Annotated in this window: 49 protein-coding genes (2 of these 49 only partly in view); 26 read left to right on the top strand and 23 right to left on the bottom strand. The window is 34.9% G+C overall.

Going from position 1 to position 57,671, the window contains the following annotated elements; translation table 11 throughout:
• From R2Q59_RS06455 to R2Q59_RS06425, 7 genes are all read right to left on the bottom strand, one after another.
• Positions 1 to 2,748, bottom strand: the 5' portion of a protein-coding gene (locus R2Q59_RS06455) for a GH92 family glycosyl hydrolase (protein ID WP_316784529.1). The gene continues 180 nt to the left of window position 1, outside the view; 2,748 of the gene's 2,928 nt are visible here — the first part of the coding sequence; it begins with the start codon at positions 2,746 to 2,748; the stop codon falls past the left edge of the window.
• Between the two features lie 3 nt (positions 2,749 to 2,751).
• Positions 2,752 to 3,198, bottom strand: a complete 447-nt coding sequence (locus R2Q59_RS06450) for a hypothetical protein (protein ID WP_316784527.1) — start codon at positions 3,196 to 3,198, stop codon at positions 2,752 to 2,754.
• A gap of 172 nt (positions 3,199 to 3,370) precedes the next feature.
• Complete coding sequence (locus R2Q59_RS06445; protein ID WP_316784525.1) at positions 3,371 to 4,111, bottom strand: copper homeostasis protein CutC; 741 nt, start codon at positions 4,109 to 4,111, stop codon at positions 3,371 to 3,373.
• Between the two features lie 12 nt (positions 4,112 to 4,123).
• A complete protein-coding gene (locus R2Q59_RS06440) occupies positions 4,124 to 5,155 on the bottom strand; it encodes a N(4)-(beta-N-acetylglucosaminyl)-L-asparaginase (RefSeq protein ID WP_316784522.1) in 1,032 nt (343 codons plus the stop codon).
• 6 nt (positions 5,156 to 5,161) lie between these two features.
• Positions 5,162 to 5,965: a nitrilase family protein gene (locus tag R2Q59_RS06435; RefSeq protein ID WP_316784520.1), complete on the bottom strand. Its 804-nt coding sequence runs from the start codon at positions 5,963 to 5,965 to the stop codon at positions 5,162 to 5,164.
• A 26-nt stretch (positions 5,966 to 5,991) separates the two neighbouring features.
• Positions 5,992 to 7,137: a methionine aminotransferase gene (locus R2Q59_RS06430; protein WP_316784518.1), complete on the bottom strand. Its 1,146-nt coding sequence runs from the start codon at positions 7,135 to 7,137 to the stop codon at positions 5,992 to 5,994.
• Positions 7,138 to 7,173: 36 nt separating this feature from the next.
• Entirely contained in the window at positions 7,174 to 8,376 is a 1,203-nt protein-coding gene (locus R2Q59_RS06425) for a multidrug effflux MFS transporter (RefSeq protein WP_316767058.1), read from the bottom strand.
• A gap of 132 nt (positions 8,377 to 8,508) precedes the next feature.
• On the opposite strand from R2Q59_RS06425, the gene R2Q59_RS06420 reads away from it, so the two are divergent.
• From R2Q59_RS06420 to R2Q59_RS06390, 7 genes are all read left to right on the top strand, one after another.
• Positions 8,509 to 9,279, top strand: a complete 771-nt coding sequence (locus R2Q59_RS06420) for a queuosine precursor transporter (protein WP_316767056.1) — start codon at positions 8,509 to 8,511, stop codon at positions 9,277 to 9,279.
• Positions 9,279 to 9,626 (top strand): MmcQ/YjbR family DNA-binding protein, encoded by a 348-nt coding sequence (locus tag R2Q59_RS06415; protein ID WP_316767054.1) that lies wholly within the window; start codon positions 9,279 to 9,281, stop codon positions 9,624 to 9,626. The genes R2Q59_RS06420 and R2Q59_RS06415 overlap by 1 nt, the downstream gene beginning before the upstream one ends.
• Positions 9,627 to 10,025 carry a BLUF domain-containing protein gene (locus R2Q59_RS06410; protein WP_316767052.1) on the top strand — a complete coding sequence of 133 codons (399 nt, stop codon included), beginning with the start codon at positions 9,627 to 9,629 and terminating at the stop codon, positions 10,023 to 10,025.
• A 58-nt stretch (positions 10,026 to 10,083) separates the two neighbouring features.
• Complete coding sequence (locus R2Q59_RS06405) at positions 10,084 to 10,794, top strand: DUF421 domain-containing protein (protein WP_316784515.1); 711 nt, start codon at positions 10,084 to 10,086, stop codon at positions 10,792 to 10,794.
• Between the two features lie 113 nt (positions 10,795 to 10,907).
• A complete protein-coding gene (locus R2Q59_RS06400; RefSeq protein ID WP_316767048.1) occupies positions 10,908 to 11,216 on the top strand; it encodes an RNA-binding protein in 309 nt (102 codons plus the stop codon).
• A gap of 196 nt (positions 11,217 to 11,412) precedes the next feature.
• A complete protein-coding gene (locus R2Q59_RS06395; RefSeq protein WP_316784513.1) occupies positions 11,413 to 12,648 on the top strand; it encodes a sterol desaturase family protein in 1,236 nt (411 codons plus the stop codon).
• Positions 12,623 to 13,351, top strand: coding sequence for a lysoplasmalogenase (locus tag R2Q59_RS06390; RefSeq protein WP_316767044.1), 729 nt, complete (start codon positions 12,623 to 12,625; stop codon positions 13,349 to 13,351). Before R2Q59_RS06395 ends, R2Q59_RS06390 begins: the two co-directional genes overlap by 26 nt.
• Here R2Q59_RS06390 and pbpC read toward each other — a convergent pair.
• The 4 genes from pbpC to topA all read right to left on the bottom strand — a co-directional run bounded on the left by pbpC (position 13,348) and on the right by topA (position 25,254).
• The gene (gene pbpC / locus R2Q59_RS06385; RefSeq protein WP_316784511.1) at positions 13,348 to 15,738 is read right to left on the bottom strand and encodes a penicillin-binding protein 1C; all 2,391 of its coding nucleotides are present in this window, start codon (positions 15,736 to 15,738) and stop codon (positions 13,348 to 13,350) included. The genes R2Q59_RS06390 and pbpC overlap by 4 nt on opposite strands.
• A gap of 259 nt (positions 15,739 to 15,997) precedes the next feature.
• Positions 15,998 to 21,592, bottom strand: a complete 5,595-nt coding sequence (locus R2Q59_RS06380) for an alpha-2-macroglobulin family protein (RefSeq protein ID WP_316784509.1) — start codon at positions 21,590 to 21,592, stop codon at positions 15,998 to 16,000.
• Between the two features lie 630 nt (positions 21,593 to 22,222).
• Positions 22,223 to 22,627: a hypothetical protein gene (locus tag R2Q59_RS06375; protein WP_316767039.1), complete on the bottom strand. Its 405-nt coding sequence runs from the start codon at positions 22,625 to 22,627 to the stop codon at positions 22,223 to 22,225.
• Between the two features lie 77 nt (positions 22,628 to 22,704).
• Complete coding sequence (topA, locus tag R2Q59_RS06370; RefSeq protein ID WP_316767038.1) at positions 22,705 to 25,254, bottom strand: type I DNA topoisomerase; 2,550 nt, start codon at positions 25,252 to 25,254, stop codon at positions 22,705 to 22,707.
• Positions 25,255 to 25,564: 310 nt separating this feature from the next.
• On the opposite strand from topA, the gene R2Q59_RS06365 reads away from it, so the two are divergent.
• From R2Q59_RS06365 to R2Q59_RS06350, 4 genes are all read left to right on the top strand, one after another.
• A complete protein-coding gene (locus tag R2Q59_RS06365) occupies positions 25,565 to 26,083 on the top strand; it encodes a glutathione peroxidase (RefSeq protein ID WP_316767037.1) in 519 nt (172 codons plus the stop codon).
• A gap of 67 nt (positions 26,084 to 26,150) precedes the next feature.
• Positions 26,151 to 26,921 carry a zinc-dependent peptidase gene (locus R2Q59_RS06360; protein ID WP_316784507.1) on the top strand — a complete coding sequence of 257 codons (771 nt, stop codon included), beginning with the start codon at positions 26,151 to 26,153 and terminating at the stop codon, positions 26,919 to 26,921.
• A gap of 141 nt (positions 26,922 to 27,062) precedes the next feature.
• A complete protein-coding gene (locus R2Q59_RS06355; protein WP_316784505.1) occupies positions 27,063 to 27,815 on the top strand; it encodes a 5'-nucleotidase in 753 nt (250 codons plus the stop codon).
• Entirely contained in the window at positions 27,793 to 28,740 is a 948-nt protein-coding gene (locus tag R2Q59_RS06350; RefSeq protein WP_316784503.1) for a metallophosphoesterase, read from the top strand. The genes R2Q59_RS06355 and R2Q59_RS06350 overlap by 23 nt, the downstream gene beginning before the upstream one ends.
• A gap of 171 nt (positions 28,741 to 28,911) precedes the next feature.
• Here R2Q59_RS06350 and mnmA read toward each other — a convergent pair whose 3' ends face one another.
• Both mnmA and R2Q59_RS06340 read right to left on the bottom strand, forming a co-directional pair.
• Entirely contained in the window at positions 28,912 to 30,003 is a 1,092-nt protein-coding gene (gene mnmA, locus R2Q59_RS06345) for a tRNA 2-thiouridine(34) synthase MnmA (protein ID WP_316767029.1), read from the bottom strand.
• A gap of 78 nt (positions 30,004 to 30,081) precedes the next feature.
• Positions 30,082 to 31,116 (bottom strand): LacI family DNA-binding transcriptional regulator, encoded by a 1,035-nt coding sequence (locus tag R2Q59_RS06340; protein WP_316784501.1) that lies wholly within the window; start codon positions 31,114 to 31,116, stop codon positions 30,082 to 30,084.
• 166 nt (positions 31,117 to 31,282) lie between these two features.
• On the opposite strand from R2Q59_RS06340, the gene R2Q59_RS06335 reads away from it, so the two are divergent.
• From R2Q59_RS06335 to R2Q59_RS06320, 4 genes are all read left to right on the top strand, one after another.
• Positions 31,283 to 33,568 carry a GH92 family glycosyl hydrolase gene (locus R2Q59_RS06335; RefSeq protein ID WP_316784499.1) on the top strand — a complete coding sequence of 762 codons (2,286 nt, stop codon included), beginning with the start codon at positions 31,283 to 31,285 and terminating at the stop codon, positions 33,566 to 33,568.
• A gap of 159 nt (positions 33,569 to 33,727) precedes the next feature.
• Positions 33,728 to 35,173 (top strand): circularly permuted type 2 ATP-grasp protein, encoded by a 1,446-nt coding sequence (locus tag R2Q59_RS06330; protein ID WP_316784498.1) that lies wholly within the window; start codon positions 33,728 to 33,730, stop codon positions 35,171 to 35,173.
• A gap of 90 nt (positions 35,174 to 35,263) precedes the next feature.
• Positions 35,264 to 36,190: an alpha-E domain-containing protein gene (locus R2Q59_RS06325; RefSeq protein ID WP_316767022.1), complete on the top strand. Its 927-nt coding sequence runs from the start codon at positions 35,264 to 35,266 to the stop codon at positions 36,188 to 36,190.
• Between the two features lie 40 nt (positions 36,191 to 36,230).
• Positions 36,231 to 37,208 carry a transglutaminase family protein gene (locus R2Q59_RS06320; protein WP_316784496.1) on the top strand — a complete coding sequence of 326 codons (978 nt, stop codon included), beginning with the start codon at positions 36,231 to 36,233 and terminating at the stop codon, positions 37,206 to 37,208.
• A 44-nt stretch (positions 37,209 to 37,252) separates the two neighbouring features.
• Here the strand turns inward: R2Q59_RS06320 and R2Q59_RS06315 are convergent, their stop codons facing one another.
• On the bottom strand, positions 37,253 to 38,140 hold the full coding sequence (locus tag R2Q59_RS06315) for a polysaccharide lyase (RefSeq protein WP_316767018.1): 888 nt from the start codon (positions 38,138 to 38,140) through the stop codon (positions 37,253 to 37,255).
• 498 nt (positions 38,141 to 38,638) lie between these two features.
• On the opposite strand from R2Q59_RS06315, the gene R2Q59_RS06310 reads away from it, so the two are divergent.
• The 6 genes from R2Q59_RS06310 (at position 38,639) to R2Q59_RS06285 (ending at position 46,191) form a co-directional block, all read left to right on the top strand.
• Complete coding sequence (locus R2Q59_RS06310; protein ID WP_316784494.1) at positions 38,639 to 40,486, top strand: DNA topoisomerase; 1,848 nt, start codon at positions 38,639 to 38,641, stop codon at positions 40,484 to 40,486.
• An 89-nt stretch (positions 40,487 to 40,575) separates the two neighbouring features.
• Positions 40,576 to 40,944: a hypothetical protein gene (locus tag R2Q59_RS06305; protein ID WP_316767014.1), complete on the top strand. Its 369-nt coding sequence runs from the start codon at positions 40,576 to 40,578 to the stop codon at positions 40,942 to 40,944.
• Positions 40,945 to 41,009: 65 nt separating this feature from the next.
• Positions 41,010 to 42,032 (top strand): LD-carboxypeptidase, encoded by a 1,023-nt coding sequence (locus tag R2Q59_RS06300; protein WP_316784492.1) that lies wholly within the window; start codon positions 41,010 to 41,012, stop codon positions 42,030 to 42,032.
• 429 nt (positions 42,033 to 42,461) lie between these two features.
• Complete coding sequence (locus R2Q59_RS06295) at positions 42,462 to 43,082, top strand: (2Fe-2S)-binding protein (RefSeq protein ID WP_316784490.1); 621 nt, start codon at positions 42,462 to 42,464, stop codon at positions 43,080 to 43,082.
• Positions 43,079 to 44,062, top strand: coding sequence for a xanthine dehydrogenase family protein subunit M (locus R2Q59_RS06290; protein ID WP_316784487.1), 984 nt, complete (start codon positions 43,079 to 43,081; stop codon positions 44,060 to 44,062). Before R2Q59_RS06295 ends, R2Q59_RS06290 begins: the two co-directional genes overlap by 4 nt.
• On the top strand, positions 44,062 to 46,191 hold the full coding sequence (locus tag R2Q59_RS06285) for a xanthine dehydrogenase family protein molybdopterin-binding subunit (protein WP_316784485.1): 2,130 nt from the start codon (positions 44,062 to 44,064) through the stop codon (positions 46,189 to 46,191). Before R2Q59_RS06290 ends, R2Q59_RS06285 begins: the two co-directional genes overlap by 1 nt.
• A gap of 65 nt (positions 46,192 to 46,256) precedes the next feature.
• Here R2Q59_RS06285 and R2Q59_RS06280 read toward each other — a convergent pair whose 3' ends face one another.
• From R2Q59_RS06280 to R2Q59_RS06270, 3 genes are all read right to left on the bottom strand, one after another.
• Entirely contained in the window at positions 46,257 to 46,919 is a 663-nt protein-coding gene (locus tag R2Q59_RS06280; protein WP_316784483.1) for a YdeI/OmpD-associated family protein, read from the bottom strand.
• Positions 46,920 to 46,973: 54 nt separating this feature from the next.
• Positions 46,974 to 47,504, bottom strand: a complete 531-nt coding sequence (locus R2Q59_RS06275; RefSeq protein WP_316784481.1) for an RNA methyltransferase — start codon at positions 47,502 to 47,504, stop codon at positions 46,974 to 46,976.
• A gap of 122 nt (positions 47,505 to 47,626) precedes the next feature.
• Positions 47,627 to 48,778: a galactokinase gene (locus R2Q59_RS06270; protein ID WP_316784479.1), complete on the bottom strand. Its 1,152-nt coding sequence runs from the start codon at positions 48,776 to 48,778 to the stop codon at positions 47,627 to 47,629.
• Between the two features lie 68 nt (positions 48,779 to 48,846).
• Between R2Q59_RS06270 and R2Q59_RS06265 the strand changes: the two genes are divergently transcribed.
• Both R2Q59_RS06265 and R2Q59_RS06260 read left to right on the top strand, forming a co-directional pair.
• The gene (locus R2Q59_RS06265; RefSeq protein ID WP_316784477.1) at positions 48,847 to 49,893 is read left to right on the top strand and encodes an aldose epimerase family protein; all 1,047 of its coding nucleotides are present in this window, start codon (positions 48,847 to 48,849) and stop codon (positions 49,891 to 49,893) included.
• 11 nt (positions 49,894 to 49,904) lie between these two features.
• Entirely contained in the window at positions 49,905 to 50,297 is a 393-nt protein-coding gene (locus R2Q59_RS06260; protein WP_316766995.1) for a DUF1398 domain-containing protein, read from the top strand.
• 1 nt (position 50,298) lies between these two features.
• Here R2Q59_RS06260 and R2Q59_RS06255 read toward each other — a convergent pair whose 3' ends face one another.
• The 4 genes from R2Q59_RS06255 to ribD form a co-directional block, all read right to left on the bottom strand.
• The gene (locus R2Q59_RS06255) at positions 50,299 to 51,159 is read right to left on the bottom strand and encodes a nucleoside phosphorylase (RefSeq protein ID WP_316784475.1); all 861 of its coding nucleotides are present in this window, start codon (positions 51,157 to 51,159) and stop codon (positions 50,299 to 50,301) included.
• A 219-nt stretch (positions 51,160 to 51,378) separates the two neighbouring features.
• The gene (locus R2Q59_RS06250; protein WP_316784473.1) at positions 51,379 to 51,993 is read right to left on the bottom strand and encodes a YigZ family protein; all 615 of its coding nucleotides are present in this window, start codon (positions 51,991 to 51,993) and stop codon (positions 51,379 to 51,381) included.
• Positions 51,980 to 52,849 (bottom strand): EamA family transporter, encoded by an 870-nt coding sequence (locus R2Q59_RS06245; RefSeq protein WP_316784471.1) that lies wholly within the window; start codon positions 52,847 to 52,849, stop codon positions 51,980 to 51,982. The genes R2Q59_RS06250 and R2Q59_RS06245 overlap by 14 nt, the downstream gene beginning before the upstream one ends.
• A gap of 3 nt (positions 52,850 to 52,852) precedes the next feature.
• Positions 52,853 to 53,899 (bottom strand): bifunctional diaminohydroxyphosphoribosylaminopyrimidine deaminase/5-amino-6-(5-phosphoribosylamino)uracil reductase RibD, encoded by a 1,047-nt coding sequence (ribD, locus tag R2Q59_RS06240; RefSeq protein ID WP_316784469.1) that lies wholly within the window; start codon positions 53,897 to 53,899, stop codon positions 52,853 to 52,855.
• An 84-nt stretch (positions 53,900 to 53,983) separates the two neighbouring features.
• Here ribD and prmC point away from each other — a divergent pair, with 84 nt between their 5' ends.
• Positions 53,984 to 54,904 (top strand): peptide chain release factor N(5)-glutamine methyltransferase, encoded by a 921-nt coding sequence (gene prmC / locus R2Q59_RS06235; protein ID WP_316784467.1) that lies wholly within the window; start codon positions 53,984 to 53,986, stop codon positions 54,902 to 54,904.
• A gap of 37 nt (positions 54,905 to 54,941) precedes the next feature.
• On the opposite strand, the gene xerD is transcribed toward prmC, so the two are convergent.
• Positions 54,942 to 55,841 (bottom strand): site-specific tyrosine recombinase XerD, encoded by a 900-nt coding sequence (gene xerD, locus R2Q59_RS06230; RefSeq protein ID WP_316784465.1) that lies wholly within the window; start codon positions 55,839 to 55,841, stop codon positions 54,942 to 54,944.
• 59 nt (positions 55,842 to 55,900) lie between these two features.
• Between xerD and aroQ the strand changes: the two genes are divergently transcribed.
• Positions 55,901 to 56,317, top strand: a complete 417-nt coding sequence (gene aroQ / locus R2Q59_RS06225; RefSeq protein WP_316784463.1) for a type II 3-dehydroquinate dehydratase — start codon at positions 55,901 to 55,903, stop codon at positions 56,315 to 56,317.
• Between the two features lie 8 nt (positions 56,318 to 56,325).
• A complete protein-coding gene (locus R2Q59_RS06220; protein WP_316784461.1) occupies positions 56,326 to 57,051 on the top strand; it encodes a TlpA disulfide reductase family protein in 726 nt (241 codons plus the stop codon).
• Here the strand turns inward: R2Q59_RS06220 and R2Q59_RS06215 are convergent, their stop codons facing one another.
• Positions 57,052 to 57,671: the 3' portion of a glycosyltransferase family 2 protein gene (locus R2Q59_RS06215; RefSeq protein WP_316784459.1), read on the bottom strand. The gene runs 397 nt beyond the window's last position; the window shows 620 of its 1,017 coding nt (coding positions 398-1,017); its start codon lies off the right edge, out of view — the gene reads right to left on this strand; it ends in the stop codon at positions 57,052 to 57,054.

The following is a 57,671-nucleotide window of genomic DNA, read 5'->3' as shown; positions in this document are numbered from 1 at the left end:
TGTCCCAATTAATTTGAAACTCATATCGTTTCCTGCAATCCAAAATTCTGTTTCTGGCGGAAAAACAATCCAAGCATTTGTATCTTGTAATGCGCCAATGCTTACAGAGTTTACTTGCTGGTCTTTGCCTAAATCTAAAATAGCTTCAAAATCTTTACCCCAGAAACCTTGCCACCTGTTGCCAACTCGCCAATTAATTGCACCTCTAACTCCATCAATTAAGGCATCGTTTCCTCCGCCAGTAAAGCTTTTATTAATTTCACTGTTAGTTTTTATGGTGTAGTTATTGTTAATCTTTTTATAAGTCGCGGTGCTTACATAACTTGTTTTAAAACCTTTTTTATATGCAATGGCATTTACGGTTGCATTTTTATCTATGCTAAATGAAGTAACATATTTTGTCGAATTTTGACTTGGAGTACTTCCATCTAGCGTATAATAAATTTCAGTATTGGCTAGAGCAGAAGTAATGCTAACTTGTGCTTTATCCTTAAAAGTTTCTTGCGGACCATCAATTATTGGATTCGGAACAATCAGGTTTTCTGTAATTTTCATCACAGGTTTTTGTAGACTGTTCAAGTATTTCATATCAGGTGTAGCCGATAAAGCAAAGTTTAAATTTGCGCCTTTTGCTAAATCAGTAAAGTTTAAGAATAGCTTTTTATGGGGTTTTCCATTTAAAGAAATTCCTTTGATGTAATAATTAGCATTAGTTTTGGCAGGAGCAGAAATGATGATTTTCTTTCCATTCTCTAAACTAACCGTCATCTTTTTAAACCAAGGCGTACCAATATTGTACATGTTGTTTCCTGGTGAAACTGGATAAATTCCCATCGCACTCATCACTAACCAAGCACTCATTTGTCCGCAATCTTCATTTCCAGACAAACCATCAGGCTGGTCATGATACTGCTCATTCATTATTTTGTTGATATAATACTGCGTTTTTTCAGGATGTGAGGTGAAATTAAAAAGATAGGCCATGTGGTGACTTGGCTCATTTCCGTGAGCATATTGACCAATTAAACCTGTAATATCACTTTGGTCACGACCAGTTAAGCCTTGTTTCGTAGTAAACAATTCATCTAGCTTTGCTTGATAAATTTTCTCTCCACCCATCAAATCTATATGCCCATTAATGTCTTGTTGGGTACTAAAACTGTAATGCCACGAATTACCTTCGGTATAATTATTATTTACCTCTGTTGGGTTAAAGGGTTTCCACCAACCACCATTATTTCTAGCTCTAATATGCCCAGTTGATGGGTCATAAACATTCTTCCAGTTTTGGGCTCTAGTGATGTAGGTCTGATAATCAGCCTCTGCACCAATCATTTTTGCAAACTGTGCAATACACCAGTCATCATAAGCATATTCTACTGTTTTAGAAGCGCTTTCGTGTTCTATATCAGCTAATACTGCACCATTTTTTGCGTAAATATCTATGCCAAATTGTTTGCGATTTACTGCGTGTTTCATCGCTTCTAAAGCAAGTTTTGTATCAAAACCTCTAATACCTTTTGCATACCCATCAGTAATTACCGGAATAGCGTGATTGCCAATCATACAAAATGTTTCATCGTTAGCTAAAGGCCAAATCGGTAATTGTCCGCCTTGTTGGTGCATGGCTAAAAAGGTTTTGATAAAATCTAAAGTGTGTTTTTTATCGATTAATGTGAGCAATGGATTTTCAGTTCTATAAGTATCCCACAAAGAGAAAACAGTGAAATATTCAAAGTCTTTTGCGGTATGAATTTTATTGTCTAACCCACGGTATTTACCATCAACATCCATATACAAATTTGGATTAAGTAAACTATGGTAAAGTGCAGTATAAAAAGTAGTTAATTGTTTTTTATTAGTGCTTTCTGCATCAATTTTAGAGAGCTCCTTGTTCCAAGCAATTTTAGCTTTAGCTAAGACTTTTGCAAAGTCAAATCCATCAATTTCAGCATCTAAATTTTTTAATGCGCCCTTATCATCAACAGCAGAAATGGCAACTCTAGATAGAATTGCTTCTTGGTCGCCGGTAGCAAACTGTATGTATAACTTGATGTTTGTTCCTTTTGCTTTTTTAATTCCTGGCTTCAATTCATCATCAACTACAATTCCGTAAGATTTGAAAGGTTTGTTATAACGAACGTGGAAATACAACTCTTGTCCAGTTGCCCAAGCTTTCGATTTTCTATAACCTTTAATTTCCCTGTCGTTAACAACTTCAATCCAACTGTCTAAAACCTTATCTCTGTGTTTTAAATCGATAATGACATTTGCTTCGTTAGATTTTGGATAAGTGAATTTGTACAATCCAGAACGTCTTGTAGCGGTAATTTCGGCTTTAACGTTGTACTTATCTAATAAAGTGCTGTAATAACCAGTACTGGCTTTTTCATTTTTCTTTTGAAAAGGAGAAGCATACTGTGTGTTTATAAATTGAGGTTTCCCAACTGTTGGCATAAACAAAAAATCACAATAATCTGGAATTCCTGTTCCGCTTAAATGAGTTTGCGAAAATCCGTAAATCGTATTATCGGTATAATGATAACCAGAACAGCCATCCCAACCTTCTAATCTTGTATCTGGTCCAGGTTGTATCATCCCGAACGGCAACGCAGGGCCAGGATAAGTATGACCGTGACCACCAGTACCAATAAATGGATTTACATATTGATTATAATCTCTTTTGGTTTGGGCATTTGCAAAACTTACAAATAGCAAGATGGCAGTAAGTATTTTAGAAAACTTCATTATTTAGTTTGTAGAGGGTTTTATTTCAATTTTTTTCATTCTAGAAAAAGGATAACCATTGCAACCTTTTTTAGGATTTTGTCTATCAGCTGAAGCAGTTTGCTCAGCAATAGCATCAGTTTCGGCATCATAAGCTGTTAAGCAAAAACCCCATAGGTATGGTGCCATTCCAGTAAATATCATGTAATCGATACGAGTATATTTATGGCCATCGGTTTTGTTTCCAACATCATTTTTAGCGACTAGGTATTGCTTTTCAGGGTTCCACTTTATGATATGGTATTTTGTTTTGGGATTTTGAACCCAAAGCGTATCATTTATTGTATAACTTATTCCGTAATCATCAGTAAAAGTTCCCAATGCAAATTCTGGGGCTTTTGGTTTGCCGGTTTGAGCATTGGCAATAAATGCAAATGTGAGAAGAATTATGAGGATGTTTAATTTTTTCATTTTATGGTTTTTGTAGTTTTATCGGCTGGTGTCTCCACCTGCCTAAACTTTAATTAATTTCTGTCGGTAATACCTCAACACACTATAGTTTATAAATAATTGTCCTACGCTCAAAGCAGATTGCTTCGGACGATGAAAAATCGATCCTCGCAATGACGTAAGCAATAAAAAATCATCCTAGTTGTTCTATCATTTTTTTAACCAATTCTGCTGAAGTTTGTTGGTATTGATATTCATCTTCAATACTTCCCATTTTGGTTGTTTGATTGCGATATTCCATTTTACTTTTAACAAATAATCTAGCAGATGAATGGAAGTTTATAGCACATGTTTGGGTTGCAATTTCTTGAATATTATTAGGATTTATTCCAGCTCCTGGCATGATTTCTATTCTGCCATTTGCTAGTTTGACCAATTCAGCTATAGCTTTAATACCTTCAACAGCATTATTTGCACCACCGGAAGTTAAAACCCTTACAAAACCCAATTCAATTAAATCTTCTAAAGCTTTTTCCAAATCATTACTCATGTCAAAAGCCCTATGGAAGGAAACAGGCATTGGTTTTGCCAAATCTATAAGCTCAGCACAGCGTATTTTGTCTATTTCGCCATTGGCTAACAAAATACCAGTTACAACACCATCGCAGTTTAATGATTTACAGATTTTGATGTCTTCTTTTATCAGCTCGAATTCATCATTACTGTATAAAAAATCTCCACCTCGTGGACGAATGATTGGCCAAACTTGAATATTTAGCTTTTTCTTACACAATTTGATTTGAGCATAACTAGGAGTTGTTCCGCCTTCAGCCATATTTTCACAAAGCTCAACACGGTTTGCGCCACCTTTTTCCGCTTCAAGGGCTGAAGAAAATGAATTAGCGCAGATTTCAAGCGTATTAGATAAAGTCATTAATGCTTATAATTAATAATAACTTTTTCCTTTAATAACTAAATCTTGCTTTTGGCTATCGCAAACTGCATAACTAAACCCTTTTTGAATAGCATAGGCTCCGTATTCTCCTTTTTTATTTAAAGCTAAAAAGCCAACTTGTATATTTTTAGCAGTTTCTGGTTTTTTTCTAATGATACGCATCACTGCTTCTTTACAAGCATCTTCTGGCGAATAACCTTGTCGCATTAATTCTACAACCAAGAAAGAACCTACGTTTCTTACAACTTCTTCTCCAACACCTGTTGATGTTGCTCCACCAATTTCATTATCAATATATAAACCAGCTCCAATTATCGGGCTATCGCCAATACGACCGTGTAACTTATAAGCCATTCCGCTTGTAGTACAAGCGCCAGAAAGATTACCTTTTGTATCCATAGCTATCATCCCAATAGTATCATGATTATATTTATTGCCAGGCAATTTATTCGGAGCAGCCTTATCGTAAAGTTTATTCTCGATATTTATTACTGGCTCGTATTTAGCTGTTTTTAACCACTCTTTCCAAGCCTTTTCTGATGAAGGAGTAAGTAAGTTAATTTTCTTAAAGCCTTGTTCTAAAGCAAATTGTAAAGCACCATCTCCAGCAAGCATTACGTGAGGAGTTTTCTCCATTACCTTACGTGCAACCGAAATTGGATGTAAAATATGTTCTAATGCTAAAACGGCTCCAATGTTTCCATTTTCGTCCATGATACAGGCATCTAGCGTTACTTTTCCATCTCTATCTGGCAAGCCGCCATAACCTACAGATTGGTTACTTTCATCAGCTTCTGGAACCCAAACGCCTTGTTCAACTGCATCTAAAGCTCTACCATTTTTGCTTAAAACTTTCCAGGCATCAGCATTTGCTGCAACACCGAAGTCCCAAGTAGAAATTACGATTGGTTTATTAATAACAGTTGTTGATGATGGTAATGTATTAGCTATGCTCTTTTTGTCAATGGCCAATAAGGCCGTAGATAACGCAGAGGCTTTTAAGAATTTTCTTCTATTGAACATTTGTAATTAACTTATAGTGTAGTTATCAGCATCTTTTAAGAAAGGAAACTGTCTTCTGGTTTTTTCTAAATCTGGGTAGTTGATGCTGAAAGTATACAAATCTTCATCTTCAGGTTTGTAATAAACCGTATTTCCGTAGGGATCAATACACATGGAGTGCCCGCTATGGTAAACCTGATTGCCATCATGACCAACACGATTTACTGCAATTACATAACTTTGATTTTCTATAGAACGAGCGTGAATTAATGTTCTCCAATGTGAAGAACGTTTATCTGGCCAACTGGCGATTAATAATAGAATATCGTACTCAGCATCTTTATTTCTCAACCAAACAGGAAAGCGTAAATCATAGCAAATTGCCAATCTAATTTTCCAGCCTTTTAACTCTACAATTAACGGTTTCTGACCAGCGGTGAAATGTTTGTCTTCATCGCCCATGGTAAATAAGTGATGTTTGTCATAGAACTGATAATCGCCAGACGGCAACATCCAAATCATTCTATTATAAAAATTCCCGTTTTCTTTGATGATTAAACTTCCGGTAATTACGCAATCATAGCTTTGTGCTGTTTTAGCAAGCCATTGCATTGTTTTTCCGTCCATTTCTTCGGCTAGCTCTTCGGCTTTCATTGTAAAGCCAGTATTAAACATTTCTGGTAGTACAATTAAGTCGGTTTTTTCTCTAACACCTCCAGATAATCGTAAGGATATATTTTGAAGATTCTTATCTATATTTTCCCAAAACAAATAAGCCTGAAATACAGTAACCTTCAGGTTTTGTATGTTTAAATATTGTGGACTTTCCATTTTATAATTTTTTATAGGGATTAAAATTATATTTTCATTAGTCTTTCAACAGCCTGTTCTAAAGTGCTTTGTTCTTTGGCAAAACAGAACCTTAATATTTTATCTTCTGTGTTTTTGGTATAAAAGGCAGAAACGGGGATACTTGCCACACCAAACTCAACCACTAATCTTTTTGCTATTTCAGTGTCTTTCTCATCGCTAATTTCTTCGTAGCTCACGCACTGAAAATAAGAACCTTTACAAGGTAATAATTTAAATTTAGTCTCACTTAAAAGCGATCTAAAAAAATCTCTTTTCTGTTGAAAGAAACCAGGTATTTCTTTATAAATATTTTCACTTTTTAAGTAATTGGAAATGCCTAACTGCATAGGGGTATTAACGCTGAAAACATTAAATTGGTGTGTTTTTCTAAATTCTGCTGTGAGTTTAGCAGGAGCTAGGCAATAACCTAATTTCCACCCTGTGGTATGTAAAAGTTTACCAAAAGAGGCAATTACAAAACTTCGTTCTTGCAATTCTGGATATAGTGAAACGCTGTGATGTTGCGCACCATCATAAATGATATGCTCGTAAACTTCATCGCTCAAAATTAAGATATCAGTGTTTTTTGTTAGCTTAATTAAGGCATCAATGTCTTCCTTACTTAAAATACTTCCGGTAGGATTTTGAGGACTATTCAAAATAATCATCTTGGTATTGGCTGAGAATGTTTTTTTAACCATTTCCCAGTCTATTTTATAATCTGGAGCATGAAGTGCAAACGGCTTAACAAGTCCGCCAAATAATTTGATGGTAGGCGAGTAGCTATCGTATGCTGGTTCAAAAATAATTACCTCATCTCCAGGATTAATTACAGCTGCAATCGCTGTAAAAATAGCTTGAGTTCCGCCTGCTGTTATGGTAACTTCAGTATCTGGATTATATTTAGCGCCGTAAAACTCAAATGCTTTCTCTGCTATTATTTCCCTTAAAACAGGCAAACCAGGCATCGGTGCATATTGATTATGCCCATCATACATTGCATCAGCAACAAATTTTATCAGCTTAGGGTCTGTAGCATAATCAGGAAAACCTTGCGATAGATTAATTGCATTATGTTCTTGGGCCAATTTAGACATCACCGAAAAAATAGTGGTGCCCACTGTAGGTAGTTTAGAATTTATAGGTATCATGTACCACGAAAATAGTAATAATACTATAAAATCTAATTATTGATTTATTGTGTTGGGCTTAATTTTTCTTCTACCAATTAATAAAAACAGTAATGCCAATAAAGCTGCGATAGTCATAACTGCTGGCATTGGCCACATTACATCTGCTGCAAACATACTAATAGCTGCAGATGCTAAAGCACCTAAACCCATTTGCAACGCACCCATTAAAGCAGAGGCGCTACCTGCATTTTTTGTAAATGGAGCTAAAGAAAGTGCTGAAGCATTCGGATTAATAAAACCTAGGCAGCCTAAAAATAGAGCGATAAAAACAATGGTTACGTAAAGATTTAATAGATTATTTAACGCTGCAATTAGAAATAATATGCTTACCAAACATTGTAAGATTAATGCCCAAAAAACTATGTTTTTGCTGCTAAACCATTTTAAAATAAAGCTGTTAACTTGGCTAAAGCCAATAAAGAATACTGATAAGATTGCAAAAATCCATCCATAACCTGTTTCACTTACTTTATATAAATCCATAAAAACCACAGGTGATGAAGATACATAAGCAAACAAGCCACTAAAAGTAATAGCGCTAACTAATGCGTAGGTATAAAAGCTTGGTTCCTTTAAAACAACAAAAAAGTTTGTTAAAATTGGTTTTGGTTTTAAGGAATATGTTGGGTCTGGCTTATAACTTTCTGGCAATAACCAAATTGTTGTAATTAATAACAACACCGCCACTAAACTTAAAAATACAAATACAGATTGCCAACCTAATGCAGTAATTAAATAACCACCTGCGGTTGGAGCTAGCATTGGAGATAGCGCAATAACCAATAATAGTGATGCAAACACTTTAGGACTTTCTTCTACCGTGAATAAATCTCTAACCATTGCAATTGAAGCTACCGCAGCTGCACAACTTCCAATCGCCTGAATAAATCTTAAAATAATCAGTTGGTCTATCGAGGTTACAAACAAACAGCAAAGCGATGATAAGATGTAGAGTATTAATCCAAAATAAAGTGGTTTTTTCCTTCCATATTTATCTAGTAATGGCCCATACAATAACTGACCTGCAGAAATACCGATAAAGAAGCTAGAAAGCGACAAAGAAACCTTTGGAACATCTGTATTTAAATCTTTAGCTATTGCCTTAAACCCTGGTAAATACATATCTATAGAAAATGGTCCTAACGCTGCCAAAGAGCCTAATATTAGAATTATATAGAAAGATTTAGATTTTGCCATTATATTTTTGAGAGCTGCAAAGATGAAGATTTGAGATTTCCTGCAAGTCTGTACTGTGTAAAAATAGAAAGATTACAACTTGAACAGCTACTAGAATTTCGTTTATATTAAAATAGTTGTATTTTAGCTAACATGACTTTTAAAACCAAAGAAAGCCGATTGCTACTTGTTCTAGGTGCATTTTTTGTAGCCAATGCTATTTTATCAGAATTTATTGGAGTTAAAATTTTTTCAGTAGAAGAAACGTTAGGATTTAAGAAATTTGACATTAATCTTTTTGGTGTTCCTAATCTATCATTCAATATGTCTGCAGGTGTATTAACTTGGCCAATCATTTTTATAATGACAGACATTATTAACGAATATTTTGGCGTAAAGCAGGTTAGGTTTCTTTCTATTTTAACAAGTATATTAATAGGCTTTGCCTTTTTTGTAGTATGGTTGGCTATGAAACTACAACCATCAGATTTTTGGGTGATGCAGAAAGTGGATGGGCAGGATATTAATATGTTAGTCGCTTTTGATGCAATTTTTGGACAAGGAATGTGGATTATAGTTGGCTCAATCACAGCATTCTTAATAGGACAAATGGTTGATGTTTTAATCTTTCACAGAATTAAGAAATTTACAGGAGAGAGAGCGCTTTGGTTAAGGGCAACTGGGTCTACCATATTTTCTCAATTGATAGATAGTTTTGTAGTTATTTTCATAGCGTTCTATTTAAATCCAGCTTATCATTGGAGTTGGCAAATGGTTGCTGCAATTGGCTTGGTTGGTTATACCTATAAGTTTATTGTTGCCTTGTTAATGACACCTATTTTATATCTAGTTCATGGCGTAATTGATGGTTATTTAGGTAAAGATTTAGCCCACAGAATGATAAAAATGGCAGGAAGAGGATAATGCAAGATAAAACTTTATTGGCTTTAACATTTATTAGGCAGGTTGTGCTAAGCCTACCTGACGTTTATGAGCAAATTTGTTTTGATACACCAGCTTTTTATGTAAACAAGCATATCTTTGCTAGGTTAAAGGAAGATGAAGAAAATTTAGTCGTTCATACTATTGAACGAGAAAAATGGATGGATAAAGACCCAAAAACATTCTTTATTACTGATCATTATCTTAAGTATAAATATATGCTAGTGAACCTAGATAGAGTAGAACCGGAAGATTTAAAACAGCTCTTATTAACCGCTTGGGAAACAAGAGCAAATAAAACAACATTGAAGAAATTAACATTAAATTAGATGTATTATTATCTATTATATTTTGGCATCGCCAGAAATCCATTTACCGAAGAGGATTTTAATTCCTTACTAGAACAAGCAAGGTCTAGAAATGAATCATTAGATATAACGGGTAAACTTTTGCATTGTGAGGGAACTTTTATACAATTACTGGAAGGCAAAAAGGAAAATGTAGAAGAAGTTTATCAATCAATAACAAAAGATGATAGACTAATAGCGATTAAAACCATAACCGTTGGAGCAGCAAGTGAAAGATATTATAAAGATTGGAGCATGGCGTTTAAAGATGTTACGATGGCAGAAATTAATGAAATAGAACACTGTTCGCATCATGATGTGGCTACATACATTAAATCTGCCAGTGCTATCAAATTGCTGAAGCTACTTGTTGTAGCATAAAATAGTTTTTTTAAACACAAAAGGGTTTATAGAATGTTATGCTATAAACCCTTTTTTAATGCTTTTTATATTACAAAATTTCTTAAAAGATTTAGAGAAACTATTAATAGGAGATGAAGAATGGATCTTTATCCCCGAAATAATGATCCGTACACTAATAATGTACTTAATCGTTCTTTTTAGTTTAAGAGTTTTAGGGAAACGAGGGGTAAAACAACTATCTGTTTTCGAACTTGTTGTGATAATTAGTTTAGGCTCTGCAGCTGGCGATCCAATGTTTTATAAGGAAGTAGGCTTAATATCAGCTGTTGCGGTATTTTCAGTTGTAGTTTTAGCCTACAAGGTAACTTCATATTTTGTAAACAAAAACAAAAAAGTAGAGCAATTATTAGAAGGCAGTTGTACTTGTTTAATTAAGGATGGAAGATTTTCAATAGATAATTTCAAAAAAGAAACACTTGCTCAGGACGAATTTTTTTCTGAATTGCGTTTGCAAAGCATTTCACATCTCGGACAGGTAGAGCTTGCGATAATTGAAACTTCTGGAAGTGTGAGTGTATTTTTCTATCCAAATGAAGCAGTTAAATATGGCTTACCGATTTTACCAGCCTTATTTTGTGAAAAACATATCGAAATAAAACAAAAAGGCCAATATTCTTGTAGTTTTTGTGGCCATACTGAGCAACTATCGCCGAATAAGAAAACTACTTGTAAGGTCTGCAAAAAAACAGAATGGGTAACATCACTGAACAATAAGAGAATAACTTAATATTATTTTATGAATATAATTGAAAAACAATAACTTATAAATTGGATTAACTGACACTTAGATAGCAAAATACCCATTATTTTTTGTATCTTTGTGCAAATTTTTAAACATTAATGAAGATATTTATTACAGGCCTTCCTGAAACAGTTGGGGAAGAAGAATTAACAGCCGTATTTGGTGATTTCGGTCAAGTAAAATCACTTAGAATTATTAAAGACCGCGAAACAAATCAAAGCCGTGGCTTTGGTTTTGTAGAGATGCCTAATGATGATGAAGCTAGAGAAGCTATCAAAAGAATGAATGGCGGAGACTACAACGGTAACAGAATTAAAGTTGCTGAAGCACAAGAGAAACCAAACACAGGTGGCGGTAACGCTGGTGGTGGTTTTAAACGTAACAACAATAGAGAACGTAGTTACTAAATTGTAGCTTTCCTCTTGACTTTATAAAGTCTATTCGGGCTAGAGGATTTTTACGGATTAATATTTCTTATTTTTAAGACCTTATTTTGAGGTTTTATCAATTATAAAAGGATTGCGAATCTAATAGGTTCGCATTTTTTTTGTCCGAAATTTTTAATCATAATTGCTATCTTTAAATAACCAAATATGAATAACATTGAAAGTTGACTATATCGCTTTATCAGTACCTATTTTCTTTATCCTTATAGGTATAGAGTTATTTTATGATTTTTATAAAAAATTAAAATATTATCGATTTAATGATAGCATTTCTAACCTAAGTCAGGGAATTGGCTCTCAGGTCACTGGCCTTTTCATGAAAACAGCTTTGTTTTTTGGCTACAAATATATTTTCGAAAATTGGAAGTTATTTGAAATTCCAGATACCATATGGACATGGATTATTTTATTTATAGGCGTCGATTTTTTTTATTACTGGTTTCATAGAATGAGTCACCAAGTAAATGCATTATGGGCAGCTCATATTGTACATCATCAATCTGAAGAATATAATTTAACAGTTGCTTTGCGCCAATCTTGGTTTCAAAGTTGGTTTGCTTGGATATTTTATCTGCCTTTGGCTTTAATAGGTTTTGACCCATTAATGTTTGTAACCTTAAGTGCTTTTAACACTTTATATCAGTTTTGGATACATACCAGAACGATTAAAAGTATGGGGTTTTTAGAATATATCTTAAATACTCCATCACATCATCGTGTACATCATGGGTCTAATCCTAAGTATATTGATAAAAATCACGCTGGTACTTTAATTATATGGGATATATTGTTCGGCACTTTTCAGAAAGAAGAACAGGAAGTGTATTATGGAATTACAATACCATTAGCAAGCTGGAATCCTGTTTGGGCAAATGTTCATTATTGGGCGGAGTTATGGTCTACAGCAAAAAAGACAGATAATCTTAAGGATAAGGTTAAGATATTTATAATGCCACCCGGATGGTTTCCCGAAAAATTGGGAGGTTTTAAACCGGCACCGGAAATTGATGTGGATAAATACCAAAAGTTCGATTCAAGTTATAGCAGTCAAATATTTTTTTATGTCTTTTTTCAGTTTATAATTGCTTTGATAGCTGCATCTCTATTGTTATTTCTTTATTTTAAATTAGAAACCTACGCCTTGGTTTTCGCTTCGGCACTTACTATTTTTACTTTATTAAGTTGTGGAGCTTTATTAGAAAATAAGCTTTGGGTAAAGCATTTTGAATACTTAAGAATTTTATTGGGTATTTTAGGCTTATATTTATTTAAGGATTTAGCCATATTTAACACTCTTGCAATCAGCCTGGTAGTTGTACAAATTATTTCAGCTATTTGGTTTTATCTTTTACAAAACAAAATTAACAATGCTCCAAAAATATCTTCAGTTTAGTATTGCCTTCGCTTTTATATTTATTATTCAAATTTTAATGGAGTCTGATAGCAAGACTGCTAAGTTAGTATTGGCAGATTTCTATTATATAGTAAAACCATTAATTACAATTTCGTTAATGATATTCTATGCCTATCAAACTCAATTACGTGGTAGGTTTGCTAAAAGGATTTTTTCTGGGCTATTCTTTGGATTAGTAGGCGATAGTTTTTTGATGTTCCTCCATATTAATTCTTCCTTCTTTATGTTTGGCTTAATCGCTTTTCTAATTGGCCATCTATGCTATATTAGCGCCTTTTATTTAGATTATAAATGGAATCCTTCTATCGAAAAGAGATTGAATTGGATAGCCTTAGTTGTTTTTGGTATATTCTGTTTAGGCTTTTACCTATTTCTTAGACCGTATTTAGGAGCATTGAAAATTCCTGTTATGGTTTATGCTTTTGTCATTTCTTTGATGGGAATTATGTCAGTAAATAGAAAAGGTAGAGTAAATACAATCAGCTTTAATTTAATATTTTTTGGAGCGATTGCGTTTCTTATTTCAGATTCTATACTTGCCTATAACAAATTTGTTAATCCTTTTAATGGTGCCGGTATTGCAATTATGACTACCTATATGTTGGCTCAGTACTTAATTACAGTTGGTTCTGTAGAGCGTAAGTTAAAGAAAGCAACGGCTATGGATGAAGCTAAAGGTTAATTGTTTTTCGACTTTTTATCCTTATCTAAAACAGTAAACACTTGAACCAATCGTTCTCCATTTTCATCAACCAATGTTAAAGTGTGTTTTCCTGGTAAGGGGCTAATTGCTAATTGATGAAATGATTTTGTGCTACCAACAAATTCAGCGTCAATGTGCCAGTAAATTTTAGTTTCCGCATTGCGATGTGCGGCATTTAAGATGATTTTGCCACGAGACCCGTCTAGTTCTATTGGAATATAAACTACTGCATTATTTTTAGGGTAAATCATATCCATTACGCTATTTCCTCCAACTACATCACAACCTGGTTTAAAGGGGGGGAGTATTTTATAATCGCTGTTTTTGATTTTGTAATAATATTCCATCGATGGAGGTAAAATAAACCACTTTTTGTGCTGCATTAGCGATGTACTCTCGCAGTTGTCTGTAACCCTTAACTTTCCAGTAGCATTTAAATGCACCAATTTATGGTAGGGACAAATTGAATTTTTTTCCCCTGAAAATGGCACTAGCTCGGTTATTTTGTCGGTACAGAATTCGCCAGCTTTATATCCGCTCTGCTTGCACACGATAATTTTTTTAAGTTTTGTTTTCGGTGTTTCAAACCATTTAGACGAAGGTAATTGCCTGAAAATATCAAAAAGCACTGGAGCAGCAACTTCAATTCCCATCAAACCAGGTCTCCCTTCTCCATCGGCATTGCCAACCCAAACACAAACTACATAATCTGGTGTTAGGCCGATCGCCCAAGCATCTCTAAAGCCAAAACTTGTTCCTGTTTTCCAAGCCACTCTTTGTGAAGATGAAAATTGCTCCCATAAGCCCTCATCTCCTGGTCGCATTACTTCTTCCATTGCATTAAATGTTGCCCAAATAGAGCCATGATCTATTACTGAATTTAGTTCTGTTTCATCTTTATTTAACTTTTTTCTTAAATCTTTTGCATAAACTGGAGCATCGTAGTCGTGTGGATTGTATCTACCTTGATATTCATTAAAATGGTTTAAGGTCCTAGCCATTCCCAAATAACTCTTTGCTAAATCCCACATTGTAACCTCACTTCCGCCTAAAATAAGCGATAAGCCATAATGGTCTGCAGGTTGATTTAGCGTTGTAAAGTTTAACTTTTTCAACTTATCATAAAACCTTTCGTATTTGTATTGCTGCAACATCTTTACTGCGGGAATATTTAACGACCTGCTTAAAGCTTTATCCGCCGAGATGGCGCCATCATAACCTAAATCATAATTCTGAGGTGTATAACCTGCAATTTGTGTGGGTACATCTGCAACCAATGTATGGGGCAACAACATTCCTTCGCTTAACATACTTGCATAAAGTAAAGGTTTTAAAGTGCTTCCCGGACTTCTAGGAGCCTTAATCATATCTACATAGCTTTCAAAAGCAGCGTTTTGCGGCTGATAACAATTACCAATATAACTTTTTACGGTTCCAGATTTCACGTCTAACACCAAAGCTGCAATGTTATTGATGTCGTTAGCTTTATAACGATTATTATAGCGTTTGAGTAGCTCATTTAGTTTGAGCTGTAAATCGTAATCGATTGTTGTTTTTAAACTCGTAAAAGTAATTTTTAATGATTTTCTTTCTTCTTTAAATCGACTTAATAAATGTGGTGCATTTTGAGGTAATGCAAGCGGATTTCCTGGAATAGGTTCTGACTTAGATAAATCTGCAGTAGCTTGGTCGATGATATTCAACCTTGCTAACTTATCCAATAAATCATTTCTCTTTTTGATTAATCGTTTGGAGTTCTTACCAGGATGAACCAATGATGGGCTGTTTGGTAAAACAGCCAAGGTTGCCATTTCTCCCCACGAAAGGTTTTCCGCTTTGCGACCATAATAACGCCAACTTGCGGCGTCTAAGCCTACAACATTACTTCCGAACGGTGCGTTTGAAGCATATAAGCCTAAAATTTCTTTTTTTGAATAAGTAAACTCTAATCTGGTTGCCAACCACATTTCAGTTAGCTTTTGCCAAATATTTCTTTCTTCTTTTCGCGATAAACGAATTACTTGCATCGTTAAGGTACTTCCACCACTTACTACACTTTTGGCATTAAAATTTTGTTTCATTGCTCTGCTCATTGCAACTGGATCTATGCCAAAATGCAGGAAGAAACGCTGGTCTTCAAAAGCAGTAATACATTTTATAAATTTATCAGGAACGTTATCAGCAACTGGAAATCGCCATTGTCCGTCACTTGCAATTGAAGCACTCAATAATTCGCCATTACTAGCCTCAAGTACATACGAGGTAGGTGATTTAAACAATTGTTTTGGTAATGAAAATATAAAAAACAGAAACAACAAAAGGCAAATGCTATCAGAAATTAATAAAGCTTTTTGTTTGTTATTCATCTTTTGTTATCATCTGTGGTAACATTTTCTACTAAGTTCTGATATAGAACAAAACGCATTGTTATGGAAAAATTAGCTACCTTTTTGAGATTAATGTTGGGTTTTATCCGCTTTTTATTGGTTAATATTTATCCGAGGTTATGATTTAAATCCGTCATTGCGAGAAGCGAAGCGACGAAGCAATCCATTCTGCAGGAAAGATTGCTTCGCTTTGCTCGCAATGACGAAAGACTTTACAATACTTACTCTTTAAACTTCATCATTTAACAACCTGTACCCATTTACCAGCTTGTGTTGCACTGATATTGTTATTATACATCGCTTCACATTGTACAGCCGATAAATAATATTTACCCAAGTAAGAAGCATTTAACAATACCCTATAAGTCAACGTTTCATTTTCACGAATGTTGAAATAGGTAAATACTCTATCGTCCCTAACATCTCGGTAAGTATATGGAGCGGAAGCTAAAGCCCCTTCGTTATCATTCAATCTCGTATTAATGATTTCCCATCCCGAAGGGAAGATTTGAGTTAATGCCATTTGCTCGTAATAACCCATTTTACCAGGGTTTTTAACAGTTACTTCTGCATAAAAATCTGTCCCTTGTTTTAAGGTTGATGGGTCTAATGATAAGCCTTTCAAAGTTTTATAACTTACATTCATATCTAAAACTTCAGGATTGTTTGGTAAGAAATTATTCTGTCCCGGAACTGGCTGACCTTGCAAAATCAACCTTACAAACAATACATTTTTACCTGTATTGGTGATGCTTGCTGTATTGTTTTTAAACGTTAATGCAGTTGTATTTAAATATTGCTCGCTATTTGTACTTCCTTTACTGCCATTTAAAACATAATTATATTGCAATCTGTTCGATGAACTATTTTGTCCGCAGAACTTAGCAATTGCCAATAAGCTATAAGCAGTAGTTTGGGTACTGTACCAAGTATCCTGACCTAAACGAGAAGCAACTTTGCTTAACAATTGCGCAGCTTGACTTTTCTGACCCATTAAAGTTAAGGTTTCCATTATCATCGCTTCATCTCTTAAATCAGAACCATAGGTACCACTTAGTTGGTTGTATGGTTTTACAACTTTTTCTAGCCCTCTAATTAAACCGTTAGCTGCTGCAGCTTGTCCAGCTAATTGATAAGCAGCTGCTAATCTCCATTTTGATGCAACTGATAAATATTCAAAAGCTCTCAATCTGTTCATCGCTGCCATTTCTGGTTTTTTAGCTAATGCCAAAACATACAATCGGTAAGCTTGACTTAAATCGCCACCATAGAAATTCTCTGAATTTGGCACCCAGTTATTTGCTTTGCTTTTTTGGTATCGGATTAATTCTTCGAACATCCCGGCAGGTAAAGTGTAACCAGCATTTTGAGCTTCAATTAAGAAATGACCGGCATAATTTGTTCCCCATTCGTCTGATAAACCTTCGCCTGGCCAATAGCTTAATCCTCCATCAGTAGTTTGGAAACCTTTTAATCGATTAATTCCTGATTTAATATTTCTTTCTACTTCAGTTTTACGTTGTGTAGAAAGTGGCGTTAATTTATCCAACATTAGTTGAGGAAAAACACTAGATGTAGTTTGTTCTACACAGCCGTGAGGATATTGTATCAAGTAACTCAATCGTTTATTTAAATTGATAGGAGGGATTGATGAAACTTCAATCGAGCCAGAATTTGTTCCACTCATCCCGATAGGTGCAAATTTTGTAGACCAACTTTGATTAGGCTGTATAGTAGCAGAAACTACATTCGTAACATAAGGATTTGGATTACGAATATCTATTTCTACATCGTAAACAGTTTTTTCACTTCCACTTTGTGCAATGATTTTAACTTTTGCTACACCAACATTATTTGGTGCGGTAACTTGGAAATAAGTCATTTGTTCTCCTGCTTGCTTAAAGCTTAATTGCTGAGTTTTTAAACCATCAACAATTAAATTAGTGCTATGCAATTGAACAGAAACATTTTTCAGATTGTTATTGGTTGCAAAAATGTTAACTGGTAAAGTAAAACTTTCTCCAGGACCAATCACTCTTGGTAAAGTTGCTAAAACCATTAAAGGTTTTTTAACCTCTACAGCTTTTTCGGCAAAACCATAAGCACCATCTTGACCAGCAATAACCATCGCTCTTACTGAACCAATATACTGTGGTAATTTAAATTTATGCGTTTTATTTTCGCCCTTGCCCAAATAATATGGTCCCATAAATTTAACCACAGGTTTAAATCTATTTGCCTTGGCAGGATTTAAGTTTCTATTGATAGAACCATCACCACCAATGCTTAAAATACGTTCTAAGTTTCCGCCCCAAGCACCTAACACTTGGTCAAACAAATCCCATGTTTTAACGCCTAAACCTTCTCTAGCATAGAATACACTGTGTGGGTCTGGAGTTTTAAAACGAGTTAAATCCAATAAGCCTTCATCTACCAAAGCGATGGTATAAGTCATTGCTTTACCATTACTTTCCGATACTGAAATAGTGCTCTCAACTTCTGGTTTTAGCGTAGGAGCCATCTTAATCACAGGTTTCAATATAGTTTCTGGATCTTCTATCGTCAAAGGAATTGCGCCATACATCCTTATAGGCAAATCATTTAAGGTTTGGGCATGAGGTTGTATCAGCGTAATGTTCGCAAAAACATTTGGTGCCATATTTTTCTCCGCCTTAAAGCTAAATTGTGTTTGTCCTTTTTTGGTATCAACCCAATAGGTTTTTAAAACTCTACTTCCGTTTTCAATAGAAACCAAAGCTTTACCATTTTCTCCTGTTGGGATAGTTAAGGTAATGTCTTCCCCAACGATAAATTTCTTCTTGTTAGCTGTAAATGATAACATCGACGCTTCAGTTGGATTACTTCCTTGCTCACGCTGTGCCCAGCCTGGCCAATCTATATAAACAGATTTTCCAGTTGTATGACCATTGCCATATTCATCACGAACCAAAATCAAATATCTTCCCCAATTTGGCTCATTGATGCGTAAGTTATAATCTCCTTTTCCGTTTGTAAGGTTTACATATTGTTTAGAAACTAGTTTGTTGTACTCGTTTTGAGTGAAGTTCGCATAGCTTTGTTGGTTATCTTGTTCCCACCACCAACGCCATTGAACCTTATAGAGCTCAACACTAACAGTTTTGCTTCCGCCTAATAATTTACCATCTCTGTTTACGTTTACAATTTCCACTTTATGGTCTTTGTCGGTTAGTAACATTCCGCTTAAGCGATCTCCAGACGGAGCTTTTACACCTAAATAATTGTTGTAAACGTGATAAGGAATACTAAAATTATCTATACTGAAATTGCCTCCAGGTTCAAATATTTTTGTGCTAAAATTTGCTCTTAATACACCTGGAGCCGAACCAGTTTCACTCAAATTGGTATTTACAAAAGCTGTTCCAGCAGCATTTAATGCGCCTTCAAAAATGGTTTTAATTTGCGATTCAAAATTTACTGTCGGATTATCAAACGAATAATCATCAAACCCTTTAAATTTAGTTTCTGTTGTGTTCAAGTTTACGTCAACCTTTGCTTTTAAGTTTTGAGCCGGTGTACCGAAAAGCCATTTTGCAGAAAGGGTAGTGGCTGACGATGCTCCATTTCCTAAATAAATTTTTCCGCCTAAATCGAAATTGATTTTTAAACGGTTAGGCATTACAGTCTCAATCTTTAATGTTTTTGAGAATGATGCGCCACCAACTTTAGCTTTTACCAACCAATTCCCTGTTGGTGCCGTACTTTCTGTAGCAGTTTTAAAAGTGTAAAAACCGTTTAGTGCTTGTGCAATTACCGTTCGTTTGGCCAACTGACCTTTAGGATTTGTCAGTTCAAAAGTGACAGGATAATTCGCAGGAAGTTTTTTCAACTTATCTTCAAGAATAAATGATACAAAAATGCTATCACCTGGTCGCCAAACACCACGCTCTCCATAAATAAATCCTTTAATTCCATTCTGTACCACATCGCCACCAACATCAAAACGACTTAATGGCAATGAATTTCCATCGTCAAGTTTCAAATAACCACGTTCTCTTCCATTTTTAGCAACTAATAAAAATGGTTTTCTTTTTAAGTCAAATATGGCCAAACCATCCCCATCGGTTTTTACAGTAGTTAAAATTTGGCGTTGGTAATCTTGCAATTCTAAACTTACACCACTTAAAGGTTTAGCGGTCAATAAATCAGTAGCCACAATTAGCATGCTATTGTCGTTTCCTCTTTTGGCTACCAAGCCGATGTTCGATGCCAGTAAATTTCTACTTGCCCAACGTTCGTTGGTGTAATAAGATGGTGTGCAAGGATTATCTCTATCTGCCCATCTGTAATTATTTGGATAATAATCTTGGTAACTGCTCCAAAACTCATCATCCTCATCTATAGTTTCGCCATAACTTTCATAATCACCTTCGTATTCATCACCATCATCATTACTAGTTGCGGTAGAACCTTCTTTACATTCATAAACGTTGTAAGCCTTCCTAAAACCAATTGTTACTCGGTACATCGCACCAGGTTCAGTACGAATTAACTTATCTAAGTCTAGGGTGAACCGTGTTTTCTTATGAAGATTTATGGCTTTATCTTCATCTAAACGAATTGTTTTTTGTACAACTGGTTTTGCAACTCTTCTCAGTTCATTTCCTTCCTTGTAATTATTTACCTGAAAAAATTGAGGGATATTGTTTTCGTAAATCTTAATTACGGTTACATCAACAGCTTTTAGATTTACTGCTTCGAAAGGTAAAACCAGCTTACCTGAATTGGGTAAGATAGTACCAGTTCCTGCAATAGTAACAGACGGTAACTTATCTTCGAAAATGATATTTGCATTTTTAGCACTTTCTAAAGTCTTACCTTCAATGTCTGTTATAGCCGAATTAACTGTTACTGCATAATTTCCTTGCAATTCATCTGGTGCATATACCTTTATTTGACTGGCATCTATCGTAAAACGTAGGTCTTGTAAATTACCTAAAGAAATTAAGCCATTTAAATCTTGAGCTACGTTTATTGGTTCAGAACATTGAATTAATGCATAATCTTCAGCTCCTTGCACCGCTTTAATGTCTAATACTTTAAATATGGTTTTAGCAGGAATAATTACCTTTTCTTCACCTTTATCATCATCTGCATTAATAGGTTCACCGTTCCAGTTTAGGATTAAGGTGGTTTCTTTGTTTATTTTTTTAATGCTATCAATTACAAAAGTGGAGCGATGTTTTTCTGGGTCGTGTGTCCATTTTACTTTTAATTTTTGTTCAAAATCTAAGTTTAATGATTTCTCAATACTTTGTTGTTCTTCAAAATCGGCCGTGTTAATTTCACCCATTAACTTCATATAAGTTAGGGATGTATTGTTTTGAGAAACCAAACCACTCTGACTTAGGTTTAATCCAGGTTTGATCACCTTAAAGTCGAAATCAAATTCCTCTAGGCCTTTTTCCGTAGTTGTTATTTGACTCAAATTAATAGTAGCCTCATATTTTTGGTCTGGCTCTAATTGCTCATCAGGTCTAAATTCTATGGTTTGCGGATCAATCCAAAATGTTTTTCCTTTAATGTTTGGCGAGAAATCGAAAATTTCCCTGTCATCTGGTTTGCCTAAATCACTTAAGCTTTTTACCGCACTTGCCAAATGAACCCTAATGAAACTTTTCTTAGAAATTGTTCCCGAAGTGTAAGACTCTATATATTTTGCGTAAGCTTGGTTATCTTGCTCGCTTTTCTTTTTGAAAAAGAAAAAGTAAATCGCAAAAACTGAAACTAAAAATAATGCCCCAAAGAGCACTTTTTTCCACGTAGAAGAAGAATATTTGGCTGTGTTTTCCATACAATAAACATTGGTAAATGTTGTATGAAAAATAGTCAAAAAAGGAGTAAAGAAAAGAAAATACTTATTAACTAATTTTGACGAATGTTAGTAAAGCAATTGTAGTGCTAATCGGTTCCGAAAGCCCGTCTTTCCGTTAAATCTTTTTTGGGCTTCGACTCCCGAAGAAATCGGGACAGGTCCGCTCAGCCTGACAAAAAAGGATACCGCTTCAATACGGTTTAGACTTCAAGAGTTATGCGGAAAAAATAAAAATCGCAAGAATGCTTAATGACAGTATTGCCAATAATGTAAAATCAATCTTTAAGCTAAGAGATTTATTGATTTTGTAAAAATGAATTATAACTAAAATTGGCAAACTTATAAATATAGAACAGAATGAAATTATGATGCTATACCATAAGATGATGGCGTGTAGGTTATAATAATTTTCTGCGTTAATTGGTCCATTAATAACCCTAAGAACTAATGATGTCAACATTAAAAGGTTTGACAATATTAGAACATATCTAATTACGACTAATGCTATTCTTTCGATTTTTAGACCTGTTGTCATTGATTTGGATTGTAACGCACATTTGCTTTGGTAATGGAATATTTATCTCATTACGCAATACGCACTTCTCAATACTATTTAATCATCACTCCGGGCATATTCAAAACTGGAACCCTTATCAAGTTATTCTCCACAATACTTTCTGGAAGGAAGATGAATTTTTTGTCGTAAATTTCTTTACCGATGTAATAACTAAGCCAATATTCATTAGTCAAACCAAAAACAGCAGGGTCAATTGCTTCAACACCTGCAAAAGAATTTGCATTTAAATCGCCAATAAAATGCCTTAAAAGTGAAGTCTTTACTTGTTTACCATCTTTCTCACCATAACCTTTAGAAGTAATTAAGACATTTGTTATGGGTTCGTTTTTATAATTCACTACATAAACCGTCCAACTACCAATTTCTGGGGTTTCTCCGACCAAAGCAATTGCAATGGCAACATCTTCGACTATATTTTCTGGTAAATCTGCTTTCATAAGTTAAATAAAAAAGGAACGTCACGTTAAGCTTGTCGAAATGTCCTTCGACAGGCTCAGGATGACAATACTATAGTTTAACTACTTTTTTTAGCTACCGCTTTTTTCTTTGCTGGTGCTTTTTTCTTAACGTCAAATGCTTTTGGCAATTGCTCAACGATTAATTTTTTAACATCATCCAAAGGAATTTCAGCTAGTTCTTCTGCTGTATATTTTGCTTTAGTTTTAGGATTATTTCTTAGTTTCAGCATTTCTTTACCGAAACGGATGAAAGGTCCCCAACGACCGTTTTCGATGGCAATTTTTTCACTTTCCCATTGTTGGATATAGCGATTGTTTTCCTTCTCGATTTTCTTCTCAATTAGCTCTTTAATATCATTCGCGGACAAGGCATCGAAATTGTAAGCTTTAGGTACATTGATAAACAAGCTATTCCATTTAATGAAAGGACCAAATCTTCCAGTTCCCTTAGTAACAGGTAATCCCTCATATTCAGCAACTGGAGCATCAGCAGTAACCTTCTCACCAATAATTTCAATTGCTCTAGCTTGGTCAACCGTTAACGGGTCTTCGTTCTTAGGAATTGAAATAAAAGCATCGCCCCATTTCACATAAGGTCCAAATCGACCAACACCTACTGAAACTTCCTTACCTTCATAATCTTCCAATTGGAAAGGTAATTTGAATTGGTCTAAAGCTTCTTCAAGTGAAACAGTTCCCACAGATTGAGATTTACCTAAACTTGCATAACGAGGTTTATCATCCTCATCATCAGATAGGTCACCTATTTGAACTAAAGGGCCATAACGCCCAACTTTAGCATAAACATTTTTACCAGTTGTTGGGTCAATTCCTAACAAACGTTCACCATTTGCACGGTCTGCATTTTCTAAAGTATTTTCTACTTCGCTATGGAAAGGGGTATAAAAAGAATGAAGCATTTTTGTCCATTCCTGTAAACCTTGTGCAATCTCATCAAACTGCTTTTCTACTTTAGCAGTGAAATTAAAATCTACAATACCTTTAAAATGTTCTACTAAAAAGTCATTTACAACTTCACCAATATCGGTAGGGAAGAGCTTCGATTTTTCTGCACCTGTTATTTCAGATTTGGTTACTTTACTAATGTTTCCATTAGCTAAAACCATACTTACAAATTCTCTTTTTCTACCATCCCTGTCTTCCTTAACTACATAACCACGATTTTGTACCGTAGAAATGGTTGGAGCATAAGTAGATGGTCGGCCTATGCCTAGTTCTTCTAATTTCTTAACTAAACTTGCCTCAGTATATCTTGCTGGCGGACGAGAAAATCTTTCTGTCGCTGCTAATTCTTTTAATATTAAACTTTGCCCTTTTGTTAATGGCGGAAGTAAGTTGTTGTCTTCATTTTCTTCATCCTCATCATCAGTGGATTCTAGGTAAACTTTTAAGAAGCCATCAAACTTCAATACTTCACCTTCAGCTAATAATTCTTCTCTTCTAGTAGAAATACTAATATTAACATTGGTTTTTTCAAAAATAGCCTCACTCATTTGAGAAGCGATGGCACGTTTCCAAATCAAATCATACAGGCGTTTTTCAGAGTTATCTCCATCCACACTGTGTTGATTAAAATAGGTTGGACGTATGGCCTCGTGAGCCTCTTGTGCACCAGCAGATTTTGTTTTATAAACTCTAGGTTGATGATATTTTTCTCCCCAAGCAGACCTAATTTCAGCCGATGCTGCAGCGATAGCAGTTTCAGATAAATTAACAGAATCTGTTCTCATGTAAGTAATTTTACCACTTTCATACAAACGTTGTGCAATCTGCATCGTTCTTGCAACAGAGAAACCTAATTTTCTAGAGGCTTCTTGTTGTAGGGTAGAGGTTGTAAAAGGAGCTGCAGGATTTCTCTTTGCTGGCTTTACCTCTAAATTACTAACCGCAAAACCTGCATTGATACAATCCTGCAAGAATTTTTCTGCATCTGCGGCTTTTTCAAAACGCTGTGGCAATTCTGCTTTTACAATTTCTTTGCCTTTTCCAGTAGTAAATTGTGCAGTTATTTTAAATGCAGCTGTACTGTTAAATTTATTTACTTCACGTTCGCGGTCCACAATTAATCGCACTGCAACAGATTGAACACGACCAGCAGATAAAGAAGGTTTAACTTTTTTCCATAAAACTGGAGAAAGTTCAAAACCTACCAATCTATCTAAAACACGACGAGCTTGCTGCGCATTAACTAAATTATAATCTATGGTACGCGGATTATCTATTGCTTTTAATATTGCTGGTTTAGTAATTTCGTGAAACACAATACGTTTTGTATTGCTTTCTTTTAAGCCTAAAGTTTCGTATAGATGCCAAGAAATGGCTTCTCCCTCACGGTCTTCATCGGATGCTAACCATACCATTTCGGCTTGTTTAGCTAATTTTTTAAGTTCTGCAACAACTGCTTTTTTATCGGCAGGAACTTCATAGGTTTGGGAGAAATCATTTTCGATATCAATTCCCATATCGCCTTTTACTAAGTCGCGGATATGACCATAACTAGACTTAACCAAAAAATCCTTCCCTAAATAACCCTCTATGGTTTTAGCTTTTGCAGGTGACTCGACTATTAGTAAATTTTTTGCCATTCAGAACGTTTTTCTGCAAATAAAACTATAATTAAGTCTAAAATCAAAATTGGTATAGCAATTATTTTAAAAAATGTATTCGAATTTGATGTGCAACACGCTCTTTTACATCCCTTAAACCTTGTAGAATACCCTTTTAATTTATTTTTTAAAATATCAATTTCTTTACGATATAATTATTTATCACATCTAATTAGTAAGTATCTTCGTATAGAGATATAAGAAGTTAGATATGAGATTTGAGATAAATGTTGTGCTAACAAATTTAACAATCCAGTAATAAAACAATTCACAAACTAAAACTAAAGCAATGATCAATACCTTATTATTACTATTAAACTTATGGATTGCTCCAAATCCACCTAAATCTGTTTATGATTTTTCTTTTAAAACTCTTGATGGCAAAGAAGTTAAACTTTCTAAGTTTAAAGGAAAGAAAATCTTAATTGTAAATACAGCTTCTAAATGTGGTTATACTCCTCAATATGAAGATTTAGAAAAATTGCATAAGCAATATGGTAAAAATGTAGTACTAATTGGTTTTCCAGCAGGAAATTTTAAGGAACAAGAATTGGGTTCAAGTAAAGAAATTCAAGAATTCTGCACGCAGAAATATGGTGTTACCTTTTTAATGAGCGAAAAAGTAAGTGTTAAAGGGACTGATATCAATCCATTGTTTTCTTATTTAACTAGCCAAGAAAATCCTGATTTTACTGGTGACATTAAATGGAATTTTGAGAAATTCTTAATTAATGAAAAAGGTCAATTGGTACATCGTTATCGTTCTCCAGTTAAACCTTTAGATGCTGCTATCGTTCAGAATTTATAATATTTCTTTATAGTTTAATTAAATCCCAAGGCAAAATTGTTTTGGGATTTTTTGTTTATAATTGACAATGAACTATACGCCTTATTTAATTCTTGCCCTTGCTTTTATTGTGGCTTTGTACTTTATTTTCCGAAAGAAGAAATTAGTTGTAGTTTCATTAAGTAGAGCTGATAAACAATTATTAACTAACAATGTAGATTTCTATATCCGCCTTGATGGCAATAAGAAAACATTGTTTGAACAAAAGGTTTCAGATTTTTTAGCCAGTACTAAAATTGAAGGTGTAGGTTTGGAAATTACTCAATTAGATAGGTTATTAGTAGCATCGAGCGCTGTAATTCCCATTTTTGGTTTTGCCGATTGGAATTATAAAAACCTAAGCAACGTGGTTTTGTATCCAGACACTTTTAATCAAGATTTCCAGTTTAAAGAAGGCGATAGAAATATCATGGGAATGGTTGGAAATGGTTTTATGAACGGACAAATGATATTATCACTAGCTGCTTTAAGACACGGCTTTTCTAAAAGTGCAGGTAAAGAAAACACTGCGATTCACGAATTTGTACACTTGTTAGATAAATCTGATGGTGCAACTGATGGAGTGCCAGAAAACTTAATGGCTCACGAATATACCTTGCCTTGGGTAAAAATGATGCATGAAGAAATGGAAAGGATAAAAGATGATAAATCTGACATTAATCCTTATGCCATTACCAATCAAGCAGAGTTTTTTGCTGTCGTTTCTGAATACTTTTTTGAACAACCAGAATTACTAAAGGATAAACATCCAGAACTTTATCAGAGGTTGAGTAAAACATTCGGACAAAAACTAGTGTAGAGCATGTCACCCGGAGCGTAGTCGAAGGGCAACCAAGTCTTCGACTACGCTCAGGCTGACACTTCCATCAATGAAGTGACGATTTAATTTGGTTTTTCATACTAATCGCATCTATCTTAGCCTCATCAAAACAATCCTTTTATGACTGTAAAAAACAAGATTTATTCTCTTGCTATTTCGTTGGTTCTTTTTGTCTCTTGTACAACACAATATGCAGTTGTAAAATCTAATCGCGAAGAGCAAAACATTAATTCTTCATTACCTGTAGACAGTTCAATCATTAAAACTTATATGCCTTACAAAGTTAAGGTTGAAGCCGAAATGAATGAAGTTATTGGCTATACAGATGTTTTATTAGCTAAAAGTTCTACTGTTCCAGAATCTGTATTAGGCAACTTTTTTGCAGATGCAGTATTTAATCAAGCAAGAAAGATAGAACCTAAAATAGATTTTGTATTTCCAACTACAACTGGCGGATTAAGAAATGATATTGCAAAAGGTCCAATCACCGTTTCTAGTATATTTGAACTAATGCCTTTCGAAAATCAATTGGTTTTATTCAATCTAAAAGGTGAGGATGCCTTAAAAGTGATAACCTATGTAGCTGGTAGAGGTGGTCAACCTGTAAGTGGGTTGAGGTTTAACATTAAAGATAGGATGCCTCAGAATATTATAGTTAACGGTAAACCTTTTGATGTAACTAAAACTTATTGGGTAGTTGCTTCAGACTATATTGCAAGTGGTGGAGATGATGCTGTGGGTTTTGCCACACCGATTTCAAGAAAAAATATGGGATTGTTGGTCCGTGATGCCTTATTAAAAGAGGTTAAAGAAACTCAAGCTGCTGGAAATAAAATAAATGCAAAATTAGATGGAAGAATTACAAAAAATTAATCGCCGAAATTTTATTAGAACTGGTGGCATCGCTAGTGCTGCTGTTGCTTTAAGTTTAAATTCTTTAGATGCTTTTGCCAACGGGCGATTACAGAAATTAACTATTCTGCATACCAATGACGTACATAGTAGGATAGAGCCCTTTCCGATGGATGGATCTCGAAATCAAGGTTTAGGAGGAACATCAAGACGCTCTGCATTGATTAAAAAAATCAGAGCAGAGCAAGAAAATGTCTTGTTGTTAGATGCTGGTGATATTTTTCAAGGCACACCATATTTCAATAAATTTGGTGGTGAATTGGAAATGAAGCTAATGAGCCAAATGCAATATGACGCCACCACATTAGGGAATCACGATTTCGATAACGGGGTTGAAGGTTTTTACAAACAATTGCCTCACGCAAATTTCCCTGTATTAATTGCTAACTACGATTTATCAAATACGGCTCTTTCTAAATCAACTCAGCCATTTAAAATCTTTAAAAAAGCAGGACTGAAAATAGGTGTATTTGGTTTGGGTATCCAACTTAAAGGCTTAGTTGACCCTAAAAATTACGGAGAAACACAATATCTCGACCCGATTGTGAAGGCGAATGAAACTGCTTCACTCTTAAAAAATGATTATAAATGTGATCTAGTAATCTGTCTTTCTCACCTAGGCTATTCTTATCGCAATAATTCAGTTTCTGATAAGGTTTTAGCAGCAAATACAAGAAACATAGACTTAATTATTGGAGGACACACACACACCTTTTTAGATGTACCTGAAGACGTAAAAAACCTTGATGGACAAATTACAACCATTAACCAAGTTGGATTTGCTGGTATTAACTTAGGAAGGATAGATTATTATTTCGAACCTTACAAAGACAAAAAAATGAAAGTGGGTACACCTTATTTAATCAATAATAAGTTGGATAGCTAATTTATTAATTGTCTGGAATAAGATTTATAGGATAGAAAGATTTTAGGATTATTTCGACCATAACCTTTGGGAATGTTTTAAAAGAAGATTTGTCATTCAGAGCGCAGCGAAGAATCTATTTAAATGTATTCAATGCTGAGATTCCTCGTTCCTCAGAATGACAAAAGAATTTTAAACCAAAAAACCACCACCTAACAAATCATTGCCTTCATAGAAAACAGCTGATTGTCCTGGTGCAATTGCAGATACATTATGGTCGAAAACCACACGCATTTGGTCTTTTTCTTGAACGATGGTGCTTAGCATACCCGCATCTTTATAACGGATTTTAGTAATCACATTATCCATTGGCTCGTAAATATTCTCGTATTTAACCAAGTTAATGTTTCTCACCATTGCCTCTTTACGTTCTAATTCATCGGCTCTGCCTAAAACAACAGTATTGCTTTCTGGTAAAATTTGGGTAACAAACATTGGCTCGCCAAAAGCTACCCCTAAACCCTTACGTTGGCCAATAGTGTAAAAAGGATAACCTTTATGCTGACCGATAATCATACCTTGGCTATTCACAAAATTTCCACCTGCAACTCTATCTTCCAAGTCTTCCACTTTGTGTTTTAAGAAAGCTCTATAATCGTTGTCTGGCACAAAACAGATTTCATAACTCTCGGATTTTTTAGCCAATTCTTCTTGTCCCATATCCAATGCCATCTGGCGGATATCTGCCTTTGCAAAACTTCCCAATGGGAATTTAGTACGAGATAAGTTTTCTTGAGATACACCCCAAAGCACATAGGATTGGTCTTTGTTTTCGTCTTTACCTTTAGAAATTACATATCTTCCACTGTCTTGCTGACGGATATTAGCATAATGACCGGTTGCAATAAATTCGCAATCTAGTTTATTGGCACGTTTTAACAAAGCTTCCCACTTGATGTGGGTATTACATAAAACACAAGGATTTGGTGTACGCCCTGCCAAATACTCATCTACAAAATTGTCGATTACAAAATCTCCAAATTCATCACGGATATCTAAAATATAGTGAGGAAAACCATAGTTTACAGCTAAGGTACGAGCATCATTAATGCTATCTAAGCTGCAACAACCTGTTTCTTTGCTACTTCCACCAGATGTGGCGTAGTCCCAGGTTTTCATGGTAAGGCCGATTACTTCGTAACCTTGCTCGTGTAACATTACTGCTGCAACCGAACTATCAACCCCGCCACTCATGGCAACCAAAATTCTACCGTGTTTACTCATTACTTAAATTAAAGGATGCAAAAATACGGGTTTTTGTTTAATTAATTGGAAAGGGTAGTCTGAACAATGTAAAAAAGGCTACTTGCTTTTTTGGCTTGATGCTCTAACTTGAATTTGCGTAGGCAATAAGATAGTTTCAAAAGGTTCGTTCGTTTTGCCAGAAATCAACGAGAGCAATTGCTTAGCAGCTAAACGTCCAATTTCTAAAGATGGTTGACGAATTGTGCTTAATGAAGGATTAAGTACTTCTGCAAGGTCCGTATTGCTAAAACCGATGAGGGCTACATCTTGTGGAACTCGAAGGCCTGATTTGTGTAACATCTCCAGACATTTGGTGCTAATTAAATCTGTTGCAGTAAATATAGCTTGAGGAGCTTCGTCAAGCATCATTAATTCGCGTATTGCAGTTTCTATTTCGTCATCTAGTGTAACAGCATTAGTGGTGTCACAAAATTTTACCAAATCTTTATTAAATGATATTCCGGAGTCTTTTAATGCCTTTTTATAACCTTCAAAACGTTCAGTAGCTGTACTTAATTGGGTGTTCCAATTGAGATGGGCAATGGTACGGTAGCCATTATTAATTAAATGTTGGGTAGCTTCATAAGCGCCTTTAAAATTATCTACTGCTACTTTATGGGTATCAATATGGTCGCTCAAACGATCGAATAAAACCACAGGTAGCCCAGATTCTTGTAAATTAATAAGGTAACTAAAATCAGTGGTTTGGTAAGAAGGACAAATCAATAAGCCATCAATACCACCGGCATATAAAAGATTTACATTGGCTTTTTCTTGCTCAAACAGTTCCTTGCTTTGCATCATGATAAGCTGGTAATCATGTTCAGAGCAATATTGGTCAATACCGTCTAGCATTTGTGCCATAAAATTGTTATCTATAGAACAAACAACTACGCCGATAGACCTACTTTTACCTTCTTTTAAACCCCTTGCCATTCTATTTGGCACATAGTGATGTTCTTTTGCGTAAGTTAAAACTTCTTGCTTAGTCTTTTCTCCAATTTGATAGCTATCAGTTAATGCCCTAGATACCGTAGAGATTGATAGATTTAGCGCTTTGGCAATATCACGAAGGGTAATATTTGTATTCATTTAAATGGTTATGCTTGCAGCGCTAAATATAAGCATTTAGATGTTTGGCTAGACTAGGATTTGTAACATTTGCAATCAATTTTATAAAAACAGAAGATTTAATAAAACGATTTAGTATTAAATTAATACCTTAGACTTTCGATATTATCAAACTGTTATTTTAAACATGAAACACATTATTTTTTATTGCCTAATTTTCTTTTCTATTGGAGTAAATGCTCAGCAAAATTTGGTTAAATATGTTAAACCCTTAATCGGTACCGAAAAAATGGGACACACTTACCCTGGTGCTACCGTTCCTTTTGGTGCTGTTCAATTAAGTCCAGAAACAGATACCATTCCTTATGAAATGAATGGAAAGTACAATGGTGATGTGTATAAATACTGTGCTGGATACAAATATGAAGACAAAACCATCGTAGGTTTTAGCCATACACACTTTAGTGGTACTGGTCACTCTGATTTAGGAGATTTTTTAATCATGCCAACACAAGGCAAGCTACAAATGAATCCTGGTACAGCTAGCAATACTAAATCTGGTTATCGTTCTGCTTATTCTCATGCAAACGAAACAGCAGAAGCTGGATACTATAAAGTAAAATTAGATGATGACAACATCACTGCAGAAATGACGGCGACAAGTAGAGTTGGTATGCATCAATATACATTTCCAAAATCAGACCAAAGCCATATCATTTTAGATTTAATGGCTGGAATTTACAATTATGATGAGAAAACCGTTTGGACTTACGTTCGTGTAGTAAATGACACATTGGTAACTGGTTACCGTCAGACTTATGGCTGGGCTCGTACACGTACAGTTTATTTTGCAATGAGCTTTTCTAAACCATTTAAAAGCTACGGACAGAAAAATTATGATGCTCGTCAAGCCTATCGTGGCTTTTGGGGCAAGTTTGACCAAAGCAAAAACTTCCCAGAAATAGCTGGTAGAAAAGTGAGAATGTACTTTGATTTTGACACCAACGAAGGTGAAAAAATTAAAATCAAGTTTGCTTTATCCCCAGTTAGTCAAGAGAATGCATTAGAAAATATGCGTGCTGAGATTACTGGGTTTGACTTTGATAAAGTAAAAGCGCAAGCACAAGCAACATGGAATAAAGAGCTTAATAAAATAAACATTGCAGCTGCTGAAGATGATAAAATTAACTTTTATACAGCAATGTACCACGCCTTTATCAATCCAACTACTTATACAGATGTAAATGGCCAGTATAAAGGTTTAGACCAAGGTATTCATACCGCTAATGGCTTTACAAATTACACAACTTTTTCTTTATGGGATACTTATAGGGCTTTACACCCGTTTTTTAATATTATCCAACCTGCTCGTAATAATGATATGGTTAAATCTATGTTGGCACATTACGACCAAAATTCTTTAAAAATGTTGCCAATTTGGTCGCATTATGCAAATGATAATTGGTGCATGAGTGGTTACCATAGTGTTTCTGTTGTGGCCGATGCGATTATCAAAGGTGTTTATAATGGTGATGCCAATAAAGCCTTAGATGCATGTATCGCAACTGCAAAAAAGCGTAATTATGAAGGTATTGGTTATTACATGGATTTGGGTTATATCCCTGCAGAGCGAAGTGGAATATCTGTTTCTAACACCTTAGAATATGCCTATGATGATTGGGCAATTGCTCAAATAGCTAAAAAGTTAAATAGGGTGGATGTGTATAATGAATTTATCAAACGTTCTGGAAACTGGAAAAACAATTATGACGCTTCGATAGGCTTCATGCGTCCGAAAATGGCTGATGGAACATTTAAGCAAAAGTTTGATAGTAAAGATACCGAAGGACAAGGTTTTATTGAAGGTAATAGCTGGAACTACAGCTTCTTCGTTCCCCAAGACCCTGCTGGTTTAATTGAAGCTATGGGAGGTAAAAAGAAATTTGCAACGAGATTAGATACCTTATTTACAATGCACTTGCCTGATGAATTTTTTGCGCACACAGAAGATATTACTCGAGAAGGAATAATTGGCGGTTACGTTCATGGGAATGAGCCTGCTCATCACATTGCTTATTTATATAATTGGACCGACCAAGCTTATAAAACACAAGCACAGGTTCGTCACATCTTAAAAATGCAATACAAACCAACACCAGATGGATTGGGAGGAAATGATGATTGCGGACAAATGAGTGCTTGGTTTATGTTTTCATCGTTAGGTTTTTATCCTGTTTCGCCAGGTGGCGATGAATATGCATTAGGTTCTCCAGCAGTAAATAATGCCAGTTTAAATTTAGAAAATGGAAAAACATTTACTGTAGAAGCCATCAACCAAAGTGATAAAAATGTATATGTACAAAAGGTTATATTGAACGGAAAAGAGTTAACTAGACCATTTATTAAACATAGTGATATCACATCTGGTGGAAAATTGACATTTTATATGTCGGCGAAACCAAAGAAATCATAGAATTTTATATTTTTAAATAAGAAAAAGATAAAAAGCCATCAATAATTGATGGCTTTTTAGTTAATAATTTAATTTTTAATTAAAAATCATATCTTTTTACGATTATTATCTATTAATTTTTGATTATATGAACTAAATGTTTGTATTTTAATCAACATTATGGAGAATATAGAATATTTTAAGCAGTACAAAACCATAAATGGTGTTTTTGATGAGATGAAAGTTGATGATAATGTCAGGAAACATTATGATTCTTTCATGTCTGCCTTTCAAAATATCAATTCATCTGAAATGGCACTAAAAGATGAGCTCGCAAAAAAGCTTTTCTTAACTCAAGGTATCACATTTACTGTTTACAGTAGCGGAGAAGGGATAGAAAAGATTTTTCCTTTTGACATTTATCCAAGAATCATTCAAGCTGCAGAGTGGGATTTAATTGAAAGAGGTATCAAGCAACGCTTAAAGGCACTTAATATCTTTTTAAAAGATGTTTATCATCAACAGTTTATCATTAAAGACGGAATAATTCCTGCAGCTTTAATTTATTCTAGCCCATGTTATTTGCGTGAAATGATGAATGTTGATGTTCCATTTGACATTTACACACATATCAGCGGCATCGATTTAATACGCGACCATGATGGGTCTTATTATGTGCTTGAGGATAATTTAAGAACACCTTCTGGCGTAAGTTATATGCTTGAGAATAGGAATATCAGCTATCGTTTATTTCCTAATTTAATTCCTGAAAACAAGGTAAGGCCAGTAAGTGATTATCCTGATTTGTTAATGAAAAACTTATTGGGTTTGGGTAATAGAAATACAAGTCGTCCAACAGTTGTGCTTTTAACACCTGGCATTTATAATTCAGCGTATTTTGAGCATACAACATTAGCTCGTTTAATGGGTATAGAATTGGTAGAAGGAAGAGATTTAGTGGTAGATAATCATAAAGTATATATGCGAACCACGAAAGGTTTAAAAAAGGTTGATGTAATCTATCGTAGGGTAGATGACGAATTTTTAGACCCACTAATCTTCCGTCCAGATAGTATGTTAGGTGTTCCTGGAATTTACCACGCTTACCGTAAAGGAAACGTAGCCATCGTAAATGCAATGGGGAATGGTGTGGCCGATGATAAGGCGATTTATGCTTACGTGCCAGATATGATTAAGTATTATTTGAATGAAGAACCAATTCTTAAAAATGTTCCAACATATAGGATGGAAAATGTAGATGAACGTGAATACACCTTAAAAAACTTAAATAACATGGTTGTTAAACGCACCAATGAAAGTGGTGGCTATGGGATGTTAATTGGCAATATTGCAACAGAGCAAGAGCTGAAAGAGTTTAGTGAAGAGATTGTAAAGTCGCCAAGACAATTCATTGCACAACCTATCATTAGCCTTTCATCAGCACCATGCTACATAGATGGTAAATTGCAACCGAGAAGAATAGATTTAAGACCTTTCGCCTTAAGTGGGCCAGATGGAATTGAAATCGTTCCAGGCGGATTAACCCGTGTTGCGTTAAAAGAGGGCTCTATAGTGGTTAATTCTTCACAGGGTGGAGGAAGTAAAGATACCTGGGTAGTAGACTAAGTAGTTAGCAGTTTAAAATTAGCAGTTTACAGCAATAAAAACATAACAAAAACAATTTAAAATCCCCTTTAGGGGTTGGGGGTAACAAAAATGCTGAGTAGAGTAGCAGATAACATATTTTGGATGAGCCGTTACATGGAGCGTACCAATGTGCAATTGAGAATTTTAAGAACTTATTATATTGCATCACAAGATGGAGTGCCTTTTGTAAAATGGGATGATGTATTCAGGTACTATAATCACGGTAAAGCGCCTGAGAAAACCATGAATGCCAATGAAGTATTACAATTTATCCTCTTTGATAAAGAAAACGATAGTTCGGTTGTTAATAACATTTTTAGGGCAAGGGAAAATGCTCGTAGCGCACAGGACCACATTACGAAAGAACTTTGGCAATGCCTCAACGATTATTATCATTTAATTAGGGATGCTGGTTTGCAAAAACAAGTATTTTCAGGCGACCCAGTAACCATACTCGATCAGTTAATTAAGCAATGTATGTTGTATTATGGTGTTGTTGATGTCTCTATGTTTAGGAGCGAGGGTTTTAACTACCTAAATATTGGAAAATTTATTGAGCGTTTGTTGCAAAGTATAACTGCATTAAAAATGCAAATAACTCGTACAGATGGATTAGGAACAGATGGTTTATCTATAGTAAGCTGGCGATATTTTTTAGTATCTATATCTGGTTACGAATATTATTTGAAAGCAAATTCTGGATCTGTAAAGCCAGACCTAATTTTCAAACAAGCATTATATGAGATGCATTTCCCACATTCAATTGCTTATGGTTTAAACCAGTTAAACAGATACGCACAGCGATTAAAACAAGATAGCAAAGAAGAGAGCTTTGAAAAAATAGAGTTTGCAATAGGTAAAACAGCTGCAATATTAAAATATAATAGCTCTGGCTTAGGTGTTGATGCTCAACTATCTCTGTTGGAGCTTGTAGAAGAAAATGTAATAAACGTGGTACAATCATTTAACCGATATTATTTCGGTATTACAAGTTGAGTAATTATTTTCGCCGCACACACAAAAAAAACTTGAAACAATGCCAATTTATCACGTAAAACATACCACTAGGTACACTTATCCGTCCCCTGTAATAGATAGCGCTAATCAGATTATATTAAGTCCTCCTTCAGATGATTATCAAGAAATCATTAACCATGAAATAAAAATAAAACCGCTAGCTGTTATAGATGGTTACGAGGATTTTTTCGGAAACAAGGTTGGTGTTTTCACAATTGTAGAACCACATACAGACTTAGTCATTACTGTCGACGCAGAAGTAGAAACCAGACCAGTTCCAGTACCTTCTGACTTTTGGTCTCCTAAAAGCCAATGGGAAACAATTGATAAGCTAAGTTTAGATGTTGAGTTTCTTGATTTCGTAAAATCTGGCATTTATAAAGCATTGCCAATTATCAGAAGTGAAATTTCAAATATTGCTAATAGAGAAAAAACAGTTTTACAAAGCGTTCAAGGCCTTTCTTCTTATGTATATGATCAAATTACCTATCAACAAGGGGTAACAGATGTGGAGACTGATATAGATAGGATTTGGGAATTAAAAGCTGGTGTTTGTCAAGATTTTGCTCACTTATTGCTAGAAATGTTGCGCATTTCTGGAATTCCAGCTAGGTATGTAAGTGGTTATATTTGTCCATTTGGTAACGAATTAAGAGGTATTGGTGCTACTCATGCTTGGGTAGAAGCGTATATTCCCGATTATGGTTGGTTAGGCATTGATCCTACAAATAACTGTCTAGTAAGTGATAGACATATCCGCATTGCATTTGGGCGTAATTTTAATGATTGTACACCTGTAAAAGGCACTTATAAAGGTTCATCAGCCCATACCCTAACTGTTTCAGTTGTTATTACAAATGAAAAAATTAAGGCCGAAGAAGAATCTTCTATTTTACAAGATGCGGCCTACGTACAACAAGTGGCAGAACCATTCGCTACTTCAAATTCTTATCAAAGATTTATAGAAATGCAACAACAACAACAACAACAACAATAAAATTTAACCCCGTAGCATATTAAAATATCCTACGGGGCTTTTTATTATTGTATTTTGTTTACCACTACATTATCAAAATAAATGTAACTTGTTTGACTAGAACCCCAAACAGCAACATCTTTTCCACCTCTAAAATTATGGAAAGATAACCTCTTGATTAACCTTTTGCTATCATTGGTTGTCCATCTTATAGATTGATCTAACACAGTATTGTTATCAATTTTAACTTGTACCCATCCGTTTTTAGTTGAGCCAGTATTACTTTTTACATACATGTGCACTCTGTATGTTTGTCCTTTGTTTATGCTTCCAGAAGTAGGATAGGTTTTTCCAAAAGTATCACCACAAGGTCCAGCCATATCTCTGTGGTAAACATAAGGTTGGAAGTAAACACGACCAGCATCATTTTGATACCACATTAATCGTAAACTTCCTCCATTACCATCTGTAGCAATGTCACATCCAGTATTTTCATCGCCAATCAAGAAGCCAAATCCAACTTTACCACCTCGGCTCCAGTCAAATTGGCTGTGGAAACGAACATCATAAGTTAGTTCATAAGCAGAGCCATCAGATAGGTCAAACCCAGCAATTAAGCCATTTGATACTGAATTAGGGGCAAGTGTTGCACGAGCTTGATTTCCAGAAATATAAGCTCTAGATTCATTCCATCCAGAAATAGTTGCTCCACCGAAATCTCCGCTAGCTTCTTCATAAGAATAAGATCCATCAGCATGATTAAATCCTGTGTTAATGTTACTTGGATAAGCTAATGCAGCAGCAACTGCACTTGTTGGCTCAACGTTTACTTTTTGATTTTCATTTGAGGTAGATTGAGTGTCAATCTTTTCTTTGTTACAACTAGAGTTAATTACTAATAGTGAAATTGACGCTAACAGCATTAGCTTGTTTGAAAAGAAATTCTTTTTCATGAGATTTTTGGTTTTAGGTTTAATATTTGGTTGAATTTTAGACGATAAGAATTGCTTTGTTGTGGTATTAAAGCAAATGGACGGAGAGAAAAGCCTATAGATAGACTCAAGCATTTACGAAAGAATACACTTATTTCGATGTTGTTCATACAGTAAGAAAGTTTTGCCGGTTAAACAAAATATTTGGTTTTCAAATATAGAGGTAATGGATTGATAATTACAAGTAAAATTTTATTTAAGTAATTGATATACAATAGGTTATGATATATTTTGAAACACTTAATTCACAAGAGCTAAAATCATAAACCATTGATTTTCAGTTGTCTATTTTTAAGTCGTAAAAAAACTTGATACGTTTAAACCGCAATGAAAAAAAAAATTTTTTAATGCTAAATACAATCAATAAATTAATTGAAATTGATCAATGTCGAAAACTTTTAAACCTTAGCTACACAAAATTTTCAGATATTTAACGCTCCAAAATAGAAGAAGCGAAGAATGAAGATTGTAATTGCCGAGAAACCATCAGTTGGGCGTGAACTAGCCAAAGTATTTGGTGCAACAACAAGGAAGGATGGTTATATCGAAGGAAAAGGATATTCATTTACTTGGGCATTTGGGCATTTATTGCAATTAGCTCCGCCGCAGGAATACGGATTTATAGGCTGGAGAAGACAACATTTGCCTATGTTGCCAGCAAAGTTCAAACTTTCTATCCGTAAGGTTAAAACAAAAGATGGCTTTGTAGAAGATCCTGGTGTTCGCAAACAATTAGATATTATTAAGAAACTGTTTGATGAAGCAACAGAAATTATCGTAGCAACGGATGCTGGACGTGAGGGTGAACTAATTTTCAGGTACATTTATTATTTCCTTAAATGTAAAAAACCTTTTAAACGGTTATGGATTTCTTCTCAAACTGATGAAGCCATTAAAGATGGATTTAGGAACTTAAAACCTGGTACAGATTACGATACATTATTTAATTCAGCTCATTGCCGTTCAGAATCTGATTGGTTAGTTGGTATGAATGCTACACAAGCATTAAGTATTTCTGCTGGCTCTAAAAGTGTATTGTCGTTAGGAAGGGTACAAACCCCAACTTTAGCCATGATTTGTGCGAGATATATAGAAAGCAAGAATTTTGTTCCTCAAACTTTTTATCAAATTGCCATTCAATTAGATAAAGACGGACAGCTATTTAAAGCTATTTCTATTGCCAATTTTAAAACACAACCAGAAGCACAAGAAGTTTTTGACAAAGTTCAAGATGTAGCTACAGGTTTTCCAAACGGTGGAAATATTATTGCAGTTGAAGCAAAACCAAGAAAAGAACCGCCGCCATTGTTGCATGACTTAAGTTCTTTGCAACAAGAAGCCAATAAGAAAAATGGCTTTACGGCAGATCAAACCCTTAATTTATTGCAGAATTTATACGAGAGTAAATTAGTTTCTTATCCTCGTACCGGAAGTAGATATATTGGAGATGATGTTTTTGCTAATGTACCAAAACTCATTTCTACCTTAACCGATCATCCAACATTTGCCAATCAGGCTAACTTTTTACAAACAGCTACGCTTAATAAACGAAGCGTGAACGCTAAAAAAGTAACAGATCACCATGCTATTTTGCCAACCGGCGAAAAACCTTATAACTTAAGCAAGGACCACCAAGCCATTTTTGATATGGTTGCAGGCAGAATGTTGGAGGCTTTTCATCAAGAATGTCTAAAGGAAATTACTAAAATCACCATAGAATCTGGTTCTATATTTATCGCCAACGGAACCGTAATCCGCTCTGCGGGATGGCGTTCTGTATTTAATGAAACCGAAGACGAGAAAAAGGATGAAGAAAACCCAGCTTTGCCAAAAGTAAAAGTTGGAGAACTGTTGCCAATCGTTAATAAAGCCTTATTAGAGAAACAAACTAAGCCAAAACCTTTATATAATGAAGCATCGTTATTAAAAGCCTTAGAAACATCTGGTAAAGAAATTGAAGACGAAGAGTTACGTTATGCAATGAAAGACAGTGGTTTGGGAACACCAGCTACTAGAGCAGCCATTATTGAGACGTTACTGACAAGGGAATACATTACCCGTGATAAAAGAAATTTAATTCCAACGAACAAAGGTTTAGCTGTTTATGAAGTGGTTAAGGATAAAAAAATTGCGCAAGCAGAATTAACTGGTCAATGGGAAAAACGTTTAGAGGAGATTCGTTCTGGGGCATCAGTAACCGATTTTAAGGCAGAAATTGCAGATTACACTAAAACCATTACCCAAGAACTTTTATTAGCAGGTGCAGGGTTATCTGCGCAATTGGCAAATGATGTAGCTGTTGTTTAAAATAAAATTTCATAAAATTCTATGTGTTAATGTTTTATATTTAAATAGTTGATTATTTTTATAAAAATTAACGTTTAGGATTATAAATTATGAAAAAAAATTATTTATTCTATCTGATTATTCTACTCTCTTTTTTTGGTTGTAAACGAGATAATAAAAGTTTTAAGGTTTGCGATGGAAGATCTATTGACGAATTAACTTGGTTCCAAAAGATAAAAGATGGAACGGCCGACTGCAAATTTTACGAAGGAACAACAGTAAAATTGTACCAATATAAAGGAGAGACGGTTTTCTATGTTTGGAATGGTGCATCATCATTAGGCGTATGTAACCGCTTAGTTTATACTTGCACTGGAAACATAATTTCTAGCACTTGGACAGATAATGACTGGGTTGCTTTTAACGCTTTTATGGAGGCAAATGCTGGTCAACTGCTCTATACCAAACCTAAGTCGTAACAATAAGCTTTATTAATTTTCTTAGAATTGCAATTACAAAATTCGATTTCATTATATTTAACCAAATGAATCGTAAATATTTTTTATCGCTTATTCCAGCATCTCTTTTAATTAGTCCATTAAAAAGTATAGCAAATGAAGCATCCATAACGACACCCAAAAAAGTTAAAATTCCATCGTATTTAGTATCTGGAGATACCATTGGAATAACTTGTCCGGCCGGATACATCACTCAAGCTGAAATAGAACCATCAGTTATTCAAATGAAAAGTTGGGGCTTTAACGTTGTTATTGGAAAAACGGTAGGGGCTAAGGATTTTACATTTGGCGGAACCGATGAAGAACGTTTAACAGATTTGCAACAAATGTTGGATGAACCAACTATAAAGGCTATCATGTGCGCTCGTGGTGGTTATGGAGCGGTTAGGATAATTGATCAATTAGATTTCAGTAAATTCAAATCATCCCCTAAATGGATCATTGGCTTTAGTGATATAACCATACTCCATTGCCATATTAACACTAATGTGCATATAGCTAGTATACACTCTAAAATGTGCAATAGCTTTCCTTCAGACTGGTCTTTAGCAGAACCGATACAAATTGAAACCATTAATTCCATTCAGCAGGCATTGAAGGGAGAAAAGTTGAGATACGGTACAACTTACAACACAAGCAATAGGATGGGTATTGCAACTGGTGAATTAATTGGAGGTAATCTTCGTTGCATTGAAAACCTAGCTGGAAGTAAATCTGAAATACAAACAGATGGAAAAATACTTTTTGTAGAAGATACAGGCGAATATTTATATAGCATCGACAGAATGTTTTATAACCTAAAACGAAGCGGAAAATTAGATAAGCTCAAAGGTTTAATTATTGGAGGGTTTAAGGTAAAACCTGATGATTCTGGCTCAGAGTTTGGCAAAACATTAATAGATATCGTTTTAGAAAAGGTTAAAGGTTTTGATTATCCTGTTTGTTTTGATTTCCCAGTGGGCCACCAAAGAGCCAACTTTGCTTTAAAATGTGGCATTAAACATAAGTTAGAGGTTTGGGAAAGTGGAACTGTATTAGCGGAAATTTAATCTTACCCCTCCGTCAAAAGAATAATCTCTACTGCGAATCATTTAAAGATGCTGCATAATTAAGATGACAAAAAAAACCGGAATTAATATCGCAAACACGCAGATTTAACTTTGATATGTTTGTCTTCTTTTTGATTCTAGTAGGAACAACCCCTTCATAAGAACTACTGCCTTTGTAAAATAAACCTTTCCCGATAGCTATCGGGAGAAACGGCACGAGCCTAAGGCACGCGGGTGAGTAAAGTGGAAAGAAGGACTGAGTTTGCCAAGTGCCACTAACCTTGTTTTTCAAATAATTTTTGACATTCTTATAAATAGATTCCTCCAAAGTCGGAATGACAAACACATAGAATCCTTCTAAATTGCCAAAACCTAATGAAAGGAATTTTGTTATTCCGATATTAGAGAAATAACCATTCCTTATTTATTATGGCTGAAATTGATAACAACCAATCTGGTGATACACGCCGTGATTTTTTGAAAAAATCTACGCTTATTACTGCCCTTTCCTTAACACCATTAACGGTTTTAAAAGCAGCAGATAACAAAGTAGATGAACAATTCGCAGAGCTTTTTGAGAAAATCCCCTTGAATTTGAAAGTAAATAACAAAGCGTTTGTTTTAAAGGTAGAACCTCGGGTTACGCTTTTGGATTTATTGAGGGAGCAATTACACTTAACAGGAACAAAAAAAGGCTGTGACCATGGGCAATGCGGCGCTTGCACCGTTCATGTTGATGGTGTACGCATAAACTCTTGTTTGAGTTTGGCTGTGATGAATGAAGGGAAAAGTATTACGACCATTGAGGGTTTAGCTAATGGCGATGTACTACACCCAATGCAGGCTGCTTTTATTAAACATGATGGTTTTCAATGTGGTTATTGTACACCCGGACAAATCATGAGCGCTGTGGCTTGTGTTCGCGAAGGCCATGCTAATTCTAAGGAAGAAATTAGAGAATACATGAGTGGAAATATTTGTCGCTGTGGTGCTTACCCGAACATAGTTGATGCGATACAAGAAGTTAAAGAGAAGGGGACTGCCGTATGATAAATTTCCAATACTTAAGAACTACTGTTGTTAAAACGGCTTTAGGCTTAGTGAGTAAAGACCCAAAAGCAGCATTTATTGCTGGTGGTACAAACTTGGTTGATTTAATGAAAAGAGGGGTAACTGCTCCAGAAAAGCTGATTGATATTAATCACCTGCCTCTAAAACAAATTGAGTTAAAAAATAACGTTTTACATATTGGTGCATTGGTTTCTAATTCGGCATTGGCTGAAAATGGTATTGTAAAAGAGAAATTTCCTTTATTAATGTTGGCTTTGCAATCTGGCGCATCTGCACAATTAAGAAATGTAGCAACTGTTGGCGGTAATATGATGCAACGTACACGTTGTGGCTATTTTTACGATACCACTATGCCTTGCAATAAACGCGAACCAGGAACAGGTTGTGGCGCAATTGGAGGTTATAACAGAATGCATGCGATATTCGGCACATCTGAATCTTGTATTGCTGTTCATCCGAGCGATATGTGTGTTGGTTTAGCCACATTAGATGCACAAGTAGTGATTGTAGGCGCCAAAGGTGAAAGAAAAATAAACTTTATAGATTTTCATCGTTTAGCAGGTACAACGCCAGAAAAAGATAACAATTTACAAAAAGGCGAATTGATTGTAAGGCTAGAAATTCCAGTAAATAACTTAAATAAAAACATTCATTATTTAAAAGTAAGAGACCGTTCTTCATATGCATTTGCATTGATTTCTGTTGCAGCTGCATTAGAAATTAAAGATGGCTTGATAGCAAATGTTCGTTTGGCAATGGGTGGTGTTGCACACAAACCTTGGCGATTGACAACTGCTGAATCATTTTTAAAAGGGAAAATAGCAACTACAGCAAATTTTGAGGAAGCTGCAAAATTAGCCATGAAAGATGCTAAAGGTTTTGGAGAAAATGATTTCAAACTAAAGCTTGCCCCAAACTCAATTATTGAAGCGTTAACTATTGCCAAATCGAAAGCGTAATGGGAAATTTATTTTTTAAAGATGAAAACGACCGTGTAGACGGTATTGATAAGGTAACTGGAAAGGCTAAATATTTTGCAGAGTATCAATTACCTGGATTAACCTATGGTGTATTGGTAACAAGCACTATAACCAAAGGAAAGATAACGGCAATAGATAGCAAAGCAGCTGCTGCCGCTCCAGGAGTTTTGGGTGTATTATCTCACTTAAACAAACCCTCTGTTGCAGGATATGAAGCAGAAGGTGGCCCAAAAATGAAGATATTTTATACTGATCAAGTATTATTTAATGGTCAGCCAATTGCCTTAGTTGTGGCTGATACTTTTGAAAGAGCTACTTATGCAGCATCTTTGGTTAAGGTAACTTATGAAAAAGCTGCTTTTAATACGGATTTTGAAAAGAGCATTAAAGATGCAGCGGTTAAAAAACTACAAGGTGCCGCCCCTTATGTTAGGGGTGTAGAAAATGCTTATAAAACTGCTGAAGTACAAGTTGAGCAAACTTATATAATGCCAGTTGAAACGCATAATCCGATGGAATTGCATGGGATCATTGCAGATTGGCGACCAAACGACCAAGTTACTGTTTATGCAAAAACACAAGGCGTAAAGGCTACCCAAAATACTATTGCTGGAGCCTTTAAAATTCCGGCAGAAAGTGTTCAGGTTAATTCTGAGTTTGTAGGTGGTGGTTTTGGAATGGCTTTAAGAACATGGCCGTTAGAAATTGCTACAGTTATGGCATCTAGACATCTTAAAAAACCTGTTAAGTTGGTTATTACCCGCGACCAGATGTTTACAATGGTTGGGAATAGACCTGCAGCACACCAGAAGATTGGTTTAGGGGCAACAAAAGATGGTAAGATTACAGGAATCACTCATACTGCTTTCGGGCAAAGCTCTACCTACGAAAACTTTACAGAAGGTGTGGTGAACATGAGTAAGTTTATGTACAGTTCTGAAAATGTGAATACTAATTATTATATCGTTCCGCTAGATATGAGCGTGCCTATTTGGATGCGTGGACCTGGAGAAGCTACTGGAGCATTTGCATTGGAAAGTGCGATAGACGAAATGGCTCATGCCTTAGACATGGACCCATTAGATTTCAGGATTAAAAATGACCCTGAAAAAGACCCAGCTCAAAACAGACCATTTTCTAGTAAATATATCAAAGAAGCTTATAGATTGGGTGCCGCAAAAATTGGCTGGGACAAAAGAAAAAATAAACCAGGAAGTATCGTAGAAGGTTCTTGGAATATAGGTTACGGCGTTAGTATAGGTGTTTTTAATGCTGGCAGAGGTAGAGCAAGTGTAAAAGGTATCTTAAAAACGGATGGAACTTTGGTTTTACAAAGTGCAACAAGTGATATTGGTCCAGGTACTGGAACAGGAATGGGATTAATAGCCAGTAAGCTAATGAATATCCCAACTGATAAAATAACTTTTGAGTTGGGTGATTCTTCTTTACCACCAGCGCCAAGTCAGGGTGGTTCTGCTACGCTTTCTACAGTTGGTTCTGCCGTTAATGATGTTTGTGTAGCTTTAAAAGCTACTATTGCAGAATTAGCTGCAAATTCTAATATGGATGCCACGTCAAACTTTGTTGATGTATTGAAGAAAAACAACTTACCGATGATTGAAAAAACCATTCAATCGTCTCAGAATAATCCGGATGCAAAGAATTATTCGATGTACTCTTTTTCTATCCACTTTGTGCAGGTTAAAGTACATCAATTAACTGGGGTGGTAAAAGTGAGTAAGATTGTTTCTGTTGGTGACAGTGGAAAGATTGTTAGTCCGAAAACTGCTCGTAGTCAAATGGTTGGGGGTGCAGTAGGCGGAATTGGAATGGCTTTAACGGAAGAAGCTATTTTAGATAATCGTTATGGCAGATATGTAAATAACAACTTTGCAGATTACCACGTCCCTGTACATGCAGATGTACCTGAAGTGGATGTAATTTTTATTGATAAACCAGACCCAATTGTGAATCCGATGGGAGCGAAGGGAATGGGAGAGATTGCAATAATTGGCTTTGCTGGCGCTGTTGCCAATGCTGTATTTAATGCAACGGGTAAAAGGATTAGAAGTTTACCTATTACACCAGATAAGGTTTTGCAAGCTTAAAATGTTTAACCACATAGGCACATAGAAGGTAATAGATTATGACAGGTATGTGTCTATGTGGTTAGCTACTTTTCGGTTGGGTTCTTCTTACCATCCAACAACTTCTCTACAGTTTTTTGTATACGTTCTAACCGAGTTTTTTCCTGTTTTGCAGTGATAATCCAAAGGACATATTCTTTGCGATTACTATAAGATAACGATTCATAGAAACTTAAAGCATTGCTATGTTGTGCTAATTCTGCTTTTAAATCTTCTGGAAGTGTTACAGTTTTATTGGCAACATCAACATAATTGCTGTAATCGCTGGTTTGTATTTCTGCATTACCACGACCAGATTTCTTTTGTGCTTCAACAGGTTTAATTCTTATGGCAGTCCAAGTTTCATTTATCGCTGCAGATGCACAAGGTGTTAAATTGAAGGTCTTTAAATAGTCCCAACCCATCATTAAATTTAAGTCGCTAGCCAATTTAGATTTTGCTTTAGGATAAAGAATCCAACAGATGGTTTTATCATTAATCAACTTGGCTTCTTGATTTAACGCAGCTAATAGCTCAGCTTTTGTAATAGCGAAAATTAATAAACCACTATAGTTTTCTACATCATTAAATGCTACAGTTATATCTGACGAAATATCACCAACGATATTTGTAAAGTTTTCTGGCGCATTTAATACTTTAACTTTGAAACCAGATTTGATTTGAAGCTTTTTTAAAAGTAGGTTTTCCATAATGTCGTTTAATTATTGGTCGGTCTGTCCTTCGACAAGCTCAGGATGACAAAACTACAATCTTAATTTCGCGAAGAAATCCCAAAGCACAATACCTGCAGAAATTACAATGTTAAAAGAGTGTTTTGTTCCAAATTGCGGGATTTCGATACATTCATCAATATTTTGCATGGCTTCGTCACTTACACCATTTACTTCATTACCAAAAATCAAAGCATATTTTGCAGCTACTGAAGGTTTAAAAGTATTAAGCATGGTGCTATTTTCAGCTTGTTCAATGGCGATGATTTGATAACCTTGTTCCCTTAGTGAATCAATGGCAGCTAAAGTATCTTCAAAATGTTCCCATTCTACAGATTGTGTTGCACCTAAGGCAGTTTTTTCTATCTCACGGTGCGGGGGTTGTGCAGTAATGCCACAAAGAATTACTTTTTCGATTGAGAATCCATCCGCCGTGCGAAAAACAGAACCTACGTTGTGCATACTTCTCACATTATCTAATACCACAACAACAGGCAGTTTTTCTTGCTCTTTAAATTCTTGGATATCTACACGATTAAGTTCGTCGAGTTTTAGTTTTCTCATTGTTTGGTTTTACCACAGGTCCATAGCCATAACTTCTCTGTGATTTTAATTTTTAGTAATTTAATTTTTGGTTGGTGGGGACATCAACCAGGGAAATCATAATCTGCGAATCTGCGGCTAAATTAAATTCTTCCCACACCATTACCAATCTGATGTACATAAATTGCAGCAGGATAGCCAACTTTGTCTACATAATAATCAGTTAGTTTTTTAGCAAAGTCTTCTTCTTGTCCCTTTTTAAGCAGAGCAATGGCACAACCACCAAAACCAGCACCAGTCATTCTTGCACCAATAACATGTTCGTAATCCTTACAGAAATCTACCACAGCATCTAATTCTTTTCCAGAAACTTCATACAATTCTCTTAAAGATTGATGTGAAGCATACATTAATCTACCAAACTCTTCTAATTGTCCTGCGTTTAATGCTTTAGCAGCTAAATGAACCCTATCATTTTCCTTCACTACGTGAGTTGTTCTTTTTAAAACAGTTTCATCAGTAATTAAATGACTATGTAATGCAAATTTCTCTGCCGTTAACTCACATAGGTTGTTAATGTTAATTGCTGTTTGTAAGGTCTTCAAAGCAGTTTGGCACTCTTCATACCTTTCATTGTATTTAGATTCTTCAAGTTTTCTAGCTTTATTTGTATTGATAATTGCCAAAACGTAATCACCTAAATCACAATCTACAATTTTGTATTTCAATGAATCACAGTTTAACACAATGGCTTTGTTAGCTTCACCAAAAGCAACAGAAAACTGATCCATGATACCAGAATTTAAACCAATGAAGATATTTTCTACTCTTTTAGAAAGTTTAACTAATTCTAGTTTATCGTGACCTAAATTATAATAATCGTTTAAAGCATAAGCGGTTAAAATCTCAATAGATGCAGAAGATGATAAACCAGAGCCAATTGGGATGTTTCCAAAATACAATAAATCTAATCCACCTGAAAGCCAATCGAACTGTTGTAATTCATGAAAAACACCTAATGGATAGTTATACCAATCATTTCCATTTTTTGTGTAGCTTTTTTGAATTTCAATGGTTTTATCGCCTTCAAAATTCACACTACTAAATCTAATTACATTATCATTGTTTGGTGCTAAAAGTAACCAAGTACCTGCTGTGATGGCACATGGCATTACTAATCCGCCATTATAATCAATATGTTCTCCTATTAAATTTACTCTACCTGGAGCGAAGTAAGATGCGGTTGGTTGTTGATTGTATTTCTCTAAAAATTTATCTACTAATTGGTCTTTCATAAAAAATATTTTACTGGAATATTTCTGAGTTTAAATTGTAATTTAGCCAGCAAGCTAAGATACAATTTATGAAAGTAAAGCAAATAAATACAGGCATTTTTATTGATAAAAAAGAAGTAATTGCGGTCGAATTAACCAATGACAAAGGCAGTTTGGTAAAGATTTTCAATTATGGTACCATCATCAACAAATTTATAGTTACAAATGCCAAGGGCGATAAACAAGATATCGTTTTAGGATTTGATGAATTTGAAGGATATATTAACCCAGATTACTTAAAAAATTACCCATATTTGGGAGCTATTATTGGTCGTTATGCCAATAGAATTAAAGGTGGGAAATTTGAAATAGATGGAGTTGAATATCAACTAGCTCAAACCAATGGTGATGATTGTTTGCACGGTGGGGTAGAAGGGTTTGACAAAAAAGTTTGGGACATAATCGACATTGCTGAAGAACCTCATGCAAAGGTTACTTTTCAATATTTCAGCCTTGATGGCGAAGAGAATTTTCCTGGCGATTTAGCGATTCAATTAAGTTTTGAGTTAACCAATAATGATGAATTAATTTTAACGTATTCTGGAGATACCGATGAAGCTACAGCCGTAAATTTAACTCATCATAGCTATTTTAACCTATCACCAACTGGTGGAAACATAAAAAATCATATTCATCAGATGAATGTCTCATACTGGCTGGAACAAGATTCTAACAGTGTGGTAACAGGAAAACTATTGCCTGTGGAAGGAACGCATCACGATTTTAGAAAAGGCAAAGCCATTGGTGATGGTTGGGATGAAAAGTTAGGTTACGATCAAACCTATGTTTTAGATAAAGAATATGGAAGCTTGACATTAGCTAGTAAAACTACTGAAACCAATAGTGGCTTAACTTTGTTAGTGTATAGTACAGAACCTGTTGCCCATTTATACACCTCTAAATATTTAGGGGTAAAAAATGGAAAAGGAGGTGTGGATTATAATGAATTTGATGCTTTTTGTGTAGAAACGCAACATCATCCAAATGGCATTAACATTCCTGATTTTCCTAGCACGGTTTTACAACCTGATGAGGTGTACAGCCAAACCACGATTTACAAAGTTGTAAGTCAATAAATTTAGAAATTATGCTTAACCTAGAAGAAATACATATCGCAGAATCAAAAGTAAAAAGCGGCGCAGATTTTCCAGCTTTTATTCAAGAACTTAAAGCGATGGGCGTTACCAGAAATGATGTGTACGTTATTAACGGTATGTCTACTTATTTTGGCGAAGGTGATGAAACAGTTCAAGGTCCGCCGATTTATGAAGATTTGATTATTGAACCAGAATCATCAATAAGTGGCATTCGCGAAGCTCTAAAGGTTCATCAAAATGGAGAAACCGATTACCAAACTTTTTGTAGGCAAGCTGCAGTAGCAGGGGTGGAGAAGTGGGTTACAGATTTAAATGAGATGACGGTTACTTATTTAGATACAGCTGGAAACGAACTAGTGGTAGAGAAAATTCCAGAAGCCTAAATTAAATTCTGTCAAGTACCATTTGAATTGCTTTATCTACAATTTTATTAGGATCATTGCTAAATTCAAATTTAACACGACTAGCCAAAATTGCATTAACAGAGAGTGCTTTATGTCCTAGTGTTTTAGCTAGGGCATAAATGCCAGCTGTTTCCATTTCTAAATTGGTAATTCTATTTGTCCCACCTTTAAAACTATTTAATTGACTGATAAAATTCGGAACTGCATTTTTAGCTCTTACTTGTCGGCCTTGTGGTGCATAAAATCCTGGTGCTGTAACTGTAATTCCTTTTTCCATGTCTTTACCTACCGTTTGCAGTAAAGTAGAATCTGCGGCAGTTAAGTAGGGATGAATCCCTTTGATATGCGAAAAGTGAGATTTAATGCTATCTAATAAACTATGTTCATCTCCAGACATTTGTTGAATGTAATAATGCATCAAGGCATCAAAACCTAAGCCATAAGTAGAAGCTAGAATTGTTCCCATAGGGATATCTGGTTGAACAGCCCCAGATGTACCCACACGAATGATATTCAAGGATTTTAGTTCTTTTTTAATCTCCCTTGTTTCGAAATCGATGTTAACCAAAGCATCTAATTCATTAAAAACGATATCGATATTATCAGTACCAATACCTGTTGAAATAACGGTGATTCGTTTTTTACCCAAATAGCCTGTGTGTGTAATGAACTCTCTTTTACCCTTTTTAAGCTCTATTGAATCAAAGTATTTACTTATTTCTCCAACACGGTCTAAATCCCCCACTGTGATTATTGTATCAGCAATATCTTCTGGTAATAGGTTTAGATGATAAATACTTCCATCTGGATTGATGATTAAATCGGCTTCTGATAATTTCATAAATGGTTCATTAGTGTCATTTGTTTCCCGAAAAATCGGGATTTCGCTTTGCTCAACATTGCCCTTTGCTTTAGCTTACGGGAAAGGAATAACAAACTTAATAAAAATAGTTTGTTGGTTCATCTAGCTAGCAACATCATATCGAACGCAGCGCAGCGAGGTGATATCTATAAGTCGAGTTGCTTAACAGATTTCTCCTATCGTCGAAATGACGGTCCGCTAAACAGTCGCCAAATACCTTAGCTCAATTCCCTCAACCTTTTCCAATTTACCTAAAACAATGTTGAGATTAGATTTGCGGACTTCAAACTTGATTACACAATTGGTGTCAAATTCTTGGTTTATAATTTCTAAGTTTTCGTCTTTTACAATTCGCATGACTTGATTCATTGCCAAATAATCAAAGTTAAGTTGGTAAATGTCATTTACAGTTTTAGTAACGATTTTATTTTCTTTAATTGCCTCTACCGTAGCGGTTTTATAAGCATTAATTAAACCAGCAACGCCTAATAAGGTTCCGCCAAAATAGCGAACAACTACAACTAAAATATTGGTGATATCTGCAGAAAGTAGTGTGTTTAAAATCGGTCGACCAGCGGTGCCAGACGGTTCTCCATCATCATTTAGCTTGAATACATTTCTATCTGGGGTTAAACGTAAAGCCCAGCAGAAATGCCTAGCTTTTGTATGTTCACCCCTTAATTTAGCAATGATTTCCTTAACTTCAGTCTCACTCTTTAAAGGATAAGCATAGGCGATAAACTTACTGCCTTTATCCCTAAAAATACCTTCGGAGGTTTTTAAAATAGTTTGGTAAGTATCATCGAACAGCATGTAATTTCGATAAAGTGATCAAGATTATTGCTGCTAATGCTAAGGCTAGTCCGAAGTAATTCCATTTGCTTAAACGCTCTTTGAATATCACAATTCCAATAAAACTTCCAGCTATGATAACCCCGATATTCATTGCTGCAAATACAGTAGAAGGATTATCTGACATCGCTTTGTGCGCTTTTAGATAAAATAGAATATTACCAAAATTGAATAAACCAAGGATACAGCCGCATATAAAATTTATCAACTGTAATTTGGTTTTCTTGGTTATTGCCAAATACAAAATGTAGATAAGCGATAAAATAAAAGCAATGCAGAAAATAATGAAAAGCGATGTTGTATAAGGGATAACGGTAATTTGACTAACTAATTTGAAACAAACATCTATGGTGCCAAAACCTACAAAAACAAGTAGCAAATACAACCAACCATTTTTAGAAGAGGGATTTCCAGATTTACGGTACATTGTGAAAATGATGGCAATAAAACCTAAAATTAGACCTACATATTTTAAACGGTCAAAATGCTCATTGAATAAGAAATAAGCTGCACAAAGTGATATAAATAAGGATAAACGTTGTGCAATATCTGTTCTTGCCAAACCTGTTAATCTTACAGCAAAACCTTGAACCAAAAATATAACAGGAAGTAAAATGCCTATTGCAAAGTAAATTGGTGTGCTGATATGCGTACCAATAGTGCTAAAATCTGGTTTAAAGAAAAAAACACTCAAGCCAATAGCGAATAGATAGTTCCACGTTACGGCTTGCATGATATTAATTTGATAACGTTTGGCCAATTTTAAAAGAACACCAACCGTAACGCTACAAATTATACTTAATATTAAATAAATCATTCTTTATATATGCTGAGTTATTGTTAATTCATCATCGCCAATTTGCATATGTTCAATTACATTTCCAATTAACTGTGGCGCTTTAATACCATTTTCCCAAACTGTTTTGGCTGTAAAAACTCTTGCTTCATCCCATAAACCTGCTTCAATAAACTGGTTTAGCATTTGGGCTCCACCTTCAATAATTACAGATTGAATATCCATTAAATACAACTGAAAGGCTAATTTTTGAGCTAAATAAAACTGCATGTCTTCCATCTGCACAAAGTAGATATTATCAGTAACATCGGTTTTAACTTCGTTGAAGATAATTGTTTTTGCTTCCTTGTTATAAATGTAATGGGTTGATGGAATGGATAAATTTTTATCAATTATTATTCTGATTGGATTTTTCCCCTCAACATTTCTAGCTGTTAACTGAGGATTATCAACCAATGCAGTTTTTTTACCAACTAAAATTGCATCTTCTTCAGTTCTCCACAGGTGGGTGTATTGTTTTGCCAATGGTCCAGAAATCCATTGCTGAGAGTCATCCGCTGGTGCGAAAAAACCGTTAGCGGTTTGCGCCCATTTTAAAATTATAAATGGTCTTTGCTGTTTAATTCGGGTAAAAAACCTTCGATTTAGATAAGAACATTCTTTTTCTAAAATTCCAGTTTCGACTGCAATACCAGCTGATTTTAGCTTTTCAATCCCTTTTCCATTTACTTCAGAAAACGGGTCTGTGTTGCCGATTACAACTTTTTTGAGTTGATGTTTAACCAGCAAATCTGCACAAGGTGGAGTTTTTCCGAAATGAGCGCAAGGTTCTAAACTCACATAGGCCGTGGCATTTTTTAAAAGGGCAGGGGCTGCTTCAACAAAGTTTGAAAATACATTATTAATGGCATTTACTTCAGCATGGGCTTCACCAATTTTCTGATGATAACCTTCGCCGATTATTTGACCTTCATGAACAATTACGCAACCAACCATAGGGTTTGGGCTCACATTTCCCATTCCTAATTTTGCCAATTCAAGGCAGCGTTGCATATAAAGTTCATCGGTCATTGCTACAAATGTAGGTTATATTTTCGATTTAAGATTTTTGATTTGCGCATTCAATTCGTATGATTATCACTATTTTTACAGCAAATGCAATTAAAACAATTAGCTCAAAATTTTAATGAAAGCTTAACCGCTATTTATCAGGAAGATGAAAGTCATGCTTTGTTTTTGGTTACACTTCAACATCTTTTAAATTTTGGCAGAGCTGATTATCTATTAAAAAAAGAATTAGAAATAACAGATGAAAAAGTTGCTAAGTTTCTTACTATTTTAAATGAACTAAAGACTGGAAGGCCAATTCAATACGTTTTAGGCGAAGCTCATTTTTATGGTTTAACCTTTAAAGTAGATGAATCTGTATTAATTCCAAGACCAGAAACAGAAGAATTGGTGGAATGGATTATTACAGTTTGCAGTTCTCAGTTTTCAGTTGGCAATTCATTACTCCAAACTACAAACCATCAACTCCCAACTATACTTGATATTGGCACAGGAAGCGGTTGTATAGCTATTTCGCTAAAGAAAAACCTTCCCCACACAAAAGTTTATGCATTAGACATTGCAGCAGATACGATAGAAACAGCAAAGCAAAATGCTAATTTAAACAATGTTAAAGTTGAGTTTATTAAGGATGATATTCTTACATCTTCCGTTTTACATCTTCCATTACCCATCTCAATCATCGTTAGCAACCCTCCATACATCAAAGAAGATGAGAAACCATCAATGCATCAAAATGTATTAGCTAATGAACCACATAGGGCATTGTTTGTAAGCAATGAAAATCCGCTAATATTTTATGAAGCAATTGCCGATTTTGCTCTGAAAAACTTATCAGACAATGGATTACTATTCTTTGAAATTAATGAATACCTTGGTGAACAAACGGTTAATTTATTAAAAGATAAAGGTTTTAAAAACATTGAGTTAAGAAAAGATATGCAAGGGAAAGATAGGATGATTAAGACAAATCCCCCAACCCCCAAAGGGGGCTTTTCAGGACGCTAATATACATTTCGCAATCCCCCTTTGGGGGTAAGGGGGATTAACTCCTCGGATGAAATTGCGTAATCACACTTCTCAAATAATCCCTATCCAAGTGTGTATAAATCTCTGTAGTGGTTATGCTTGCGTGTCCAAGCATTTCTTGAACTGCCCTTAAATCGGCACCACCTTCTATTAAATGAGTAGCAAAAGAATGGCGTAAAGTATGTGGGCTGATACTTTTGTGAATACCCGCTTTAGCAGCTAAATCTTTGATTAATGTGAAAACCGAAATACGTGACAACCTACTTCCCAAACGATTTAAAAATATAAAATCTTCATGCCCACGTTTAATGTTCAAATGGACACGTACTTCATTTACATAGATTTCCAATAGTTTTAAAGCGACAGAACCAATCGGCACTAAACGTTCTTTATTCCCTTTTCCAATTACCTTAATAAATTCTGTATCAGCATAAATATTAGAAATCCTCAATTCTACCAATTCCGTAACACGAAGCCCACAACCATAGAGCATTTCAATTATGGCTTTATTACGCATTCCTTCAGGTTTTGAAGCATCAATGGCATCAATTAGTTTATTAATCTCATGAATATTTAAAGTATCTGGAAGTTTTCTAGTTAGTTTAGGAGCTTCTAATAATGCAGTAGGGTCATCTTCGATAATTTCTTCCTGCGTTAAATAATTAAAAAAGGCTTTAATACCAGAAATTACTCTTGCCTGCGTATTGGCTTGCATTCCAATTTCATTTAGCCATGTGATGAATGCCCTCAAATCTGATAATTGTACGAGATTAGGATTTAAATCTTTATCTATAGCCAAATAATATTGGACCAATTTATCTACATCAGTTAAATAAGCTTCAATAGAATGCTTGGAAAGTGAACGTTCTAATTTTAAATAATCCTTAAAACCTTTAAGATAAGATTGGGTATTCATTAAATTTCTTGAGTTTTTTTTATAACATTGCAACGTTACAACATTTCAAACTAAAACGTATGAAAATACAAATAATCAACGGTCCAAATTTAAATCTTTTAGGTTTACGTGAACCTTCTATATATGGCTCAGAAGGATTTGAAACTTATATTTCGCAACTGCGTGAAATGTACAGCATTATAGAAATTGATTATTACCAAAGCAATGTTGAAGGGGAGTTGATTAACAAATTACACGAAGTTGGCTTTTCTTACGATGGCATTATCATTAATGCAGGAGGTTACACACATACTTCTGTAGCAATTGCTGATGCCATTGCAGCTATAAGAACCCCTGTTGTAGAGGTACATATTTCTAATATCTATGCTCGTGAAGAATTTCGCCACGTTTCTTTAACAGGGAAAAACTGTAAAGGCGTTTTAACAGGTTTTGGTTTAGATGGCTATCGTTTAGCAATTGAAAGTTTATTAAAATAATTATGGAGATGAAAAAATACCTATTCATACTAAGCTTGTTTTTTGCCGTTAATGCCCATGCACAAATAACAACAAGAACAACTACAAAATTAGACCAGAATACAGTTGTAAAAGATAGTTCGGGAACAGTTTTGCCTTATGCAATTTGGCAGAAATTAATGGAAACTGGTGAATATAATTTAAGAAGACCACAAGGGTCAGAAGAATTTGTAGCCTACAAAATGAATGATGTCGAGAAAGCAAGGGCAGCTGAAAGAAAAAAAGCGGCGATGCTTAATATGCCAAAACCTCGTCAGGCAGCCTCATTAAAAGAAGGAGAGAAGTTTAACGGTGATAAGTTTACAGACATCAATGGTAATAAATACGATTTAAAAACAGCTGTAGATAAAATTTACGTTATCAATTTTTGGTTTATCAACTGTCCACCTTGCAAGCAAGAAATCCCTGAATTAAACAAAGTAGTAGAAAAATACAAAGACAATAAAGATGTAGTATTTATTGCTGTTGCTTTAGATAGTAAATCTGAGCTTAAAGAGTTTTTGAAAACAACTGCTTTTAACTACAATATAGTAGATGATGGAAGATATTATTCTCAGAAATATGAAATTGATGGTTATCCTACACATGTAATTGTAGGTAAAGATAGCTTGATTAAATTCAGTACAATAGGCTTAACAGGAAATACGGTTTATTGGATAGAAAAAACAATTGGTGAACAATTAAAAGGCATTTAATTACCATCTTAAGTCATTAAACTTCTTTAATTTTTTAACGAAATAAGCCCAGACAATACTGTGTTTATAAACGCCAATATGATTTTTAAAAGGAATCTGTTTGTCGCTTCTTTTTGCAGCTGTTTTATTCAAGTCTCTAAAAAAATGAAAATGAGCTTTAGAAATAGCTAATGTAAATTTAGGTTTCCCTTTTAATAAAAACCGTAACCAAGCTGCAAAATCTAGCCAAATCCTAGCAAAAATTAAGGTATAAGCATCACCCTTTGGCAAATTCTTTTGCATGATAATTAGGTTGTTTCTAAAGTTTAAATAGGTTTTAAAGGGATTAATTGCATTTAATGTGCCGCCACCTAAATGGTAAACTTCTGCATCTGCACAAGCAACAATTCTATAACCCAAGTTCTTTAACCGCCAGCATAAATCTATCTCCTCCATATGGGCAAACAAATCTGCATCTAAGCCATTCACTTCTTTCCAAGCTTTGCTTTTAATAAAAAAAGCAGCACCACTTGCCCAAAAGATATCTGTATTTGAGTTATACTGATTATTGTCTAACTCAACTTCATCAAAAATTCTTCCTCTACAAAATGGGTAAGCGTACAAGTCCATAAATCCACCAG

Source organism: Pedobacter frigiditerrae, assembly GCF_032678705.1.
Lineage (GTDB): Bacteria > Bacteroidota > Bacteroidia > Sphingobacteriales > Sphingobacteriaceae > Pedobacter > Pedobacter frigiditerrae_A.
This window is presented reverse-complemented; position numbering and strand designations above follow the sequence as displayed.

Coding starts and splice junctions, on each gene's coding strand:
- R2Q59_RS06440 (WP_316784522.1), bottom strand. CDS start 5,155: ATGTTCAATAGAAGAAAATTCTTAAAAGCCTCTGCGTTATCTACGGCC.
- R2Q59_RS06375 (WP_316767039.1), bottom strand. CDS start 22,627: ATGAAAGCAGATTTACCAGAAAATATAGTCGAAGATGTTGCCATTGCA.
- R2Q59_RS06410 (WP_316767052.1), top strand. CDS start 9,627: ATGTATTATTATCTATTATATTTTGGCATCGCCAGAAATCCATTTACC.
- R2Q59_RS06425 (WP_316767058.1), bottom strand. CDS start 8,376: ATGGCAAAATCTAAATCTTTCTATATAATTCTAATATTAGGCTCTTTG.
- R2Q59_RS06315 (WP_316767018.1), bottom strand. CDS start 38,140: ATGAAAAAGAATTTCTTTTCAAACAAGCTAATGCTGTTAGCGTCAATT.
- R2Q59_RS06220 (WP_316784461.1), top strand. CDS start 56,326: ATGAAAAAATACCTATTCATACTAAGCTTGTTTTTTGCCGTTAATGCC.
- R2Q59_RS06390 (WP_316767044.1), top strand. CDS start 12,623: ATGCTCCAAAAATATCTTCAGTTTAGTATTGCCTTCGCTTTTATATTT.
- topA (WP_316767038.1), bottom strand. CDS start 25,254: ATGGCAAAAAATTTACTAATAGTCGAGTCACCTGCAAAAGCTAAAACC.
- R2Q59_RS06420 (WP_316767056.1), top strand. CDS start 8,509: ATGACTTTTAAAACCAAAGAAAGCCGATTGCTACTTGTTCTAGGTGCA.
- R2Q59_RS06250 (WP_316784473.1), bottom strand. CDS start 51,993: ATGCTGTTCGATGATACTTACCAAACTATTTTAAAAACCTCCGAAGGT.
- R2Q59_RS06285 (WP_316784485.1), top strand. CDS start 44,062: ATGGGAAATTTATTTTTTAAAGATGAAAACGACCGTGTAGACGGTATT.
- R2Q59_RS06380 (WP_316784509.1), bottom strand. CDS start 21,592: ATGGAAAACACAGCCAAATATTCTTCTTCTACGTGGAAAAAAGTGCTC.
- R2Q59_RS06435 (WP_316784520.1), bottom strand. CDS start 5,965: ATGGAAAGTCCACAATATTTAAACATACAAAACCTGAAGGTTACTGTA.
- R2Q59_RS06350 (WP_316784503.1), top strand. CDS start 27,793: ATGGAAGAATTACAAAAAATTAATCGCCGAAATTTTATTAGAACTGGT.
- R2Q59_RS06405 (WP_316784515.1), top strand. CDS start 10,084: ATGCTTTTTATATTACAAAATTTCTTAAAAGATTTAGAGAAACTATTA.
- R2Q59_RS06330 (WP_316784498.1), top strand. CDS start 33,728: ATGGAGAATATAGAATATTTTAAGCAGTACAAAACCATAAATGGTGTT.
- aroQ (WP_316784463.1), top strand. CDS start 55,901: ATGAAAATACAAATAATCAACGGTCCAAATTTAAATCTTTTAGGTTTA.
- R2Q59_RS06270 (WP_316784479.1), bottom strand. CDS start 48,778: ATGAAAGACCAATTAGTAGATAAATTTTTAGAGAAATACAATCAACAA.
- R2Q59_RS06280 (WP_316784483.1), bottom strand. CDS start 46,919: ATGGAAAACCTACTTTTAAAAAAGCTTCAAATCAAATCTGGTTTCAAA.
- R2Q59_RS06310 (WP_316784494.1), top strand. CDS start 38,639: ATGAAGATTGTAATTGCCGAGAAACCATCAGTTGGGCGTGAACTAGCC.
- R2Q59_RS06360 (WP_316784507.1), top strand. CDS start 26,151: ATGAACTATACGCCTTATTTAATTCTTGCCCTTGCTTTTATTGTGGCT.
- R2Q59_RS06320 (WP_316784496.1), top strand. CDS start 36,231: ATGCCAATTTATCACGTAAAACATACCACTAGGTACACTTATCCGTCC.
- pbpC (WP_316784511.1), bottom strand. CDS start 15,738: ATGAATAACAAACAAAAAGCTTTATTAATTTCTGATAGCATTTGCCTT.
- R2Q59_RS06450 (WP_316784527.1), bottom strand. CDS start 3,198: ATGAAAAAATTAAACATCCTCATAATTCTTCTCACATTTGCATTTATT.
- R2Q59_RS06305 (WP_316767014.1), top strand. CDS start 40,576: ATGAAAAAAAATTATTTATTCTATCTGATTATTCTACTCTCTTTTTTT.
- R2Q59_RS06445 (WP_316784525.1), bottom strand. CDS start 4,111: ATGACTTTATCTAATACGCTTGAAATCTGCGCTAATTCATTTTCTTCA.
- R2Q59_RS06400 (WP_316767048.1), top strand. CDS start 10,908: ATGAAGATATTTATTACAGGCCTTCCTGAAACAGTTGGGGAAGAAGAA.
- mnmA (WP_316767029.1), bottom strand. CDS start 30,003: ATGAGTAAACACGGTAGAATTTTGGTTGCCATGAGTGGCGGGGTTGAT.
- xerD (WP_316784465.1), bottom strand. CDS start 55,841: ATGAATACCCAATCTTATCTTAAAGGTTTTAAGGATTATTTAAAATTA.
- R2Q59_RS06335 (WP_316784499.1), top strand. CDS start 31,283: ATGAAACACATTATTTTTTATTGCCTAATTTTCTTTTCTATTGGAGTA.
- prmC (WP_316784467.1), top strand. CDS start 53,984: ATGCAATTAAAACAATTAGCTCAAAATTTTAATGAAAGCTTAACCGCT.
- R2Q59_RS06365 (WP_316767037.1), top strand. CDS start 25,565: ATGATCAATACCTTATTATTACTATTAAACTTATGGATTGCTCCAAAT.
- R2Q59_RS06265 (WP_316784477.1), top strand. CDS start 48,847: ATGAAAGTAAAGCAAATAAATACAGGCATTTTTATTGATAAAAAAGAA.
- ribD (WP_316784469.1), bottom strand. CDS start 53,899: ATGACCGATGAACTTTATATGCAACGCTGCCTTGAATTGGCAAAATTA.
- R2Q59_RS06290 (WP_316784487.1), top strand. CDS start 43,079: ATGATAAATTTCCAATACTTAAGAACTACTGTTGTTAAAACGGCTTTA.
- R2Q59_RS06415 (WP_316767054.1), top strand. CDS start 9,279: ATGCAAGATAAAACTTTATTGGCTTTAACATTTATTAGGCAGGTTGTG.
- R2Q59_RS06245 (WP_316784471.1), bottom strand. CDS start 52,849: ATGATTTATTTAATATTAAGTATAATTTGTAGCGTTACGGTTGGTGTT.
- R2Q59_RS06295 (WP_316784490.1), top strand. CDS start 42,462: ATGGCTGAAATTGATAACAACCAATCTGGTGATACACGCCGTGATTTT.
- R2Q59_RS06255 (WP_316784475.1), bottom strand. CDS start 51,159: ATGAAATTATCAGAAGCCGATTTAATCATCAATCCAGATGGAAGTATT.
- R2Q59_RS06260 (WP_316766995.1), top strand. CDS start 49,905: ATGCTTAACCTAGAAGAAATACATATCGCAGAATCAAAAGTAAAAAGC.
- R2Q59_RS06430 (WP_316784518.1), bottom strand. CDS start 7,137: ATGATACCTATAAATTCTAAACTACCTACAGTGGGCACCACTATTTTT.
- R2Q59_RS06355 (WP_316784505.1), top strand. CDS start 27,063: ATGACTGTAAAAAACAAGATTTATTCTCTTGCTATTTCGTTGGTTCTT.
- R2Q59_RS06275 (WP_316784481.1), bottom strand. CDS start 47,504: ATGAGAAAACTAAAACTCGACGAACTTAATCGTGTAGATATCCAAGAA.
- R2Q59_RS06300 (WP_316784492.1), top strand. CDS start 41,010: ATGAATCGTAAATATTTTTTATCGCTTATTCCAGCATCTCTTTTAATT.
- R2Q59_RS06340 (WP_316784501.1), bottom strand. CDS start 31,116: ATGAATACAAATATTACCCTTCGTGATATTGCCAAAGCGCTAAATCTA.
- R2Q59_RS06325 (WP_316767022.1), top strand. CDS start 35,264: ATGCTGAGTAGAGTAGCAGATAACATATTTTGGATGAGCCGTTACATG.